Source organism: Sulfitobacter sp. EE-36 (assembly GCF_000152605.1).
Lineage (GTDB): Bacteria > Pseudomonadota > Alphaproteobacteria > Rhodobacterales > Rhodobacteraceae > Sulfitobacter > Sulfitobacter pontiacus.
Genome location: NZ_CH959310.1, coordinates 1,324,491 through 1,380,392 on the forward strand (window position 1 = coordinate 1,324,491; position 55,902 = coordinate 1,380,392).

At 61.5% G+C, this 55,902-nt stretch carries 57 protein-coding genes, 1 tRNA gene and 1 pseudogene (1 of these 59 cut by a window edge); 27 read left to right on the forward strand and 32 right to left on the reverse strand.

The features are described from left to right. The 9 genes and pseudogenes from EE36_RS08985 to EE36_RS09025 all read left to right on the forward strand — a co-directional run. Positions 1-531, forward strand: a pseudogene (locus EE36_RS08985) (malate dehydrogenase); the annotation flags it as partial. A gap of 435 nt (positions 532-966) precedes the next feature. Continuing rightward, entirely contained in the window at positions 967-1,350 is a 384-nt protein-coding gene (gene sdhC, locus EE36_RS08990; protein WP_005851524.1) for a succinate dehydrogenase, cytochrome b556 subunit, read from the forward strand. Positions 1,351-1,361: 11 nt separating this feature from the next. Then, positions 1,362-1,733, forward strand: a complete 372-nt coding sequence (gene sdhD / locus EE36_RS08995; protein WP_005851525.1) for a succinate dehydrogenase, hydrophobic membrane anchor protein — start codon at positions 1,362-1,364, stop codon at positions 1,731-1,733. Between the two features lie 31 nt (positions 1,734-1,764). Continuing rightward, the gene (gene sdhA, locus EE36_RS09000) at positions 1,765-3,570 is read left to right on the forward strand and encodes a succinate dehydrogenase flavoprotein subunit (protein WP_005851527.1); all 1,806 of its coding nucleotides are present in this window, start codon (positions 1,765-1,767) and stop codon (positions 3,568-3,570) included. Between the two features lie 82 nt (positions 3,571-3,652). Continuing rightward, positions 3,653-3,988, forward strand: coding sequence for a hypothetical protein (locus EE36_RS09005; protein ID WP_005851528.1), 336 nt, complete (start codon positions 3,653-3,655; stop codon positions 3,986-3,988). Next, entirely contained in the window at positions 3,988-4,803 is an 816-nt protein-coding gene (locus EE36_RS09010) for an FkbM family methyltransferase (protein ID WP_005851530.1), read from the forward strand. The genes EE36_RS09005 and EE36_RS09010 overlap by 1 nt, the downstream gene beginning before the upstream one ends. Positions 4,804-4,856: 53 nt before the next feature. Continuing rightward, positions 4,857-5,636 carry a succinate dehydrogenase iron-sulfur subunit gene (locus EE36_RS09015; RefSeq protein ID WP_005851531.1) on the forward strand — a complete coding sequence of 260 codons (780 nt, stop codon included), beginning with the start codon at positions 4,857-4,859 and terminating at the stop codon, positions 5,634-5,636. Positions 5,637-5,697: 61 nt separating this feature from the next. Further along, entirely contained in the window at positions 5,698-5,913 is a 216-nt protein-coding gene (locus EE36_RS09020; protein ID WP_005851533.1) for a hypothetical protein, read from the forward strand. A gap of 51 nt (positions 5,914-5,964) precedes the next feature. Beyond that, on the forward strand, positions 5,965-6,807 hold the full coding sequence (locus tag EE36_RS09025; RefSeq protein WP_005851534.1) for a DUF1989 domain-containing protein: 843 nt from the start codon (positions 5,965-5,967) through the stop codon (positions 6,805-6,807). Between the two features lie 81 nt (positions 6,808-6,888). Here EE36_RS09025 and deoD read toward each other — a convergent pair whose 3' ends face one another. From deoD to EE36_RS09040, 3 genes are all read right to left on the reverse strand, one after another. Beyond that, the gene (deoD, locus tag EE36_RS09030; protein WP_005851536.1) at positions 6,889-7,599 is read right to left on the reverse strand and encodes a purine-nucleoside phosphorylase; all 711 of its coding nucleotides are present in this window, start codon (positions 7,597-7,599) and stop codon (positions 6,889-6,891) included. A gap of 82 nt (positions 7,600-7,681) precedes the next feature. Beyond that, positions 7,682-7,996 (reverse strand): H-NS family nucleoid-associated regulatory protein, encoded by a 315-nt coding sequence (locus EE36_RS09035; RefSeq protein WP_005851537.1) that lies wholly within the window; start codon positions 7,994-7,996, stop codon positions 7,682-7,684. A gap of 84 nt (positions 7,997-8,080) precedes the next feature. Then, the gene (locus tag EE36_RS09040; protein ID WP_083776458.1) at positions 8,081-10,144 is read right to left on the reverse strand and encodes a protein meaA; all 2,064 of its coding nucleotides are present in this window, start codon (positions 10,142-10,144) and stop codon (positions 8,081-8,083) included. Between the two features lie 109 nt (positions 10,145-10,253). Here EE36_RS09040 and EE36_RS09045 point away from each other — a divergent pair, with 109 nt between their 5' ends. The 3 genes from EE36_RS09045 to EE36_RS09055 all read left to right on the forward strand — a co-directional run bounded on the left by EE36_RS09045 (position 10,254) and on the right by EE36_RS09055 (position 14,759). Next, positions 10,254-11,600 (forward strand): 1-acyl-sn-glycerol-3-phosphate acyltransferase, encoded by a 1,347-nt coding sequence (locus tag EE36_RS09045; RefSeq protein ID WP_005851540.1) that lies wholly within the window; start codon positions 10,254-10,256, stop codon positions 11,598-11,600. A 164-nt stretch (positions 11,601-11,764) separates the two neighbouring features. Further along, positions 11,765-13,045, forward strand: a complete 1,281-nt coding sequence (gene ccrA, locus EE36_RS09050; RefSeq protein ID WP_009826059.1) for a crotonyl-CoA carboxylase/reductase — start codon at positions 11,765-11,767, stop codon at positions 13,043-13,045. A gap of 178 nt (positions 13,046-13,223) precedes the next feature. Beyond that, complete coding sequence (locus tag EE36_RS09055; protein WP_005851544.1) at positions 13,224-14,759, forward strand: ATP-dependent RecD-like DNA helicase; 1,536 nt, start codon at positions 13,224-13,226, stop codon at positions 14,757-14,759. Here EE36_RS09055 and EE36_RS09060 read toward each other — a convergent pair. The 12 genes from EE36_RS09060 to EE36_RS09115 form a co-directional block, all read right to left on the reverse strand. Continuing rightward, positions 14,756-15,526, reverse strand: coding sequence for a TIGR02186 family protein (locus tag EE36_RS09060; RefSeq protein WP_005851546.1), 771 nt, complete (start codon positions 15,524-15,526; stop codon positions 14,756-14,758). The two genes, EE36_RS09055 and EE36_RS09060, sit on opposite strands and share 4 nt — an antisense overlap. After that, entirely contained in the window at positions 15,523-16,431 is a 909-nt protein-coding gene (locus EE36_RS09065) for a sulfite exporter TauE/SafE family protein (protein ID WP_005851548.1), read from the reverse strand. Before EE36_RS09065 ends, EE36_RS09060 begins: the two co-directional genes overlap by 4 nt. Before the next feature lie 79 nt (positions 16,432-16,510). Further along, positions 16,511-17,479 carry an ABC transporter permease gene (locus EE36_RS09070; RefSeq protein ID WP_005851549.1) on the reverse strand — a complete coding sequence of 323 codons (969 nt, stop codon included), beginning with the start codon at positions 17,477-17,479 and terminating at the stop codon, positions 16,511-16,513. Further along, positions 17,479-18,609: an ABC transporter permease gene (locus EE36_RS09075; protein ID WP_005851551.1), complete on the reverse strand. Its 1,131-nt coding sequence runs from the start codon at positions 18,607-18,609 to the stop codon at positions 17,479-17,481. The genes EE36_RS09070 and EE36_RS09075 overlap by 1 nt, the downstream gene beginning before the upstream one ends. Position 18,610: 1 nt before the next feature. Then, positions 18,611-20,239, reverse strand: a complete 1,629-nt coding sequence (locus EE36_RS09080; RefSeq protein ID WP_005851552.1) for an ABC transporter ATP-binding protein — start codon at positions 20,237-20,239, stop codon at positions 18,611-18,613. 2 nt (positions 20,240-20,241) lie between these two features. Then, positions 20,242-21,237 (reverse strand): BMP family protein, encoded by a 996-nt coding sequence (locus tag EE36_RS09085; protein WP_005851554.1) that lies wholly within the window; start codon positions 21,235-21,237, stop codon positions 20,242-20,244. 160 nt (positions 21,238-21,397) lie between these two features. Next, complete coding sequence (locus EE36_RS09090; RefSeq protein ID WP_156785529.1) at positions 21,398-21,799, reverse strand: GNAT family N-acetyltransferase; 402 nt, start codon at positions 21,797-21,799, stop codon at positions 21,398-21,400. Positions 21,800-21,810: 11 nt separating this feature from the next. Then, the gene (gene tsaB, locus EE36_RS09095) at positions 21,811-22,467 is read right to left on the reverse strand and encodes a tRNA (adenosine(37)-N6)-threonylcarbamoyltransferase complex dimerization subunit type 1 TsaB (protein ID WP_005851558.1); all 657 of its coding nucleotides are present in this window, start codon (positions 22,465-22,467) and stop codon (positions 21,811-21,813) included. Beyond that, the gene (locus tag EE36_RS09100; RefSeq protein ID WP_005851560.1) at positions 22,460-23,020 is read right to left on the reverse strand and encodes a NifU family protein; all 561 of its coding nucleotides are present in this window, start codon (positions 23,018-23,020) and stop codon (positions 22,460-22,462) included. Before EE36_RS09100 ends, tsaB begins: the two co-directional genes overlap by 8 nt. Before the next feature lie 98 nt (positions 23,021-23,118). Continuing rightward, on the reverse strand, positions 23,119-23,577 hold the full coding sequence (locus EE36_RS09105) for a universal stress protein (protein ID WP_005851562.1): 459 nt from the start codon (positions 23,575-23,577) through the stop codon (positions 23,119-23,121). A 32-nt stretch (positions 23,578-23,609) separates the two neighbouring features. Then, positions 23,610-24,476, reverse strand: a complete 867-nt coding sequence (locus EE36_RS09110; protein WP_005851564.1) for a branched-chain amino acid aminotransferase — start codon at positions 24,474-24,476, stop codon at positions 23,610-23,612. 14 nt (positions 24,477-24,490) lie between these two features. Further along, a complete protein-coding gene (locus EE36_RS09115) occupies positions 24,491-24,727 on the reverse strand; it encodes a hypothetical protein (RefSeq protein WP_005851566.1) in 237 nt (78 codons plus the stop codon). 124 nt (positions 24,728-24,851) lie between these two features. Between EE36_RS09115 and EE36_RS09120 the strand changes: the two genes are divergently transcribed. Together EE36_RS09120 and EE36_RS09125 are read left to right on the forward strand one after the other, a co-directional pair. Further along, the gene (locus EE36_RS09120) at positions 24,852-25,559 is read left to right on the forward strand and encodes a M48 family metallopeptidase (RefSeq protein WP_005851568.1); all 708 of its coding nucleotides are present in this window, start codon (positions 24,852-24,854) and stop codon (positions 25,557-25,559) included. Between the two features lie 9 nt (positions 25,560-25,568). Next, the gene (locus EE36_RS09125; protein WP_005851570.1) at positions 25,569-25,919 is read left to right on the forward strand and encodes a YigZ family protein; all 351 of its coding nucleotides are present in this window, start codon (positions 25,569-25,571) and stop codon (positions 25,917-25,919) included. Between the two features lie 7 nt (positions 25,920-25,926). On the opposite strand, the gene EE36_RS09130 is transcribed toward EE36_RS09125, so the two are convergent. The 3 genes from EE36_RS09130 to rimO all read right to left on the reverse strand — a co-directional run bounded on the left by EE36_RS09130 (position 25,927) and on the right by rimO (position 28,635). Further along, positions 25,927-26,547: a hemolysin III family protein gene (locus EE36_RS09130; RefSeq protein ID WP_005851572.1), complete on the reverse strand. Its 621-nt coding sequence runs from the start codon at positions 26,545-26,547 to the stop codon at positions 25,927-25,929. Positions 26,548-26,670: 123 nt separating this feature from the next. Then, positions 26,671-27,090, reverse strand: a complete 420-nt coding sequence (locus EE36_RS17780; protein WP_005851574.1) for a hypothetical protein — start codon at positions 27,088-27,090, stop codon at positions 26,671-26,673. A 174-nt stretch (positions 27,091-27,264) separates the two neighbouring features. Next, positions 27,265-28,635: a 30S ribosomal protein S12 methylthiotransferase RimO gene (gene rimO / locus EE36_RS09140; RefSeq protein ID WP_037943285.1), complete on the reverse strand. Its 1,371-nt coding sequence runs from the start codon at positions 28,633-28,635 to the stop codon at positions 27,265-27,267. A 64-nt stretch (positions 28,636-28,699) separates the two neighbouring features. Here rimO and EE36_RS09145 point away from each other — a divergent pair, with 64 nt between their 5' ends. Together EE36_RS09145 and trpB are read left to right on the forward strand one after the other, a co-directional pair. Continuing rightward, positions 28,700-30,643, forward strand: a complete 1,944-nt coding sequence (locus EE36_RS09145; protein WP_005851578.1) for an AsmA family protein — start codon at positions 28,700-28,702, stop codon at positions 30,641-30,643. A 169-nt stretch (positions 30,644-30,812) separates the two neighbouring features. After that, positions 30,813-32,039, forward strand: a complete 1,227-nt coding sequence (trpB, locus tag EE36_RS09150) for a tryptophan synthase subunit beta (protein ID WP_005851582.1) — start codon at positions 30,813-30,815, stop codon at positions 32,037-32,039. Positions 32,040-32,112: 73 nt separating this feature from the next. On the opposite strand, the gene EE36_RS09155 is transcribed toward trpB, so the two are convergent. The 8 genes from EE36_RS09155 to trpA form a co-directional block, all read right to left on the reverse strand. Continuing rightward, the gene (locus EE36_RS09155; protein WP_005851584.1) at positions 32,113-32,706 is read right to left on the reverse strand and encodes a DUF4893 domain-containing protein; all 594 of its coding nucleotides are present in this window, start codon (positions 32,704-32,706) and stop codon (positions 32,113-32,115) included. Further along, complete coding sequence (locus EE36_RS09160; RefSeq protein ID WP_005851586.1) at positions 32,706-33,095, reverse strand: DUF2237 family protein; 390 nt, start codon at positions 33,093-33,095, stop codon at positions 32,706-32,708. The genes EE36_RS09155 and EE36_RS09160 overlap by 1 nt, the downstream gene beginning before the upstream one ends. Further along, the gene (locus EE36_RS09165) at positions 33,092-34,264 is read right to left on the reverse strand and encodes a serine hydrolase (RefSeq protein ID WP_005851588.1); all 1,173 of its coding nucleotides are present in this window, start codon (positions 34,262-34,264) and stop codon (positions 33,092-33,094) included. The genes EE36_RS09160 and EE36_RS09165 overlap by 4 nt, the downstream gene beginning before the upstream one ends. 67 nt (positions 34,265-34,331) lie before the next feature. Next, positions 34,332-35,366 carry a DUF2332 domain-containing protein gene (locus EE36_RS09170; RefSeq protein WP_005851590.1) on the reverse strand — a complete coding sequence of 345 codons (1,035 nt, stop codon included), beginning with the start codon at positions 35,364-35,366 and terminating at the stop codon, positions 34,332-34,334. After that, entirely contained in the window at positions 35,363-36,094 is a 732-nt protein-coding gene (gene pth / locus EE36_RS09175) for an aminoacyl-tRNA hydrolase (protein WP_005851592.1), read from the reverse strand. The genes EE36_RS09170 and pth overlap by 4 nt, the downstream gene beginning before the upstream one ends. Before the next feature lie 152 nt (positions 36,095-36,246). Beyond that, entirely contained in the window at positions 36,247-36,894 is a 648-nt protein-coding gene (locus EE36_RS09180; RefSeq protein ID WP_005851594.1) for a 50S ribosomal protein L25/general stress protein Ctc, read from the reverse strand. A gap of 226 nt (positions 36,895-37,120) precedes the next feature. Next, on the reverse strand, positions 37,121-38,287 hold the full coding sequence (locus EE36_RS09185; protein WP_005851596.1) for an alpha-hydroxy acid oxidase: 1,167 nt from the start codon (positions 38,285-38,287) through the stop codon (positions 37,121-37,123). Between the two features lie 97 nt (positions 38,288-38,384). Beyond that, complete coding sequence (trpA, locus tag EE36_RS09190; RefSeq protein ID WP_005851597.1) at positions 38,385-39,176, reverse strand: tryptophan synthase subunit alpha; 792 nt, start codon at positions 39,174-39,176, stop codon at positions 38,385-38,387. Positions 39,177-39,353: 177 nt separating this feature from the next. On the opposite strand from trpA, the gene EE36_RS09195 reads away from it, so the two are divergent. From EE36_RS09195 to EE36_RS09210, 4 genes are all read left to right on the forward strand, one after another. Continuing rightward, positions 39,354-39,545, forward strand: coding sequence for a hypothetical protein (locus EE36_RS09195; protein ID WP_005851599.1), 192 nt, complete (start codon positions 39,354-39,356; stop codon positions 39,543-39,545). 59 nt (positions 39,546-39,604) lie between these two features. Then, on the forward strand, positions 39,605-40,702 hold the full coding sequence (ychF, locus tag EE36_RS09200) for a redox-regulated ATPase YchF (RefSeq protein WP_005851601.1): 1,098 nt from the start codon (positions 39,605-39,607) through the stop codon (positions 40,700-40,702). A gap of 254 nt (positions 40,703-40,956) precedes the next feature. Beyond that, positions 40,957-41,046, forward strand: a tRNA-Ser gene (locus tag EE36_RS09205). A gap of 182 nt (positions 41,047-41,228) precedes the next feature. After that, complete coding sequence (locus EE36_RS09210; protein WP_005851604.1) at positions 41,229-41,936, forward strand: SDR family oxidoreductase; 708 nt, start codon at positions 41,229-41,231, stop codon at positions 41,934-41,936. Between the two features lie 107 nt (positions 41,937-42,043). Here EE36_RS09210 and EE36_RS09215 read toward each other — a convergent pair whose 3' ends face one another. Both EE36_RS09215 and EE36_RS09220 read right to left on the reverse strand, forming a co-directional pair. Then, positions 42,044-42,880, reverse strand: a complete 837-nt coding sequence (locus EE36_RS09215) for an NAD(P)-dependent oxidoreductase (RefSeq protein WP_064216193.1) — start codon at positions 42,878-42,880, stop codon at positions 42,044-42,046. Positions 42,881-42,982: 102 nt separating this feature from the next. Further along, complete coding sequence (locus tag EE36_RS09220) at positions 42,983-44,185, reverse strand: FAD-binding oxidoreductase (RefSeq protein WP_005851607.1); 1,203 nt, start codon at positions 44,183-44,185, stop codon at positions 42,983-42,985. 305 nt (positions 44,186-44,490) lie between these two features. Between EE36_RS09220 and EE36_RS09225 the strand changes: the two genes are divergently transcribed. From EE36_RS09225 to EE36_RS09240, 4 genes are all read left to right on the forward strand, one after another. Continuing rightward, positions 44,491-45,033 carry a sigma-70 family RNA polymerase sigma factor gene (locus EE36_RS09225; RefSeq protein WP_005851609.1) on the forward strand — a complete coding sequence of 181 codons (543 nt, stop codon included), beginning with the start codon at positions 44,491-44,493 and terminating at the stop codon, positions 45,031-45,033. Beyond that, positions 45,030-45,722, forward strand: coding sequence for an anti-sigma factor (locus tag EE36_RS09230; protein WP_005851611.1), 693 nt, complete (start codon positions 45,030-45,032; stop codon positions 45,720-45,722). The genes EE36_RS09225 and EE36_RS09230 overlap by 4 nt, the downstream gene beginning before the upstream one ends. 404 nt (positions 45,723-46,126) lie before the next feature. Continuing rightward, positions 46,127-46,621 (forward strand): peptide-methionine (R)-S-oxide reductase MsrB, encoded by a 495-nt coding sequence (gene msrB / locus EE36_RS09235; protein ID WP_005851613.1) that lies wholly within the window; start codon positions 46,127-46,129, stop codon positions 46,619-46,621. After that, entirely contained in the window at positions 46,621-47,010 is a 390-nt protein-coding gene (locus tag EE36_RS09240; RefSeq protein WP_005851615.1) for a DoxX family protein, read from the forward strand. Before msrB ends, EE36_RS09240 begins: the two co-directional genes overlap by 1 nt. Here EE36_RS09240 and hrpB read toward each other — a convergent pair. Further along, positions 46,984-49,398, reverse strand: a complete 2,415-nt coding sequence (hrpB, locus tag EE36_RS09245; protein WP_005851617.1) for an ATP-dependent helicase HrpB — start codon at positions 49,396-49,398, stop codon at positions 46,984-46,986. The genes EE36_RS09240 and hrpB overlap by 27 nt on opposite strands. A 110-nt stretch (positions 49,399-49,508) precedes the next feature. Here hrpB and meaB point away from each other — a divergent pair, with 110 nt between their 5' ends. After that, a complete protein-coding gene (gene meaB / locus EE36_RS09250; RefSeq protein WP_005851619.1) occupies positions 49,509-50,480 on the forward strand; it encodes a methylmalonyl Co-A mutase-associated GTPase MeaB in 972 nt (323 codons plus the stop codon). Here meaB and EE36_RS09255 read toward each other — a convergent pair. The 3 genes from EE36_RS09255 to fsa all read right to left on the reverse strand — a co-directional run bounded on the left by EE36_RS09255 (position 50,477) and on the right by fsa (position 53,030). Beyond that, on the reverse strand, positions 50,477-51,424 hold the full coding sequence (locus EE36_RS09255) for a tyrosine recombinase XerC (protein ID WP_005851621.1): 948 nt from the start codon (positions 51,422-51,424) through the stop codon (positions 50,477-50,479). The genes meaB and EE36_RS09255 overlap by 4 nt on opposite strands. Beyond that, positions 51,421-52,128, reverse strand: coding sequence for a DUF484 family protein (locus EE36_RS09260; RefSeq protein WP_005851624.1), 708 nt, complete (start codon positions 52,126-52,128; stop codon positions 51,421-51,423). The genes EE36_RS09255 and EE36_RS09260 overlap by 4 nt, the downstream gene beginning before the upstream one ends. 248 nt (positions 52,129-52,376) lie before the next feature. Further along, positions 52,377-53,030 carry a fructose-6-phosphate aldolase gene (gene fsa / locus EE36_RS09265; RefSeq protein WP_005851626.1) on the reverse strand — a complete coding sequence of 218 codons (654 nt, stop codon included), beginning with the start codon at positions 53,028-53,030 and terminating at the stop codon, positions 52,377-52,379. A gap of 118 nt (positions 53,031-53,148) precedes the next feature. Between fsa and EE36_RS09270 the strand changes: the two genes are divergently transcribed. After that, the gene (locus EE36_RS09270) at positions 53,149-55,344 is read left to right on the forward strand and encodes a primosomal protein N' (RefSeq protein WP_156785530.1); all 2,196 of its coding nucleotides are present in this window, start codon (positions 53,149-53,151) and stop codon (positions 55,342-55,344) included. Positions 55,345-55,487: 143 nt separating this feature from the next. Further along, positions 55,488-55,902, forward strand: partial view of an MFS transporter gene (locus tag EE36_RS09275; RefSeq protein ID WP_005851629.1) — the 5' end (the start) only. 818 nt of this gene lie beyond the right edge of the window; only the first 415 of its 1,233 coding nucleotides appear in the window; it begins with the start codon at positions 55,488-55,490; the stop codon falls past the right edge of the window.

Consider the following 55,902-nt stretch of genomic DNA (forward strand, 5'->3'; position numbering starts at 1 on the left):
GCCGGTGTGCTTGATTCGGCACGCTTCCGTCACTTCCTCGCGACTGAATTCAATGTCTCCATGAAAGACGTCACTGCCTTCGTTCTGGGCGGCCACGGCGATACAATGGTGCCCCTGACGCGCTATTCCACCGTTGCGGGTATCCCATTGCCTGATCTGGTGAAAATGGGCTGGACCACACAGGATAAGCTGGACGCGATCGTTCAGCGGACCCGTGATGGCGGTGCCGAAATCGTTGGCCTGTTGAAAACCGGTTCGGCGTTCTACGCGCCTGCGACATCGGCAATCGAAATGGCCGAAGCCTATCTGAAAGACCAAAAACGCGTTCTGCCATGCGCCGCCTATGTTGACGGTGCCTATGGTCTGGACGGCTTCTACGTCGGCGTGCCCACCGTGATCGGTGCTGGTGGCGTTGAGCGTGTAGTCGAGATTGCGATGAACAAGGACGAACAGTCCATGTTCGACAACTCTGTGAACGCCGTAAAAGGCTTGGTCGATGCGTGCAAAGGCATCGATGAATCGCTGAAGTAATGCCCTAAGGCGCAGCGGGCGGGTGTGGTCGAGATCACGGTAAACCCCGCCCGCTGCACCTGCACTTTGCTATTGGACGATCCCGCGGGGTGATGCCAAAGCCGCTTGTTCCCCCCCGCTCAGATCAGTCTCCGCAGGTAGCCAAATCTGCTACGTCGCAAGTTGGAGACATGCGTATCATGTGGCGCGTAAACGCACGCTTGGGGCTGAGTTTTCGCCCAAACCGTCGCCGAAAAGCCCGATGAATTTGGTTGGCTTTAGCGCTTGTGATCACAGCTGGAAAATTAGTGATCACAAATTGCAGAAATGTCCGGCGCTAACCGAAGGGTTTGGGCAACTGCGCCAATAAACCGCTTCAAATTCACGCCTCTGGACGTGACAGTCCCAAAAATACCGTTATCTATGACCGCAACCTGACGAGAAAAGGAATCCATCATGGCAGATGTGAACCGGGGCAACCGCCCGCTGTCACCCCACCTGACGATCTATCGCCCGCAACTGACCTCCATGACGTCGATCCTGACGCGCATCACCGGTAACGCGATGCTGGTCGCCGCGCTGCTGATTGTCTGGTGGTTCCTCGCGGCGGCAACGTCGGCGGAGTATTTCGATATCGCGAACGGTTTCATCACCAGCTGGTTCGGTGATCTGGTCATGTTCCTGTCGCTGCTGGGGCTGTGGTACCACACGCTGGCTGGTATCCGGCACCTGATCTGGGACAACGGCTATGCGCTGGATATCCCGACGGCTGAAAAGCTGGGCTGGGCCGCGCTGATCGGTTCAGTCGTATTGACCATCATCACCGCGCTGATCATCTGAGGGATAGACACATGGCTTATTTGACAGACCGCAAACGCGCTATGGGCATGGGCTCGGCCAAATCGGGCACCGCACATTTCTGGGCGATGAAAGTCAGCTCTGTTGCGCTGCTGATCCTGATCCCGCTTTTCGTCTTTACCTTCGGGGCCGCCCTTGGGGGCACCTACGAAGAGATCATCGCCTACTACAGCAGGCCTTTCCCCGCGATCGTCGCCGCCCTGACGCTGATCGTTGGCTTCAAACATTTTAACGACGGTGTCCAAGTGCTGATCGAGGATTACGTCCACGGGCTGTCGCAGAAAGTTGCGATCATCCTGATGACCTGCCTCAGCTATGGTGCGGCCGCGGTTGGCGTTTTCGCCATCGCCCGCATCGCGCTTTAACACACGCCTACGCTATACCGGAGACCGAGACATGGCTGCATATGAATATGAAACGCATGAATATGATGTCGTTGTCGTGGGGGCTGGCGGCGCTGGCCTGCGTGCGACACTTGGCATGGCAGAGCAAGGGCTGAAAACAGCCTGCGTGACCAAAGTTTTCCCGACCCGTTCGCACACGGTTGCGGCGCAGGGCGGTATCGCGGCGTCGCTGTCCAACATGGGCCCCGATAACTGGCAGTGGCATATGTATGACACGGTCAAGGGCTCTGACTGGCTGGGTGACACCGATGCGATGGAATACCTCGCTCGCGAAGCCCCAAAAGCGGTGTACGAGCTTGAGCACTACGGCGTGCCTTTCTCGCGGACCGAAGCGGGCAAAATCTACCAGCGTCCCTTCGGCGGCCACACCACCGAATTCGGCGAAGGCCCCCCCGTGCAGCGGACCTGTGCCGCCGCCGACCGGACCGGCCACGCTATCCTGCACACGCTTTACGGTCAGTCGCTGAAGCATAACGCGGAATTCTACATCGAGTATTTCGCCATTGATCTGATCATGTCGGATGATGGCGTGTGTCAGGGTGTGCTGTGCTGGAAGCTGGACGACGGCACCATGCACCTGTTCAGCGCCAAGATGGTTGTTCTGGCGACAGGTGGCTATGGCCGTGCCTATTTCTCGGCGACATCGGCGCATACCTGCACCGGAGACGGCGGCGGTATGGCGGCGCGTGCGGGCCTGCCCTTGCAGGATATGGAATTCGTGCAATTCCACCCCACCGGCATCTATGGCGCGGGCTGTCTGATCACCGAAGGCGCGCGTGGCGAAGGCGGGTATCTGACCAACTCCGAAGGCGAACGCTTTATGGAGCGGTATGCCCCGACCTACAAAGACCTTGCCAGCCGTGACGTTGTTTCGCGCTGTATGACGATGGAAATCCGTGAAGGCCGCGGCGTGGGCGAGAACAAGGACCACATCCACCTGCACCTGAACCACCTGCCCAAGGAAACGCTTGATCTGCGTCTGCCCGGTATCTCTGAATCCGCGCGCATCTTTGCAGGGGTGGACCTGACCAAGGAACCGATCCCGGTTCTGCCGACCGTACACTACAACATGGGCGGTATCCCCACCAACTATTGGGGCGAAGTGCTGGCACCGACCGAAGACGCGCCGGACCGCGTGGCACCGGGCCTGATGGCCGTGGGCGAAGCGGGCTGTGCCTCGGTACACGGGGCGAACCGCTTGGGCTCGAACTCTCTGATCGATCTTGTGGTCTTTGGCCGTGCCGCCGCGATCCGCGCGAAAGAGGTCGTCGACGCAGAGGCACCCGTGCCAACGCCGAACCAGAAATCGGTCGATGCCGCCTTTGAACGCTTCGACAGCCTGCGCTATGCCAAGGGCCAGATCCCGACCGCCGAGCTGCGCCTTGAGATGCAGAAAACCATGCAGGCCGATGCTGCGGTTTTCCGTACCGACAAGACGCTGAACGAAGGCAAGGTCAAGATGGACGAAGTCGCCGGCAAGATCGCTGACCTGCACGTGACAGACACATCGCTGGTCTGGAACTCTGACCTGATGGAAACGCTTGAGCTGACCAACCTGATGCCGAACGCCGTGGCCACCATCACCGCCGCTGCTGCCCGCAAGGAAAGCCGCGGGGCGCATGCCCACGAAGATTACCCTGATCGCGATGACGAGAACTGGCGCAAGCACAGCCTCGCGTATTTCGACGGGAACGCGGCAACGCTCAGCTATCGTGGTGTGCACCTTGATCCGCTGACCGAGGAATCCGAAGGCGGGATCGACATGAAAAAGATCGCACCCAAAGCACGGGTGTATTGATCTGAAACCCTGCCTCCGCTTTTGGGGGCAGGGGACCAAACCGGGGGCCATGCCCTCGTCCTGCAGGCGGAGGGCAGGCGACATGAAACAGTTTATCGCTATGACCATGATTTTGGCCGCGTCCGCTTGTGCGCAAGCAACGCAGCAGGTCGACAGCATCGCCCGCGAAGGCACCAAGGGGGTCATCACCGAAACCCTTGCCACGCGCTTTCCGCAGGTGCCCAAGCAGCTGATCACGCCCTTCACCGATTGTATCGTCGACAATGCCGATGCGGCTCAGGTGCGCGTTTTCGCCAAATCCGCCGTGATCGGCGTGGATGACACCACCGTCGCCACCGTGCGCGCGGTACTGTCACGCCCCGAAACCGTGCAATGCCTGTCGCGTTCCGCTGGCAGCGTCCCGGGGTTGCTGGGCTAATGGGTCACCCGAACGTCACGCCGGATACGCAGGGCAAGGATGCAGGCCATATGGCCGATCTGCGCGCGCAATTCCGTGACGGGGACACCAGCGAACGCACCCGCATCAAGTCGCAGCTTGGCCCCACTGAGGTGGAGTTCGCTGACATCCGCATGGTGGTGGACCCGCGCGATAACTATACCGAAACCTGCCTTTGGCTGAACGAATACCCGCCCGAGATCAAATCGCTGGTGGCTTTGGTCGAACTGGTGGAAGACCGCAACATGCTGGTCTTTGACATCGGTGCCAACTGCGGGGCCTACTCGATCCCGCTGGCGATGGCCGCGGGCGACGGGTCGCGCGTTGTGGCATTCGAACCCAACCCGCTGATGATTGGCCGGCTTGGCATGAACATCGCGCTGAACAATCTGACCGACCGCGTGCGTATCGAAGGCTGCGCGCTGTCCGACCGCGAGGGCGAGGCGATGCTGAACTTCCGCGGGCACAACTACGGTCAGGCATCGCTGCTCCCGATCGAGGGCAAGCAACAAAACGGCGGCGTGCTGGTGCCCACACGGCCCCTGTCCGCCTTTACACACGCCGCACGGCACCATGACGGCACGATCCTCAAGATCGATGTCGAAGGGGCCGAGGAGGTCGTGCTGAACCCCATCCTCGCGCAGGGCAAATCCGGCGGCTGGCTGCCGGATGCGATCTTGATAGAGGTCCGCCATGCGGATCAGTGGGACGGCGACCTTTGTGCAGAGATACTGGCCGCCGGGTACCGTCAAACCCTGCGCGCCGAGGGAAATGCGCTTTACATCCGAAAGACGTAAGCGCCAGAATTGTAACGAACTGGGCAACTGCCCGACAGACCAGGAGAAGCGATATGGTTCAACTCACGCTCCCCAAGAACTCCCGGATGACGACCGGTAAAACATGGCCCAAACCCGAAGGTGCCAAGAACCTGCGGCAGTTTCAGGTCTATCGCTGGAATCCGGATGACGGCAAGAACCCGGCCATCGACACGTATTTCGTCGATATGGACACCTGCGGCCCGATGATTCTGGACGCGCTGATCAAGATCAAGAACGAGATCGACCCGACCCTGACCTTCCGCCGGTCCTGCCGCGAAGGCATCTGCGGGTCCTGCGCGATGAACATCGACGGGATCAACACGCTGGCCTGTACCTATGGCGTGGACGAGGTGAAAGGCGCGGTGAAGATCTATCCGCTGCCACACATGCCCGTGGTCAAGGATCTGATCCCCGATCTTACGCATTTCTACGCGCAGCACGCCTCCATCCAGCCGTGGCTTGAAACCAAGACGGCAGAGCCCGCGAAAGAATGGAAACAGTCGATCGACGATCGTGCCAAGCTTGACGGGCTTTATGAGTGCATCATGTGCGCCTGCTGCTCGACATCCTGCCCCAGCTACTGGTGGAACGGCGACCGCTACCTCGGGCCAGCCGCGTTGCTGCATGCCTACCGCTGGATCATCGACAGCCGCGATGAAGCCACAGGTGAACGTCTGGACGATCTGGAAGACCCGTTCAAACTGTACCGCTGCCACACCATCATGAACTGCGCCAAGACCTGCCCCAAGGGCCTGAACCCTGCCGCAGCCATCGCCAATATCAAGAAGATGATGGTCGAACGCACCGTTTGATCCCATCGCAACCTGCGCCTCCCGCGGCCCTATGGCGCGGGGGGCGTGACACTTGCCCCCTATGATCCTGATTGCCTTTGCCATCGCTTTTGCGATCGTCGCCTATTTTGCCTACCGTGATAAAGCGGTGCGTGGATGCCGCTGGCGCAAGGACAGTACCCGCGACAAAGGCAGCCTGCAGTTCTACCACTGTGTCGCCTGCGGAGCAGAGGCCTATACCGCCACCCAATCGGCCCCCCGCGACTGCAAGGCAAATGTCGGCGGCCGGCCTCTCTGACGCCGTGCGCGATGGCCTCAGGATCGGACCCAACCGTCAGGAGTTTCCGCTATGACATCGCCCCATGATGCCGACGCCCGCCGCGCTGTTGCGCCCGTGATCTGCTATCCCGTCGAAACGCTGCCCGTGCCTGACATGGCGCTTTACGGACGCGCGCGCGAAACGCTGACCAAAGTGGACGAGGTCACCGTCGCCCCTCGTGACGCAAGCTGCTTTACCGTGCCTGCGGGGCATTTCTTTCGGATTACCTCGGTCGAGGGGCCACAGGTCGGTGACCTGAACCTCTGGGCGCGAGACGATCTGTCCGAACGGTTCTACTCCGGCAAAACCCGCGCGCTTCATGGCACGCATATCACCACCGGACAGCGCATGTGGAGCAGCTTTCCCACGCTGCGCCCTATGGCGACGCTGACCCATGATACGCTCGACTGGTACGGCATGGATGCCTTCGGCGGCTCGGTACATGATGTGATCGGCACGCGCTGCGATCCCTATACCAACCAGCTGTTGTCGGGCGGGCAATACCACCATTGCTGCCACTCCAACCTGATCCGGGCCTTGGCGGATCATCAGGGCATATCCTACGCCGAAGCAGAGCCTTTTGTGCATGACGTGCTGAACGTCTTTATGTGCACCGGCTTTACCCGCGACACCGGCCAGTATTTCATGAAGGCCAGCCCCGTGCGCCCCGGCGACTACCTTGAGTTTTTCGCCGAGATCGACCTGCTCGGCGCGCTCAGCGCCTGTCCGGGAGGGGATTGTTCTGCCAAACATTCCTCGGACGTTGCCGCCTGCTATCCGCTGCTGGTAGAGGTGTTCGCCCCCGCCAAAGGCGCGCTTGAGGGGTGGCAAAGCCCGTCCCCCAACGGCTACGACCGCAGCCACGGGGGCTAAGGGATCGGGGATAGCGCCCGGCCAAACCTTCCAAATGGATATAAATCCCCCGCGGAGCGTCCGCCGGGGGATCATCGCGCATCAGCTGTTGGGGAAAGCCGCCTGTAGCGCGATTTCTACCATATCGCCAAAGGATTTCTCGCGCTCTTCCGCGGGCAGCGCTTCGCCGGTTTGCAGGTGGTCGCTGACCGTCAGCACCGCCAGCGCACGGCGTTTGTGACGCGCGGCGAGGGTATAAAGCTCTGCCGCTTCCATCTCGACACCCAGAATACCGTGGCGGGTCATCTGCTCGTCCAGATCGGGGCGTTCGGCATAAAAGACATCCGAAGAATAGATCCCGCCGACATGGGTTTTCGTGCCTTTCGCCTCTGCCGCGTCCACGGCAGCACGCAGCAGGGACCAATCGGCGCAGGGGGCGTAATTCATCTCGCGGAAGATACCGGAAGAAGGCGAGGTAATTGTCGTGGCGGTCATGGCAATAATGACATCGCGAATACCAACCTGCGGCTGCATCCCGCCACAAGATCCAATCCGAATAAGGGTTTGCGCGTTGTATTCGGAAATCAATTCATTGGCATAAATCGACAGCGAGGGCATCCCCATGCCAGAGCCTTGAATAGTGACGCGGTTACCATTCCATGTGCCGGTGAAACCCAGCATGCCGCGCACTTCATTTACAAGCTTTGCATCTTTAAGGAATGTTTCAGCAGCCCATTTCGCGCGATACGGGTCGCCGGGCATAAGGACTGTTTCGGCAATATCGCCGGGTTTTGCGCCAATATGAATTGTCATAGGATGCTCTTTATATTTCCAAAGCCAAGAGGATGCGCCGAGGGGACGCAATAACCGCGCGCGGTGCGCATGTCAGGCTGATTTACAGTTCCAACGTTTCCGGATCGGTGCCGCTCGCGATCAGGTCGCGGAACCAGTTGGGTTGGCGGCCCTTGCCGGTCCATGTCTGGCTGGGGTCTTCGGGGTTGGCGTATTTCGCGGCAGCTTTCGCGGCTTTGCCCTTTTTCGCACCGCCGGATACTTCATCCAGCGAGAACCCGTATTCGGCGGCTGCTTTTTCAGCGGCTTTGCGGGCTTCTACGCGGTCGCGTTCATATGCGTTTTTAATCGCCATCTTCACGTCTTCCAAATGCTGTTCCAGCTGTTTGTGGGACATTGTGCTTAGATCAATACTCATTCTCGCTCATTCCTTTGTCGAAAAGCCAATTAATGCTTTACGCCAAAAGAATGAACAAACAAAGAGTTTTTGAATTGGCCGCTTTTATTCGGCGGCTACAGTTTCGGGATCGGCGAGTGTGACGATGTCTGCCATAATTGTATTCAATTCAAAGTCTTTTGGCGTGTAAACGCGGGCGACTCCCATAGCGCGCAATCTTTTGGCGTCTTCTTCTGGAATAATACCACCCACGATTACGGGAATGTGATCCAATCCGGCGGCGCGCATTTGTTTCATTAAATCCTCGACCAATGGAATATGCGATCCCGAAAGAATCGAAAGCCCAACAACGTGATGTTCTCCTTCGGCGGCGGCGGAAACAATTTCCGACGGCGTCAGGCGAATACCCTCATAGACAATTTCCATGCCGCAATCGCGGGCGCGCACGGCGATCTGTTCGGCCCCGTTCGAATGGCCGTCCAGACCCGGTTTCCCGACAAGGAAGCTCAGCCGGCGGCCCAGACGGGTACTGACGGCATCCACGGCGTCGCGCAGGTCGTCCAGCCCCTCGGTCTTGTTTGACCGGCTTGATGCGACACCCGTTGGCCCACGGTATTCGCCGTGCACGCTGCGCATCTGTTCGGCCCATTCGCCGGTGGTAACCCCGGCCTTGGCCGCGGCGATCGACGGCTCCATTACATTGCGGCCTTCGGCAGCGGCGGCGCGCAGATCGGCCAGCGCCTTGTCCACGGCGGCCTGGTCGCGGCTGTCGCGCCACGCGTTTAAACGGTTGATCTGGTCGGCCTCGACTGCCGGGTCCACGACCATGATGCCGCCATCGCCCGTCATCAGCGGCGAGGGTTCGCCCTGTTGCCATTTATTCACGCCCACGACGATGGTTTCGCCGGCCTCGATCCGGCCCAGACGGTCGGCGTTGCTTTCGACCAGACGGGACTTCATATAGTCAATCGCCGAAATCGCGCCGCCCATATCGTCAAGGTTCGCCAGTTCAGCCCGTGCGCCCTCTTTCAGCGCTTCGACCTTGCGGTCCACGGCGGGGTTGCCATCGAACAGGTCGTCAAACTCCAGCAGGTCGGTCTCGTAGGCCATGATCTGCTGCATCCGCATCGACCATTGCTGGTCCCACGGGCGTGGCAAGCCAAGCGCTTCGTTCCACGCGGGCAGCTGCACGGCGCGGGCGCGGGCGTTCTTTGACAGGGTCACCGCAAGCATCTCGATCAGGATGCGGTAGACGTTATTTTCGGGCTGCTGTTCGGTCAGCCCGAGGGAGTTCACCTGCACCCCATAGCGGAAGCGGCGATATTTCGGGTCTTCAACGCCATAGCGGTCGCGGCAGATTTCGTCCCATAGGTCGCCAAAGGCGCGCATCTTGCACATCTCGGTGACAAAGCGGATGCCCGCGTTCACAAAGAAAGAGATCCGCCCCACCAGCATGGGGAAGTCCTCTTCGGGGACGCGGGGGCGCAGGGCGTCCAATACGGCGGTGGCGGTGGCAAGGGCAAAGGCCAGCTCTTGCTCGGGCGTAGCACCGGCCTCTTGCAGGTGGTAGGAACAGACGTTCATCGGGTTCCACTTGGGCACGTTGGTATAGCAATATTCGGCCACATCCGCGATCATCTTGAGAGACGGGGCAGGCGGGCAGATATAGGTGCCACGCGACAGGTATTCCTTGATCAGGTCGTTCTGCACGGTGCCTTGCAGCTTGGACACATCCGCGCCCTGTTCCTCGGCCACAGCAATATACAGCGCCAGCAGCCACGGCGCCGTGGCGTTGATCGTCATCGAGGTGTTCATCTGTTCAAGCGGGATATCCTTGAACAGGCTGCGCATATCACCCAGATGCGCCACGGGCACGCCCACTTTGCCGACTTCGCCGCGCGACAGGATGTGATCGCTGTCATATCCGGTCTGGGTGGGCAGGTCGAAGGCGACCGACAGGCCGGTCTGCCCTTTCAAAAGGTTCGCGCGATACAGCGCATTGGATGCCTCGGCGGTGGAGTGTCCGGCGTAGGTGCGGATCAGCCAGGGGCGGTCTTTTTGCGGTTGCGACATGGGGCGGCCTTTCGTGAATCGAATGGGTAATATTCTTGCGCTGGTCGATTGATACGTGAAATAATCAGGCGCTGTCAATTCGCTGCATTGCGGCATGGGCGAAAGCCGCTGCGTTACGGTCGCGCGTGCCTTGCCTAGGGGTGCCCTATGTGTGGTTGACTGTTTTATGTTGCCCAGACAGCGCGGGTCCTGCAAGGGTTGGGCGATGACGCAAACGATTGAACTTCCCGTCTGGCTTTTTGCGGTGATCCTGCTGTTCGCGGCTGTGACCGCGCTCAGCCATTTCCTGTTGCCCTCGGTTCGGTGGTTCTTTCGCAGACGGCTGGAGAAAGCTGTCGCACAGCTGAACACGCGGCTGACCCGCCCGATTGAACCGTTCAAGCTGGCGCGGCGGCACGATATGATCCAGCGGCTGATCTATGACCCGCAGATCAGTCAGGCGATTGTGGATCACGCGCGCGCCGAAGGTATCCCCGAAAACGTCGCCTCCGAACAGGCGCGCCGCTATGCCCGCGAGATCGTCCCGAGTTTTAGCGCCTTTGCCTATTTCAGCTTTGGCATCCGGCTGGCGCGGTTTCTGGCGAATGCGCTGTATGATGTGCGCACCGGATCGCGCAACGACGCGGTGATCGAAGGTATCCCGTCAGAGGCCACGGTCATCTTTGTGATGAACCACCGCAGCAACATGGACTACGTGCTGGTGACCTACCTCGCGGGGGAGGCGTCGGCGCTCAGCTATGCTGTGGGGGAATGGGCGCGTGTCTGGCCGCTCAGCCGGTTGATTCGGTCGATGGGGGCGTATTTCATCCGGCGCAAGTCGCGCGGCGCGCTGTATCGCAAGGTCTTGGCCCGCTATGTGCAGATGGCGACCGAAGGCGGGGTGACCCAGGCGATCTTCCCCGAGGGCGGGCTGAGCCTGAACGGCAAGTTGATGCCGCCCAAGATGGGGCTGCTTGGCTATGTGCTTGAGGCCGAGTTGAAAGATCGCGATGTCGTCTTTGTACCGGTGGCAATCAACTATGACCGTGTGCTGGAAGACCGCGTGTTGATTGCTGCGGACGAGGCAGGCACCCGCCGGTTCGATGCGCAAATCTCGGTCATTTTGAAATTCATTGTTCGCAAGATCTGGCTGCGTCTGCGCGGCAAATTCCTGCGCTTCGGCGAGGCTGTGGTCGTGTTTGGCACGCCGGTACATTTGCGCGACTATGGCGACGCGCCGAATGTGGACGGGCTGGCGCAGGATCTGATGGGGCGGATCGAACACGAGATGCCACTGTTGTTCGTGCCCTTGCTGGCGCGGGTGCTGTTGCTGGCGGAAAAGCCGCTGGATGGCGTCGCGCTGGAACAGGAAATGCAAGGCATGGCCGCGCGGGCCTCTGACGAGGCTACGGTTGTGGCGCAGGACTTCGCCGCCAATGTCGCTAGAGCACGCGATCATCTGGTGCAGCGCGGGATGATCACGGCGTCGGATCGTGGCTATGCTCCTGCGGACGGGCAACGCCCTGCCTTGCGCTTCTACGCCAACTCTATCGCCCATTTCTTTGACAGATAGGTCACACAAGCAAAACTCCTGCCGAAATTGCTGCGACTGCAAAGTCATAAAATTACAATTACAGGTCAAATGGTGTTGCATTGTTGCGCGAAGGGTCATATTCCACCAGTAGACGCCGCGATTCTGCACTGCGGCACAAACCTATTCTGACTGTGGAGACCGACATGGCCTTGGACACGAATATCGCGCAATACGACGCACCGGAAAAAGACCTTTACGAGATCGGGGAAATCCCGCCGATGGGCTACGTTCCAAAGCAGATGTACGCATGGACCATCCGCAAGGAACGCCACGGGAACCCCAATACCGCGATGCTCGAAGAGGTCGTGGACGTGCCGACGCTCGACAGTCACGAGGTGCTTGTCCTCGTGATGGCGGCGGGTGTGAACTATAACGGTGTCTGGGCTGCCTTGGGCAAACCCATCAGCCCCTTCGACGGCCACAAGCAGCCCTTCCACATTGCGGGCTCTGACGCGTCGGGCATCGTCTGGGCGGTTGGCGACAAGGTAAAACGCTGGAAGGTCGGCGACGAAGTCGTGATCCACTGCAACCAGGATGACGGCGACGACGAAGAGTGCAACGGCGGCGATCCGATGTATTCCCCCAGCCAGCGTATCTGGGGCTACGAGACCCCCGACGGATCCTTCGCCCAGTTCACCAACGTGCAGGCGCAGCAGCTGATGCCTCGCCCCAAGCACCTGACATGGGAAGAGGCCGCTTGCTACACGCTGACGCTGGCCACGGCCTACCGGATGCTGTTCGGCCACGAGCCTCATGACCTGAAACCAGGCCAGAACGTGCTGGTCTGGGGCGCCTCGGGCGGTCTGGGGTCCTATGCGATCCAGCTGATCAACACCGCTGGCGCGAATGCGATTGGCGTGATCTCGGATGAATCCAAGCGTGACTTTGTCATGGATCTGGGCGCCAAGGGCGTTCTGAACCGGAAGGACTTCAACTGCTGGGGCCAGATGCCCACAGTGAACACGCCCGAATATGCGGCTTGGTTCAAAGAGGCGCGCAAGTTCGGTGCCGCGATCTGGGAGATCACAGGCAAGGGCGTGAACGTCGACATGGTGTTTGAACACCCCGGCGAGGCGACGTTCCCAGTGTCCACCTTTGTCTGCAAAAAGGGCGGCATGGTCGTAATCTGCGCGGGGACTTCGGGTTTCAACCTGACGTTCGACGTGCGCTATATGTGGATGCACCAGAAGCGTTTGCAGGGCAGCCACTTTGCCCACCTCAAGCAGGCGTCCGCCGCCAACAAACTGATGGTGGAGCGCCGTCTTGATCCGTGCATGTCCGAAGTGTTCACCTGGGCCGATCTGCCCGACGCGCACATGAAGATGATGGCGAACGAGCATAAGCCGGGCAACATGTCGGTACTGGTGCAATCGCCCAAGACCGGCCTGCGCACGCTCGAAGACGCGCTGGACGCGAAAAAATAAGTCGGTGGCCCCCGTTCAGGGGGTGCTGACAACCGGCTGACCAGACACCCGCGCACCAATCCATCGGTGCGCGGGTGTTGTCGTATCCGGCATCACGCGGCGGTTTGGCACGGGCTGATTGCGCGAATAGCGGCGATGCCATCTGGCCCCCGGTGCCGCGCTGAATTAGGGTCGCGCCATGACAGTACCTGCCCTTACCTATTCCGCCGATCAGGCGGCTGCCTTTGACAGCGTGACCGAGATGTTGCGCCATGCGGGCATCGATCTGGATGACAATCTGCTGATGCCCCCTGCGGGCGGGGCGGACCAAGTGCTGGCGGTGACCGGCAAGGCGGGGTCGGGCAAAACACTGCTGCTGGCAGAACTGTACAAGGCGCTGGAAAATGCCGGCGTCGACATCGTTTCGGGCGATTACGAGCGCAAGAAGAAAGACAAGCGCACCCTTGCCATTCTGGCACCCACCAACAAGGCGGCATCGGTCCTGCGGCTGCGTGGCGTGCCCGCGACGACGATCCACCGCATCCTCTATACGCCGGTCTATGACCCCGAATACGAACGCATCGCGGAATGGCTGGCGGGCAGCGGTGAACGCCCGGTGATCGAGGGGATGAACGAAGTCTCGCTGGATCGCGCCTTCGCGTTCTACGAGAACAACAAATCCATTCCCGGTGCCTTGGCCGCTGCGGGTCTGCGCGGCAGCGATTTCATCACCGGATGGAAGCGTCGCGAGGAACCGCTGGATATCGGGTTTGTCGATGAAAGTTCGATGCTGGACGACAAACAGTTCGAGGATTTGAAAGAGATCTTCCCGACGTTGCTGCTGTTTGGCGATCCGGCGCAGTTGGCCCCGGTGGGCCAGTCGGGCACGATGGTGTTTGAAAAGCTGCCCAAGGAACGGGTGCTGAACCTTAACCGAATTCACCGGCAGCAGGCCGATAACCCGATCCTTGATCTGGCCCATGCGCTTGCCGACCCTGACCTGAGCTTTGAACAGTTCGAGCGTATGGTCGAAGACGCGTCAAAGAAGGACGACCGTGTCGTCTGGGGCCAGCGGGTAGAAGTGGATTTGATGGCGCGGTCGCCTGTGCTGGTCTGGCGCAATGCCACGCGCATCCGACTGATCAACGCGTTCCGGTCGGTCTATGGCGCACCCGAAGACGCGCTGCTGGAGGGGGAGCCGCTGATCTGCGACGGGATCGAGCTGCCGCTGAAACACCGCAAGAAACGGCTCGACCTTGAAGCGCGCGGCCTGATCAAGGGCGCGCAGGTCGTTTATCTGGGGGCAGGGCGCAAACCGGGCTTTAGCCGCCTGCATGTGATGGGCGCGGAAGACCCGCAAATCTCTGCCGCGTCGATCGTGAAGATCGAAAAACCGGACGAGGAAGAACCCTTTATCCCCTTTGCCGCGCGCATGGGGGCGACGTTTTTGCACGGGGCGGCGGTGACGATCCATAAGGCGCAGGGCAGCCAGTGGGACACGGTGCAGGTCTTTGCGCCCGACCTTTATGCAGCGGCGCGGATGGGCCGGTCAGAGGCGGGGCAGCCGCTGTGGAAGCGGCTGGCCTATGTGGCGATCACCCGCGCGCAAGAGCGGTTAATCTGGGTCGTGCGCAACCGCCTGTCAAAACCTTCCGGAATGCTGCGGGTGGATGATCTGCGCGCGGCCCCTGCTGCCCCGCTGAGCCTTGAGACACAGACGGATGATCCCGCCTAGCGGCGCAGCGCCGCAAAAAGGCTAGAGGCCCCCCAGCCCGCCGCGATGGCAATCGCCAGCGATAGCAGCCCGTAGACCAGCGCATTTTCGCGCGACAGGTTGAAAAGCCAGCGTTCCAGCCCGACCTTGCGCACGTCGATCAACGTCCCGTATTGCGCCACGACGGACCCGCCGCGGGTCAGGAAAATGCGGGTGTTGTAATCGCCTTCGATCAAGGACGCGGGCAGCTGCACCGTCGCGCGGAACAGGGTCTGTTCGTCCACGGTCACGCCTTCCTCGTCCAGTTGATACTGGTTCGCCTTGCTGCGGATGCGCACAAGCGCGTCCGAGAAGGCGGCGGAATCCTCGATATTCATCGGCGCACCGACCGACCGGATCGCCCGCGGGACAGAGATTTTATAGCGCAGGTCCTCGGTGCGGTTCAGCACGTCCTGCAAGGGGCCACTGGTGGCGACGGCATAGAAGCTGGGGGCGCGGTCGACCTCTACGGCGGCGGTGTTCACCCAGATGCCAAAGGTCTTTTCCTTGCGCCGCACCGTGACCGGGGCCGACGGGCCGGACACGGTCACCACGACCTCAAGCTCGGGGCCTTCGGGGATCGGGGTCTCGCGTTTGACGGCCCCGAAGATGATGATCTCGGACCCGTTGAAATTGGTGGAGATAGAGACTTCGCTTTGGTTCAGGCCCAGCACAATCGCCTCATCCGCGGTGGCGGAGAAAGACAGGCAGGCCAGCGCTGCCACCAAAAGGGCACGCAGACGGATCATGATGTGAACCCGACGGAATAAAGCTCTGCCGGCTGCAGCAACAGTTCCAGCGCCAGCTTGCCGCAGACGACCAGCACCAGAAGCGCAAGCAGGATCCGCAGCTGTTCCGCCTTGAGCTTGGTGCCAAGGCTGGTCCCGAACTGCGCGCCGATCACCCCGCCGATCAGCAGCAGCACGGCCAGTACGATGTCGACGGTATAGTTGGTGGTGGCGTGTAGCATCGTGGTAAACGCGGCGACAAAGATGATCTGGAACAGCGAGGTCCCGACAACCACCTTGGTCGGCATCCCCAGCAGATAGATCATCGCCGGCACCATGATAAAGCCGCCGCCCACGCCCATGATCGCGGCCAAAAGCCCAACAAACGCCCCGACCAGCAGCGGTGGGATGACCGAGATATAAAGCCCCGTGACCCGAAAGCGCATCTTGAACGGCAGCTTCTGGATCCACGTGTGTTTCTTGCGCGGGGGGCGTTTGCCGCTGCGGGTCTTGTACATCGCGTTCAGCGATTCAATCAGCATCAGCCCACCGATGATGCCAAGGAAAACGACATAGCACAGGTTGACCAGCAGATCGACCTGACCCAGCGATTTGAGGTAGTTGAAGATGGTGACGCCGGCCGCGGCCCCGACCAGCCCGCCCGCCAGCAGCACGCTGCCCATGCGCAGATCCACCGTCTTGCGTTTCAGATGCACCAGCAGCGCCGAGAAGGAGGAGGCAACGATCTGGTTCGCGCCTGTGGCCACAGCGACCGCAGGGGGGATGCCGATAAAGAACAACAGCGGTGTGATCAGAAATCCGCCCCCGACGCCGAACATGCCGGATAAAACGCCCACGATACCGCCCAACCCCAAAAGGAGGAACGCGTTGACCGACAGCTCGGCAATGGGCAGGTAAATTTGCATAGAAGCAGTTAGACCGATCCAAAGGTTGAAATCAATCGTGGATGCTGCGCCGCCGCAATTTGCGACGGCGCGGGGAGCGTTAACGCTCTTTGACGTAGGGCTCGCCGCCGGCACGGGGCGGGATCGCCTTGCCGACAAAGCCCGCGAGGATGATCACGGTCATCACATAGGGCAGGGCGGCCAGCAATTGGCCCTGAACCTTGAAGTTCACCAATGCCTCGATCACGTCGGGGCGGGTTTCCAGCGCGCCGAACAGGCCGAACAGCAGCGTGGCCCACAGCGCGTACCACGGGCGCCACTTGGCAAAGATCAGCGCCGCCAGCGCGATATAGCCACGGCCTGCGGACATATCCTTGATGAAGCCGGCCTGCAGCGCCGTGCTGAGGTAGGCACCGGCAATACCGCAAAGCACGCCACAGATCAGCACCGCGGCATAGCGCAGCCCGATGACGGAAACCCCTGCGGTATCCACCGCCGCGGGGTTTTCGCCCACAGCGCGCAGACGCAGGCCAAAGCGTGTCCGATACAGCAGCCACCATGTCGCAGGGACCGCGAGGAAGGCGAGGTAGACAAGGATCGAATGGCCCGAGATCAGCTCGGCATAGAGCGGGCCGATAATCGGGGTCTGGGCAATGTCATCGGCAAAGGGCAGGGTGATCGGATTGAACCGCGCCCCGCCGATCAGCGATGGCGTGCGACCGCCCTGCTGGAACCAGTCCTGCGCGATCAGCACCGTCAGACCGGCGGCAAGAAAGTTGATCGCGACGCCGGAAATCAGCTGGTTGCCGCGGAAGGTGATAGAGGCAAGCCCGTGCAGCAGGCTCAGCGCCATCGACGCGGCGATGCCGGCCAGCAGCCCCAGCCAGACATTCCCCGTCAGCGACGCCACGGCCGCCGAAAAGAACGCCGCCGCCAGCATCTTGCCATCAAGGCCGATGTCAAAAATACCGGCGCGTTCGGAAAACAGACCGGCAAGGCAGGCCAGCAGCAGCGGTGTGGCAAGGCGCACGGTGCTGTCGAACAGTTGGATGAGCGTGATATAATCCATTATTCAGCAGGCTCCACCGGTTTGCGTTCGGGCTTGGGGGCCCGTGCGGCGCGCAGCGCCAGAAAGATTTTCTCGAGCGGCATACGCACCATGTTGTCCAGCGCTCCGGTAAAGAGGATCACCAGCGCCTGAATGACGACGATCAGCTCGCGCGGGATCGAGGTCCAGAGCGCCAGTTCAGCACCACCCTGATAGAGGAACCCGAACAGGATCGCGGCGAGGAAAACGCCCAAAGGATGGCTGCGGCCCATTAGCGCCACAGCGATCCCGATAAAGCCCGCGCCTTCCGTGGCGTTCAGCACCAGCCGTTCGGCTTCGCCCATGACGTTGTTGATCGCCATCATGCCCGCCAAACCACCCGAGATGATCATCGCGATCATCGTAATCTTGACCGGAGAGATGCCGGCGTATTTCGCAGCCGATTCCGAATGGCCATAGGCGCGGATCTCATACCCCAGCCGCGTGCGCCAGATCAGCACCCACAGGAAGATACAGGCCGCAACCGCCACCAAAAGCGAGATATTGGCGGGCGCTGCCTTGGAAAACTCGATCCCCAGCGGGGCAAGGATATCATGCAGCGTCGGCAGCTTGGTCGCGTCAGGAAAGCGCGCCGTTGCGGGGTCCATGCTGCCTTGGGGGCGCAACATATTAACCAGAATATAGTTCAGCACCGCCGCCGCGATAAAGTTGAACATGATCGTGGTGATCACGATATGGCTGCCCCGTTTGGCTTGCAGAAACGCGGGGATCGCGGCCCAGGCGGCACCGAACACGGCAGCCATCGCAGCTGCACCGATCAGGGCCAGCGACCAATGGGGCCACGGGATATACAGACAGGCCAGCGCCACGCCCAAACCGCCCAGCATCGCCTGGCCTTCACCACCGATATTGAACAGCCGCGCGTGAAAGGCGATGGCAACGCAAAGGCCGGTGAACATGAAGTTCGTGGCGTAATACAGCGTATAGCCCCAGCCATAGGTGCTGCCCAAAGCGCCGGACACCATCAGTTTGACGGCCGCAACGGGGTCTTCCCCGATGCCCAGAATGACCAGCGCCGACAGGATCGCTGCCAGCAATAGCGAAATCAAAGGCACGAGGACGACCTCGGCCCATTTTGGCATTACGTCCATGTTACACTTCCTTATGCGGATCGCCGCCCGCATGGGCCAGATTGTCTTCGATCTCTTCGATGGAATGGGGCGCATCGGTATCGGTGATGCCCGCCATCAGCAAGCCCAGTTCCTTTTCATCGGTCTGGCTGGCGTCGCGGATACCCATGACCTGACCGTCGAACATGACAGCCACCCGGTCGCTGAGTGCGAGAATCTCTTCCAGCTCGACCGAGACCAGCAGGATCGCCTTGCCCTGATCGCGCAGGGCGACGATCTGTTCGTGGATGAATTCGATCGCGCCGATATCCACGCCACGGGTCGGCTGGCCGATCAGCAGCAGGTCGGGGTTGCGTTCGATCTCGCGCGCCAGAACGATTTTTTGCTGGTTCCCGCCGGAAAAGTTCTTGGCCGCCAGTTTGGGGTTTGGCGGACGCACGTCGAAACGTTCCATCTTTTCAACGGTGTCGGCCTTGATCGCGGCGTTATCCATCAACATGCCGCTGCGGTAGGCAGGGTCTTTGTGATAGCCGAAGGCGGTGTTTTCCCACGCCTGATAGTCCATGATCAGACCTTCGCGCTGGCGGTCTTCGGGGACATGGGCGATGCCGTGGTTGCGGCGGGATTGGCCGTCGGATTTGTTGCCGGTCAGGTCCAGTGCCGTGCCATTGACGCGCACGCTGCCCTTGCCGATCTGGTATCCGCCCAGAACCTCAAGCAGTTCGGACTGACCATTGCCGGCCACCCCCGCAACGCCAAGGATTTCGCCCGCGCGAACTTGCAGATCGATGCCGCGCAGACGCTCGACGCCCTTGTCATCAACGACGCGCAGCCCTTCGACATCCAGAATGACCGGGCCGGGGGCCGCGGGTTTCTTGTCGACACGCAGCAACACCTTGCGGCCGACCATCAGCTCCGCCAGTTCGGCGGGCGAGGTTTCGGCGGTCTTGACTGTGGCGGTCATCTCGCCGCTGCGCATGACCGATACGGTGTCCGTCGTCTCCATGATCTCGCGCAGCTTGTGGGTGATCAGGATGATCGTCTTCCCTTCGGAACGCAGACGCCCGAGGATGCGGAACAGCTGGTCCGCCTCGGCTGGGGTCAGCACGCCCGTGGGCTCATCCAGAATGAGGATATCGGCCTGACGATACAGCGCCTTGAGGATTTCCACCCGTTGCTGCATGCCGACGCCGATGTCTTGCACCAGCGCGTCGGGGTCCACCTTCAGGCCGTAGTCATCGGCCAGCTTCATCAGCGATTTGCGCGCCTTGGCCAGTGATGGCTTCAACAGCCGCCCGTCTTCGGCACCCAGAATGATGTTTTCCAGGACCGTGAAATTTTCAACCAGTTTGAAGTGCTGGAACACCATCCCGATGCCTGCAGCAATCGCGGCCTGGCTGTCAGGGATGTCGGTCTTTTTACCGGCGATATAGATGTCGCCTTTGTCGGCTTTGTAGAATCCGTAAAGGATCGACATCAGCGTCGATTTGCCCGCGCCGTTTTCCCCGATGATCCCATGGATCGTGCCGGGCATGACGCGGATAGAGATGTCTTTATTGGCCTGTACCGGACCAAAGGCCTTGGAGATGCCTTTCAGCTCGATCGCCGGAGCGGCAGTTTCCTGCCGCTCCGTATGTGTTGCAGTGCTCACGCTTAGAAGCTCAGGCTCGGGCAGCTGTCGTCGGACATGTAGTCATGTACCTCAAGCGACCCGTCTGCGATCTTGGCTGCTGCTTCATCCACAGCGGCCTGCATTTCCGCGGTAACCAGTGCCTTGTTGTGTTCGTCAATCGCGACGCCCACGCCTTCGTTGCCAACGCCCATGACGTTAAAGCCTTTTTCCATGCCGGGGCCATCGGACATCGCGTCAAACACAGCGTTGTCCACGCGTTTGATCATCGAGGTCAGGACTTTGCCCGGGTGTAGGTGGTTCTGGTTGCTGTCCACGCCGATCGACAGGATGTCTTCGTCCGCTGCGGTTTGCAGAACGCCAACGCCTGTGCCGCCCGCGGCTGCATAGACAACATCAGCACCCTGGCTGATCTGCGCTTTGGTCAGTTCGGACCCTTTTACGGGGTCGTTCCATGCGGCAGGGGTCGAACCTGTCATGTTCGAGATCACGGTCGCGTCGGGGTTCACGGCCAGAACACCTTGGGCGTAGCCGCAGGCGAATTTACGGATCAGGGGGATGTCCATGCCGCCGATAAAGCCGACAGTGTTGGATTCAGAGGCCATCGCCGCCATCATACCGACCAGATAGGACCCTTCGTGTTCGTTGAAGACAACGGAACGGACGTTGGGCGCGTCGACAACCATGTCGATGATGACAAAATCGGTATCAGGGTAATCGCCCGCAACTTGACCAAGCGCATCACCAAAGGCAAAGCCGGTCATCACGATAGGGTTGGAGCCCGCTTCGGCGAAACGGCGCAGCGCCTGTTCACGCTGTGCTTCGGACTGCAGTTCGATCTCGCGGAAGCTTTCACCGGTCTCTTCGGCCCAGCGTTGCGCGCCAGCAAAGGCGGCTTCGTTGAAGGATTTGTCGAATTTGCCGCCAAGGTCGAAGATCAGGGCGGGTTCGGCCAGAGCCGCACCGGCACTAAGAGCCGTGGCCGCAGCAGCGCCGAGGAATTTGGTCATAAGGGTCATGGAGTGTCTCCCAGTTTATTGTGTTGGGGCGCAAGCGCGAAGCCTTTGCCCGGTCGCAGTTCCGCGCTTGCGCCCGGTTCCGTCGATCAGATGTACGATACTGCGTAGCCCATGGGTAGGGTCAACCGGATTCTCAAGCGCTTGGGGATGATATTGCCTATTAACCGTGCGTAAACTGACGCGAAAGGATCAATGCATCAACGGATGGCGCATCTTTACGCTGATAATACCCGCGACGTGTGGCCGTCTGGTGAAACCCTGCGGATGTGTAAAGCGCGATAGCAGCGGTATTGTCGGCGGCGACCTCTAGAAAGGCGGTGTCGGCCTGCGCTTCAAGCCCGTCCATCCAGCGGTGCAGCAAGCGGCGGCCAATACCCTGACGTTGGGCTGCGGGATCAACGGCGAGGGTCAGCAGCTCTGCCTCTCCCGCGATGAGGCGGGTCAGGGCAAAGCCCTGCGGTTCCGCCAGATACGTCACAAAGGGGGAGGCCAGCAGATCGGCGATCTCTTGCGCCGTCCACGCACGGTCTTGCACAAAAGCGGCGGCGTGAATCCGCGCCATATCCTGCGGCGTCATGAAAAGATCGCGGGCGGTGTGTCGCGGGCCGGGGCGGCATCGGCGGGGCGCAGATACAGCGGGGCAGGGCGCGGGATCCGGGTGCCAAACTTCGTGGCGGCAATGCGTGCCGTTGCCTCTGCCACGGGCATACGAGGGGGCAAGGCGGTGCCGTTACAAAGTGCTGCGATCATATAGGCCTGATGACCCACACAGACGGGATCAGCGCGCGAGGGCACTGAAGGCAGATCATCCAGCCCACACATCACAGGGTCGCGGTCATCCATCGTGCCGAACACCTGCACGAACAGCTTCTCCTGCCGCGCATCGATGCTGCTGATGACAACGCCATCATGCCCGAAGGCCAGCGCTTGAAGATGTGAAACCCCTATCGCGGGCACCCCAAGGCCAAGCGCGAGCCCGCGCGCGGCCGAGACCGCGATGCGGATCCCGGTGAAGTTCCCCGGCCCGATGCCGACGCCAATCGCTGTCAGATCGCTATAGGCCACATCTGCGCTGGCCAGCACCTCGGCACATAGGCCAAGCAGCCGTTCGCCCTGACCCTTGTTCATCGGTTCCTCGACGCTGGCGATGATCTGGTCGCCCGACAGCAAAGCGGCCGCACAATGTGCGGCCGATGTATCAAACGCCAGGAGAAGAGGCGTCTTAGGCAACCGGGCGTACCTCGGTTACTTCGGGGATGTAGTGGCGCAGCAGGTTCTCGATGCCCATTTTCAACGTCAATGTGGACGATGGGCAGCCCGCGCAGGCCCCTTGCATGTGCAGATAGACAACGCCGCGCTCGAACCCGTGGAAGGTGATGTCGCCGCCGTCCTGTGCCACGGCAGGGCGCACGCGGCTGTCCAGCAATTCCTTGATCTGGCCGACGATCGCACCGTCTTCGCCGGTATGCTCCGCATGGCCCGACGCGTGGTCATGGCCGGTTTCCATCACCGGCTGGCCGGATTGAAAATGCTCCATAATCGCGCCAAGCAGGGCGGGTTTCAGGTGGTCCCATTCGATCCCGTCAGCCTTGGTGATGGTCACGAAATCGGTGCCGAAGAACACGCCGGTCACGCCTTCGACAGCGAACAGACGCGTGGCCAAAGGCGAGGCGCTGGCGGCTTCGGGGGCGGGGAAATCGGCGGTGCCCATCTCTAGCACGGTCTGACCGGGCAGGAATTTCAACGTTGCGGGGTTGGGCGTGGATTCGGTCTGAATAAACATCACATGCTCCTGAAAGGGTTGATGCAGATATGCGACCTGAACGCGCGCAAGTCAAGGTTTGGAACGATTCTAAGTTTGCGACGGCCTGCGGTGCCGCCTCAGGTGATCATCTCGAGCCGTTCTTTGCTCATGTCACCGGGAACGATGGTGATCGGCACCGGCAGCGAGCCTGCGTTGCGGGAAAGCTGGGTCACCAAGGGGCCGGGGCCAGATTTCTTGTCGGTGCCCGCGCCAAGCACCAGCACGCCGACTTCGGGGTCGTCGGCCAGCTGGTTGATGATCTCGTCCACGATCACACCTTCGCGAATAACTAGCGCGGGCTCCACGTTCAGCCGGTCGCGCATCCATTTGGCGAAGACCTCGAAATGCACCTCGATCCTTTCGCGGGCTTCCTCGCGCATGACCTCGGCCACACCGATCCAGTGATTGAATTCGTCAGGCGGGATGACCGACAGCACCACCACCCCGCCGCCAGAGTTGGACGCCCGCATCGCGGCAAATCGCATGGCGTTCAGGCATTCGCGGCTGTCATCCAGCACAACCATAAATTTACGCATAGCATCCTCCTGTTGAACGGCGGGGGGCGGGGTCAGCCACGGTCAGAGGCCGCCCAATCCCAATACATCTCGCGCACGCGGCGGGTCATGGGGCCGATCTGGTACTGCGTGTCGTCAAACGCTTTGACCGGCGTGACCTTCATCATGTTGCCGGACAAAAAGACCTCGTCCGCGGCATGGAAGTCATCAAAGCTTAGTACGGTCTCGTGCACCTTGATCCCGTCGGCGCGCATGTTCGACATATGCCGCGCGCGGGTGATACCGGCCAGAAACGTGCCATTGGGGATCGGGGTGAACACCTCGCCATCCTTGACCATGAACACATTGGCAGAAGCCGATTCGGCGACATTGCCCATGGCGTCGGCGACCAGCGCGTTGCCAAAGCCCTTGGCGCGGGCTTCAACCATCATGCGGGCGTTGTTGGGATAAAGGCAGCCCGCTTTGGCGTTGACGACGTTGTCTTCAAGCACGGGACGCCGGAAACGGGTCCGTGTCAGCGTCGTGGCCGCATCGGGTGCCGCCATAGGGATCTGTTCTAGGCTGATGGCAAAGCCGGTCGCGTCCTTTAATGGCACGATCCCCAGCTCGTCGCCCGCCAGCGCCCAATACATCGGGCGGATATAGACGGCGGCGTCCTTGGGGTAGCTTTTCAGACCCTCGCGTACCATCTCGACCATATCGGCGGTCTCGACCGTGGGGGTGATCATCAGCGCCTTGGCCGACCGGTTGATCCGCGCGCAATGCGCCTCCAAATCGGGGCTAAGACCGTCGAACAGCCGCGCGCCGTCGAATACGGTCGTGCCCAGCCACGCACCGTGGTCCGCGGCCTTGATGACAGAGATGTCACCCTCGTGCCAACTGCCTTCGTAAAATGTCTTGATATGTGTGCCAGTGGCCATTGCGTGTCCTTTGGTTACCGCTTGGGCGCGGTGCGGTAGATGCCCTCGGGCAGGTTCAGCGCGGCTGTCAGATCGTGCAGCTGTTCGGGCGAGAGGCTGATCTTGCAGACAGAGTTGGTGCGCGGGTCCCATTGCTCGAATGTGATAACGCTGGCAAAGGCCTGCACCGTCACATCTTCACGCAAGGGTGCTTTGCCTTCGTCGATCAGAGTGATCACACTGGCATCGAATTCGTGTTCAATCGTAAACATGAAGGCACAGTATTCTTTCGGTGGTCCAATGCAAGAGCAGCACTGCGCCGTCTGTTCAAATCCGCGCCGCCGCGTTAAAACGGTGCCAGATCTATTCGTTGCCCTTTTGAGGATGCGTTACGTGATGTTGAGATACTGTCTTGCTCTGGCCGCTGCGGCATTTATGGCTGCCTGCGAACCGACGACGATGTCGGGGCCTGTCTCCACCCAACCCGAGCAAGGGCAACCCGCTAGTTTTTCCGCCAATGAATCCGCCCGCAGCTTTATCCGCGTGTTGCAAACGGTCGAACCTGTCGCCGAACGCGAATGTCGCGTGCGGACCTCGCAGGTGAATTGCGATTTCAATATCGTGGTCGATGACCGTCCCGGCCAGCCCGCCAACGCCTACCAGACCGAGGACAAGGCCGGGCGTCCGGTCATCGCCTTCACGCTCGCCCTGATCGCGGATGCGCGTAACGAGGACGAGCTTGCCTTTGTCATGGGGCACGAGGCTGCCCACCACATCGAAGGGCATATCGCACGCCAACAGCAGAACGCGGTCGCCGGCGCGGTGATCTTTGCCGGTCTCGCCACGCTGAGCGGGGGCGATGCCACCGCGGTCGAATCGGCACAGCGCCTTGGGGCGCAGGTGGGCGCGCGGACCTATTCCAAAGACTTCGAGCTTGAGGCCGACGCCTTGGGCACCATCATCACCGCACGCGCAGGGTATAACCCGCTGCGGGGGGCCGAATTCTTTACCCGTATTCCTGACCCCGGTGACCGTTTCCTGGGCACGCACCCGCCCAATGCATCGCGTCTGGATACCGTACGGCGGACCGCGGCGGGGCTGTAACGGCACCGCATGAAGCAGCTTGGCCAGATACTGACGGACCGCGGGTCCAAATATGCCGTGTCAGGCTGCCCCGCGTCCGATCGCGCCGCCGTGGATGCTGCGCTGAAAGAGCTCAAGCGCGATAAATCCTATGCCAAGGCAACCCACAACACCTGGGCGGTGCTGCTGTCAGACGGCGGCCCGCTGAAAGGCGATGATGGGGAATCCGGTGCGGGGATGGTGATCATCCGGATGCTAGAGCGTGAGGGTCTGGAGGATCACCTGATCGTGGTCACGCGCTGGTATGGCGGGAAACATTTGGGCGGCGACCGGTTCCGCCACGTTCAATCCTGCGTGCGCGCCTATCTGGACGCGGCCTGACACGGGCTTACAAGCTGATAGAGATGGCGGCGAAAAAGCAGATAGAGGCAGCAAGCACAAAGCTGTGCCAGATCGCATTCTGAAAGCGCATGCCGGGGTGTGCAAAGACGATCGTCCCCAGCGTATAGATCAACCCGCCGATGCCAATCAGCGTCAGCGCCGTGGTCGGCAGGTTTTGCCACATCGGCCAGACCAGCAGCACAGACAGCCACCCCATCCCAAGATAGAGATACAGCGACGCTTTGGACTCCGTGCTCCAGAATGACAGTTTGGCGACCGCGCCGATAATGGCCAGCGCCCAGACCACGGCGAGGATGCCATAGGCGAACCCCGTTCCGATGAGCACAACAAACGGTGTGTAGGTGCCCGCGATCTTGAAGTAGATCGCCGCATGGTCAATCCGCCCCAGCAGGGCACGGGTACGATCAAACGGCAAAAGGTGGTAAATCGCCGACGCCAGAAGCGACAGAACGAAGCAGGCCGCATAAACCAGCGTCGGTGTAAGCTGCTCCCCCTGGCTTGCAGCATAGGTTGTCAGCAGGATTGTTGCCGGTATCGCAAATCCCAGACCCAACACGTGGATCGTGCCATCGGCGAGAGTGTCAGCGGTTGGGTGCGGATAAGCCATAGGTCAAATCTAGCACCCGTTTGCAACATTCCCATGTCAGATTTCGTCTAATGCATGGCGCTTTGGTATCTCGACCTATCCATTCGTATAGGAGGTTATGCCGACGCGTGGCGCGCGTCCGGATCAACGGGGTTTATTGCCGTCGATCCAGCGCGACATCATCGTCTTGTCGCGGAAACATTCCTGCGGGATATCGCGGCGCTTAAGGCGGGCGATGCGTTCGGCAAAAGCGACCTGCTTTGACGACGGATACTGCGAAAACGGCCCATCCACCGGCTTGGGCTTATGGGCGTCGATCCATTCAGACAGCGCGGCGCGATCGGTCAACGCCCGTTTTGGCACAGGCGCGCCGGTCTTGAGGCTAAGCGAGGTAGCATAGTGCATCTGCTTCTCCGTCGGCGGCAAAGCGGCGCGCGCGTCGCGGGCTGAATCTTCTGCATGGGCAGGTACGGCCCCGTTGTCGGGATCGAACATGCCGGGAAACTGCGGTTGGTAGGACATCGTATAGGCCCCCTTGTTCTGGTTAGAACATATATAGAACATCGCGTGCGCTTTTCAAGGGTTTCACCTTTGATACGCCATCATGTGTCTATATGTAGGGTGCGGATTAAGGATTTCCACAACATGGGCTATGCCTGCAATCGGGCTTGCCTGCGCGAATAGGAACGCCAGGACGCTCGGATTGTTCCACGGTTGAGAAGGGGGGAGGGTGGTGGCCTAGACCACGCGCCCCCAAAGATCGTATTCGCCAGCTTCTTCGACTTCGACGGTCACGATCTGGCCCACGCTCAGGTTTTCGAAGCCTTCGTCGATGAACAGATTGCCGTCGATCTCTGGCGCGTCTGCCTTTGTGCGGCAGGTGGCGGCCTCGTCGTCGATCTCGTCGATGATCACATCCATGCGACGACCGACTTTGGCTTCCAGCTTGGCGGCCGAGATGGCTTGCGCCTTCTCCATAAAGCGGTTCCAGCGGTCCTGTTTGACCTCGTCCGGCACGTGATCCGGCAGGGCGTTCGACCGCGCCCCGTCAACGTTTTCGTACTGAAAACAGCCCACCCGGTCCAGCTGCGCCTCGTCGAGCCAATCCAGCAGGGTCTGGAACTCTGCCTCTGTCTCTCCGGGGTAGCCAACGATGAATGTCGACCGCAGGGTGATGTCGGGGCAGGTGTCACGCCACGCGGCAATTTCATCCAGCGTCTTAGCTGCCGCCGCAGGGCGGGCCATGCGTTTCAGCACGTCGGGATGCGCGTGCTGGAAAGGAATATCCAGATAGGGCAGTACCAAACCTTCAGCCATCAGCGGGATCAGGTTGCGCACATGGGGGTAGGGGTAGACGTAATGCAGCCGTACCCACGCCCCGAGCGACCCCAGATCACGGGCCAGATCGGTGATATGTGCGCGGTGGCCACGGTCTTCGGCATGTTTGATATCGACGCCGTAGGCCGAGGTATCCTGAGAGATCACCAGCAGTTCGTTCACGCCGTTCTGCACCAGCTTTTCAGCCTCGCGCAGGATCGCATGGGCAGGGCGCGATTGCAGGCGGCCGCGCATGTCGGGGATGATGCAGAACTTGCACTTGTGGTTACAGCCTTCCGAGATCTTCAGATAGCTGTAGTGGCGCGGCGTCAGGCTGACGGCCTGCGCAGGCAGCAGATCGATAAACGGATCGGGCGAAGGCGGCACGGCCCCATGCACCGCGTCCAGCACCTGTTCATATTGGTGCGGGCCGGTGACGGCCAGAATACGCGGGTGATGTTCGCGGATATAATCCGGCTCGGCCCCGAGGCAGCCGGTCACGATCACCTTGCCATTTTCGTTCAGCGCCTCGCCAATCGCGTCAAGGCTTTCGGCCTTGGCGGAATCAAGGAACCCGCAGGTGTTTACAATCACCGCATCCGCCCCGGCGTAGTCCGGCGACACGCCGTAGCCTTCGGCGCGCAGCCGCGTCAAAATCCGTTCGCTGTCGACCAGCGCCTTGGGGCAGCCCAGCGATACCATGCCGATGGTCGGCTGGCCGGGGCGGGACGGATTGCTGATCTGGGCCTTTGGCGCAAGATCGGGGCGTAGATTTGGTGGGTTTGTGCTCATGAACTGCGCTATAAGCCATGCAAAGGGTCTGGGAAAGGCCCCGCATCAGGCAAGGAGACGGGCGATGAAGTGGATTATTCGGGCAATTGGCATACTGCTGCTGATTTTGGTGGTCGCGGTGGGGTCGCTGTTCTTGCTGCCCGCCGACCGTATTGCGCGAATCGCGGCGGACCAGCTGCGCAACCTGACAGGGCGCGAGGTCACGATCACGGGCGATGTGGGGCTGACCTTCTGGCCGGTGCTGGGGGTGACCGCAGGCGGGCTCGAGGTCGGGAATGCCGATTGGGCCAAGGATGGGGCGATGCTCTCGGCCGCCAATGCCGCCATCGGGGTTGATGCGATGGCGCTGATCCGGGGCGAGATCAAGATCACCAACATTGAAGCACAAAGCCCCACCATCCGGCTGGAGCAACGCCGCGACGGGCGCGCCAGCTGGCAGTTCAGCGACGGCGGCGGCGAGGCAGCCATCGAGACCGCTCCGACCGCGCCTGCGCGCAGCCCGCGCCCGCTGACGATCCAGCGGCTCGATATCACCGACGCCACGTTGATCTATGATGCCGAGGGCCGCGATCTGGTGCGATTTGACGGTGTGGACCTGTCGCTCGACTGGCCCGAACGGGCGGGCGATGCGGTGATCAAGGCCGCCCTGCGCCCCGCGGCCGATCGCGTGTCGATCGAGGCGACGATCAACCGGTTTGACCAATTCCTGAACGGGGACATCCGCCCGCTGCGTGCCCGTGCGGACACCAAAGGCGGCGGCGTCTCGCTGACCGGGAGGGCGGGGCTGGCCGGCGCGGTCGCGGGGGATCTCTGGCTCAAGACGTCGGACACGGGGCGCTTTCTGGCAGCGCTCGGGGTGGGGGACATCGCATTGCCGCAGGGCTTGGGAAAGACGGCGGATATCAACCTTGATCTGACCCTGACGCCCGACCGGCGCTTGGCCTTGCGCGAGGTGGTGGCCGATCTGGGCGGGAACGCCCTGACCGGTGCGGCGGATATCACGCTGAACGGCACGCCCGATGTGAACGCGCAGATCAACGTCGGTGCGCTGGACCTGACCGGCTTTGCAGGCAGCGCCCCCAGTGGCACCGCGCCCGCGTCCAGCACCCCCGCGCCTGCGTCCCCGACAGGGTGGTCGAAAGCACCGATTGATGCCTCCGCGCTTTCCGCCTTCAACGGCGAGGTCGCGCTGCGGGCAGATAGCATTGATCTGGGCACGCTAAGCTTGGGCGCGACGCGCGTATTGCTGCGCAACGACCGATCGCGTCTGGTCGCCGAGCTGCGCGAGATCAGGGCCTATGCCGGTGTGATCAGTGGCGAGTTCGTGGTCAACAACCGCAACGGCCTGTCGGTGGGCGGGGCGCTGAACGCGACCTCCATCGCCATGCAGCCTTTGCTGCAACAGACCGCAGGGCTGGGGCGGTTCCACGGTACGGGCGATGCAGAGGTATCTTTCCTCGGGTCCGGCGCATCGCTGGACGCGATCATGCGGTCGCTTAGCGGATCGGGCGCGGTGAATGTCGGGCGTGGGCATATCGAGGGGATCGACCTTGATGCGCTGATGGGCAATTTCGACGTCGAGGGTGGCACGACGGTCTTCGATTCCCTTGCCGCGACATTCGACATGGATCAAGGCGTGCTGCGCAACGACGACCTGCTGATGCAGCTGCCGAACTTTACCGCCACGGGCACAGGGCAGGTGGGGCTGGGGGCGCAGACGCTTGATTATACCGTCACGCCCAAGGCACTGCGGGTGAACGGCGATCGGGGGCTGGCCATTCCGGTGCGCATCTTCGGGCCGTGGGCCGCACCGCAGATCAAGCCGGATTTGCAGGCGGCGCTGGACATGAACTTTGCCAAGGAAAAGGAACAGGCCCGCCAAAAGCTGAACGAAAAGCTGGAGGAGGAACTGGGCGTATCGCGGCAGGACGGGCAATCGGTCGAGGATGCGGTGAAACAAAAGGTAGAGGACGAGCTGCGGCGCGGGCTGTTCAAGCTCTTTGACTAGCGGCGCGCCACACGGGCGGTGTATTTCCAACAGCTCAGTTTGGAAAACTGCAATTTTCCGTGGCGTTTTACGGGCGAGGGGCGGTACGGGCCCTTCGCCGCCCCCGCCCCGTCTTTACCTGTCGCGGCGGGGGCGTTAAGGCTGGTCGCCAAGCGCAAGGAGCACCTCCATGGACAATGATCTTTTCAACTCTTTCATGACCGGACCTGACGAGAATGGCCGCTTTGGCGATTTTGGGGGGCGGTTTGTGTCGGAAACCCTGATGCCGCTGATCCTCGAACTGGAAGCGGAATATGAAAAGGCCAAGACGGACGACAGCTTTTGGGCCGAGATGGACGACCTGTGGACCCACTATGTCGGTCGCCCCAGCCCGCTGTATTTCGCAGAGCGTCTGACCGAACATCTGGGCGGTGCCAAGGTTTACATGAAGCGCGACGAGCTGAACCACACCGGCGCGCATAAGATCAACAACGTGTTGGGCCAGATCATTCTGGCGCGTCGCATGGGCAAGAAACGTATCATCGCGGAAACCGGTGCGGGCCAGCACGGTGTGGCAACGGCCACCGTCTGTGCCAAGTTCGGTCTGCAATGCGTTGTCTATATGGGCGCGCATGATGTTGAACGGCAGGCCCCCAACGTCTTCCGCATGCGTCTGCTGGGTGCCGAAGTGATCCCCGTCACCTCGGGCCGTGGGACGCTGAAAGACGCGATGAACGACGCGTTGCGCGATTGGGTCACCAATGTGCGCGACACATTCTATTGCATCGGCACGGTCGCAGGGCCGCACCCCTATCCGGCGATGGTTCGCGACTTTCAGGCGATCATTGGCAAGGAAGTGCGCGAACAGATGGACGCCGCCGAAGGCCGTCTGCCCGACACGCTGGTCGCCGCGATCGGTGGCGGGTCGAACGCGATGGGGCTGTTCTATCCGTTCCTTGATGACAAAGACGTCAATATCATCGGCGTCGAAGCCGGCGGCAAGGGCGTGAACGAAAAGATGGAGCATTGCGCATCATTGACCGGTGGCCGCCCCGGCGTGCTCCACGGTAACCGTACCTATCTGTTGCAGGACGACGACGGTCAGATCCTCGAAGGCTTCTCTATCTCGGCGGGTCTGGATTACCCCGGGATCGGGCCCGAACATTCCTGGCTGCACGACATTGGCCGCGCGCAATATGTGTCGATCACCGATAAAGAGGCGCTTGAGGCGTTCCAACTGAGCTGCGCGCTTGAAGGAATCATTCCCGCGCTCGAACCCAGCCACGCGCTGGCGCATGTGATGAAGATCGCGCCAGAGCTGCCCAAGGATCACATCATCTGCATGAACATGTGTGGGCGCGGCGACAAAGACATTTTCACCGTCGCCAAGGCGCTTGGTTTTGACATGAAGGTCTGAGGATCAGACGAAAATCTGGACTCACGATCACGAAGGGGGCGGCGCATCGCCCCCTTTTCTTTTGATGCTGGCCCTATCGGGTCAGCTCTAGGATATCAAAGTCGCTTTCGACCACCGGCGCTGGAAACATCAGCCGCGCCCGCTGGTTGCTGACACGTTCGAATACCGCGACATCGGGTTGCAGGGTGCCATCTCCGGCAAAACCGGGTGGCAGGGCGTCGTAAGCGGGCGGCACCTCTCCGGCGACATAGCCGACGCCAGCATAGACCGCGCGCCCGTCTCGCAGCGTGATGACCCCCGTGGTGCGCTGCGACCCGCTGAGCTTTTCAAACAGATACCCGTTGCCCTGAAACGTCAGGCGGCATTTGAACGGGCTATAGACCACAAGAGCGGGCAGCCCGCCCAGTTTCATCGTGCGGCAGGACCAATCGCCGGCCAGCCCCTCGTCAAAGGCAACTTGCGGCGTGCCGGACAAGGCGCGCGACAGGGCGGCCAAATCATCCGCACTGCCGCTTTGAAACGCTTGCAGCAGGGCATCGCCCGCCGTGGCCTCGAACCGGTCGAGGCGGAGCTGCTCTTGCGGGCGCAGGGCGTCTTGGGCGATGGCTGGGGCGGCGCAGAGCACTGCGGTCAAGGCCGTAGTCAGGGCAGCAGTCAGGCGCAGCATCAGTCTGCCCCGCCGTTCGGGCGCAAGGCGTGGGCCTGCAGGATGTTCAGCGGCACGATATCCAAGGCGCGCTGATGGGTTGCCTCAAGATGCACCTTTGGCGCGCAGCCCTCGTCCGCCGCTTGCAAGAAACGCCCCGCACAAAGACACCACGGATCGCCCGCCGACAGTCCGGCAAAGCCGAATTCGGGGCGCGGTGTGCTGAGGTCGTTGCCGACATATTTGGAATAGGCCAGAAACTCGGCCGTCATGATCGCGCAGACCGTGTGGCTGCCCTGATCGGCGGCACAGGTGTTGCACGACCCGTCGCGGAAAAAGCCCGTGACGGGGTCGCTGCCACAGACGGCCAGCGGGCCGCCCAGAATATTGATGCTTTCGTCAGGTGTCATGTGCCCCCCAAGGCTGCGCTGATCTGGCGGAAGATGGCGATGTTCTGATCGCTGACCCCGGCCTCGCGGAACTTGCGGTCGGCGGCATTGGTCGCGATCACCACCCCGTCAGCGCGGTTGATGTAGATATACTGACCATACACACCGCGGGCCATGAATTCACCCTCTGTCGCGCCTTGGGGAATCCACCACTGATAGCCATAGCCGATCTGCCCCTCTGCCGTCGGGGCCGATGGCGCGGTAGAGGCGGCGACCCAGTCTGCCGGTACAATCTGCTGACCGTTGTAGCGACCGTTTTGCAGGAACATCTGCCCCATGCGGGCGAAATCGCGGGTCGTCAGGTTCAACCCGCCCAAGACAAAGGCGACACCCGCGCCGTCCGTCACGTAATAGGGCGCATGCTCCAGACCCATGGGGGTGATGACCTTTTCCGACAAAAGATCGGTGACGGACCGGCCTGTTGCCCCCCGAACGACCATGCCGATGACATGGGTGTCGATCGACACATACTGCCATTGGCTGCCAGGCGTGGTGAAAGTGTCTTTCAGGCTTGCGGTGAAATCGTCCAGCTCTCCGCCAAGGGCGAGGGCGCGGCCCATCTTGTTGATGTCGGAATCCGGGTCGAGGTAATCTTCGTCAAAGGTAACCCCGCTGGCCATGTTAAGCACGTTGCGCAGCGTCGCCCCGTCATAGGCGGTGCCTTTCAGCTTGGGCGCATAGGTCGTGACGGGGTCGTCGATCGAGGCGATGGCCCCTTCGTCCAGCAGGATACCCACAAGCGCGGAAAGGTAGCTTTTGGCGACAGACCAGCTGATCCGCAGATCATCGGGCTGGGTGCCTTTAAAGTAGTTCTCATAGACAATCTGACCATCTTTCAGCACAACCAATGCCGTCACATCCCGCGCTTTGATCCAGTCGTTGACCTCGGCAGGGGGGGCGTATTCGGGTCCATAAGACAGCTCTGCCGTAGGGCCATCGCCGCGCGACAGGGGTTTGGACAGGAACGCCTCGTCCATGTGGCTGAAGTTATGCACGATCTTGTCTTCGGCAAAGAGCGAGTTCACCGCCAGCAGCCGCGTGATCTCTTCGCGCTTCCACAGGCCGACAACGACCACAGCCACCACGAGAGCCAGTAAAATACGGCCCAGCCATTTCCCGAATGTGCGCATGAAATCCTCCCTGATATGCGGGGATACCCAAGCACGAAGGCTGCGGTGGTGCCAGATAAACTTGGCGTCAGCCGGTGTAGGTCCAATCGATCCAGCGACCGTGGAAATCGACCCGCGCCAAGGGCAGGGTGATGTCACCGGGCCAGAGCCTGAGCGTCAGCGCGGCCCCCTTGAGGCCCGATCCGTCCTGCTCCATCGACAGCCATGCCAGCGGGCGGTTGCGCGTGGCGCGTTTGCCGGCAGCCTCAATCAACGCTTTGCCACGGGCCTGTGCCGCTTTGGGGAAATACTGCCACGCGACGGTGTGCTGGATCAGGTGCAGGCAGCCTTCGGGGGATTGGGGCAGGGTGCGCGCCAGCCAGTCAATCGCATCGCCGCGTTGCACCTGCGCCGTCATGACAGAGGTCGCGGTCCGCGTCAGTGTCAGGCGTTCGGGTTGGTCCGCCCAGATATAGGACATCAGCCGCAACAGGTGGTCGGGCCGCGTCGGGTCCAGCGGGTTCAGATCAACACCGCGACGTTTTTCGACCTGCGGGTTGATCGCCGGTGGCAGTTTGCCTGTCCAGTCAGGCGACAGCAGGATCGTGGACATATTCGACCCGAAGCGATGCCCCTCGATCTCGAGCACGAAGTGGTCCCACATCAGGTTGAGCCCGCCGCTGGCGCCAAGTTCGGACAGGCGGATCGGCAGGTTGAAATGCTGCGCCGCGACGCGGGCCCCGGCGATCAACGCGGCAGAGCGGCGGACCTCGTTGGTTTGCGGCGCGCTGTCGGTCCAATCAAGCAAGAAGGCTTCATGCGTGGTGATCGCGTCGCGCACGGCCTCTGACAGGGCTTGGTCGCTCGCCTTGTGCGGGGGGTAAACGGCCATCAGCGCAGGCGCTTTGCGTTTCAGCACCAGCGCATGCAGCCCGCCCGCGATGCGCAGGGGAAGGGACGCGCCCGACGGGCCGATATCCCCTTTGATCGCTGCAAATTTGCGGCCAAGGGCTGTGTCGGCGGACCAATCCCGCGCCAGCACGCCCATCAACTGCCCCATGAAGGGAGATCCGAGTGCGATGCAATGCACGGCTTGCTCTTCAAAGGCTTCTTGCAGTGTCACTTGAACCGGTCCAGCAGTTTTTGCATGGCGCTGCGGTCGTCGGTCTGGGGGGCAGACTCTGCCTTGGGGGGCGTTGGGGCCGGCTGCGCGGGCTTTGGCGCAGCGGCTTGAGCTTTGGCCGCAGTGCCCGCGGGTTTCTTGGTGCGCGTGCCGGATCGTGGCGGGGCAACGCGCAAGGCCACGGCGTTCATAAACTTGGCCGTATCGCCGCGCGCCAGTTCCGCAGCACCGTCGCTGATCCCGCGCAATACGTCGTCCAGCCAGTCCTGCTCTGCCTTGGCAAAGTCGCGCAGGACATAGCCCGGTACGGCGTCCTTATGCCCCGGATGGCCTACGCCAAGGCGCACACGGTCATAGTCGGGACCGATATGCGCATGGATCGACCGCAAGCCATTGTGCCCCGCATGCCCGCCGCCGGTCTTGCATTTTACCTTGCCGGGGGCGAGGTCGATTTCGTCATGCAAAACGATCACATCTGCCGGTTCAAGCTTGTGGAACCGCATGGCCGATTGCACCGACTGACCAGAGTTGTTCATGAATGTCTCGGGCTTGAGCAAGACCACGCGGTCCGCGCCAAAACGCCCTTCGACCGTTAGCCCGTTGTGCTTGGTCTTCCATCCGGCAAAGCCGTGGTCCTGCGCGATGCGGTCCAGCGCCATAAAGCCGATGTTATGCCGGTTGCCCGCGTATTTGGCACCCGGATTGCCAAGCCCTACGATCAGTTTCATGCGGACCCCTTTGAATGGATAAAAACGTTTGTTTGGCCAAGGATAGCAGACCGCGGGGCCAAACGAAATAACGCCCCAACGAAAAACGGGGCCGCCCATGGCGACCCCGTCTCAACCCATCCGCGCCCGCAGGCGCGACGGATATATCGGTATCAGTCTTCTTTGACTTCTGTTGCGGGCACTTCGTCTGCTGCAACATCTTCGTCTTCATCATCGTCCTGGCTGGCCAGACCGGAAGGCGCGGAGATCTGCGCGATCACGAAGTCACGGTCGATGACCGGCTTGGTGCCGTTTGGCAGCTTCACGCTCGAGATGGTCAGGCTGTCGCCGATTTCCAGCTCGGAAACGTCGATTGTGATGTGATCAGGGATATCGCCTGCGGTCACAACCAGTTCAACTTCGGGACGTACCAGCGTCAGAACGCCACCTTTTTTCAGGCCGGGGCTGACTTCTTCGCCTTCGACTTCAACCTGGATGAAGAGGTTGATTTTGGTGGTGCGCTTCAAACGCATCAGGTCGACGTGCGTTGGCAGGTCTTTAACAACGTGACGCTGAACGTCGCGGCAGATGACGCGGACGTCTTCTTGGCCTTCAACCTTGAGGTTGAACAGGGTCGCCTTGAAGCGGCCTGCGCGCAGTTTGGTCAGCAGCTTGTTAAAGTCCAGGTTGATCGGCAGCGGATCAAGGTCACCACCGAATACGATACCAGGAACCATGCCGTCGCGACGTGCCTGACGAGCGGCGCCCTTGCCTGTCCCCGTGCGTTCGAAAGCTTCAAGATCAGGAATCTCTCCAGCCATTGTAATCTCCAATATGTTTAGGGCGGACATCCTCCAAGGCTGTATGTCCGCGTGAAGCCGCGCGTATAGACGGGTTTGGGCGTTTGGGAAAGACTAAAACGCCGCTTTTGCGCAAGTTGGCTTTGGTTTGCGACCTATGCGGGGTGGGGCAGGGGCTGCGCGCAGGGTTTCCGCCCGCCCTGACATATCAGCCAAGGAGGGCGCATTTTGCGAAGAAGGCGCAGGCTCAGGGCTGCCAGTCGCCTTCAAAACCTTTTGGAATAAGCAGGTTATGCTTGCCTAAACCCGCGACAGAGGTTTCACCGCAAAGCGCCATGGACAGGTCAAGCTCCTTGTGGATGACCTCAAGCGCCGAGGTAACCCCGGCCTGACCCATCGCGCCAAGCCCGTAGATGAAGGCGCGCCCGATATAGGTGCCTTTGGCCCCCATCGCTATCGCCTTGAGCACGTCTTGACCGGACCTGATTCCACTGTCCAGATGGACTTCGATCTGGTCGCCCACGGCCTCCAGGATTGACGGCAGCGCCCTGATAGAGCTGATCGCCCCGTCCAGCTGGCGCCCGCCGTGGTTGCTGACGATGATCGCATCCGCCCCGACTTTCAGCGCCATCCGTGCATCGTCGGCGTCAAGAATACCCTTGAGGATAACCTTGCCGCCCCATTGCTCTTTCAGCTTGGCGATCTTGCCCCAGTCGAGGGTGGGGTCGAATTGCTCTGCCGTCCATGCGCCAAGGTTGGCTGTGTCGTCGACGCCGTGCACATGGCCCACGATATTGCCAAAGCTGCGCCGCTTGGCCCCCATCATGCCGATGCCCCAGCTCCATTTGGTTGCCAGATTGGCGAGCGTTTTGGCGGTCAGCTTGGGTGGGGCAGAGAGGCCGTTCTTCAGATCCTTGTGGCGCTGGCCAAGGATTTGCAGATCAAGCGTGATGACAAGGGCCGAGCATTTCGCATCCTTGGCGCGCTGGATCAGTCGCGCGACATAGTCTTCGTCGCGCATGGTATAAAGCTGGAACCAGAAGGGTTTCGTCGTCGCCTCTGCCACATCCTCGATCGAATTGATGGACATGGTCGACAGGGTGAAGGGCACGCCAAAGGCTTCGGCGGCGCGGGCGGCTTTGATCTCTCCGTCAGCGTGCTGCATGCCGGTCAGCCCGACAGGGGCCAGCGCCACAGGCATCGCCACATCCTGCCCGATCATCTGTGTCTTGGTGCTGCGCCCGCTCATATCCACGGCGACGCGCTGGCGCAGGCGGATCTGTTCAAAATCGGTCGTGTTCTCGCGAAAGGTCTGCTCTGTCCAGCTGCCCGATTCCGCGTAGTCATAGAACATCCGCGGCACGCGGCGTTCATGCAGGCGCTTGAGGTCGTCGATGGTGGTGATCACGGGCATGGTGGCAAGTTCCTATGTATTGGTCAGATGATCTAACCAATACGGCCCGTTGAAATCAATTGCTTTACGCCACGACATCGGGCGTCGAGCCGGGCGCTTAGGCCCGATGCGCACCATCCGACAGGGTTTTGACAAAGCTCAGCACGTCTTCGACAGGCAGCCCATCCGCGATTTTCGACACGATGGCAGAGCCGACAACAACCCCATCAGCAACGCTTGCAATGGCTTCGGCCTTGGCGGGGGTGTTCACACCGAACCCGACAATCACGGGCAGGCCGCTGGCGTTCTGGATGCGCTCAACCTCGGGGGCGACATCGCCCGCATCCGCTTCGGCAGAGCCGGTGATGCCGGTGATCGACACGTAATACACAAAGCCCGAGGTGTTCTGCACAACCCGCGGCAGGCGTTTGTCATCGGTCGTAGGGGTCGCAAGGCGGATAAAGTTCATACCGGCAGCTTGCGCGGGCAGGCACAGCTCGGCGTCTTCTTCCGGTGGCAGGTCCACGACAATCAGCCCGTCCACGCCGGCCTTCTTGGCGGCCTCAAGGAATGTATCCACGCCTTTGGAGTAGATCGGGTTGTAATAGCCCATCAGCACGATCGGGGTCGTGTCATCCTGTTCGCGGAACGCCGCGGCAAGCGCCAGCGTCTTGTCCAGCGTCATCCCGCCTTCAAGCGCGCGCTGTCCCGCCAGCTGAATGGCAGAGCCATCGGCCATCGGATCGGTAAACGGCAGCCCCAGTTCGATAATATCGACGCCCGCGCCAGGCAGGCCGCGCACCACCTCGAGCGACGTGTCAAAGTCGGGATCGCCTGCCATCACATAGGCGACAAAGGCTTTCTTGCCTTGGGATTTGAGGTCAGCGAATTTGGCGTCGATACGTGTCATGAGGGCGGCCTTTTTACGTTACCCTGCTGCAATGCCGAATATATCGCGGGAAATCAATCCAACTCCGCCGGTGGGCTTGGGCGATTTTCCGAAAAACAGGGGCCAAAGGCACTGTATTTATGCAGGTGTGCATCACATAGTCCTTTAAATCCCGCCGCCTGCGCCTACATCTACCGCATGAATTATGTACTCGCCCTGCTGTTGCCGCCGCTTTCCATCCTGCTGACAGGACGGATCTTCACGGCGATTATCGTCTTCCTGATCTGGATTCCGGCCGTGATCTTTTCGGGCGGGTTGACCCATCCGATGTTCATCGTGCTCGCATGGATCCTGATTTACCAGACGCACGAGGACCGACGCCTGCGCTAAGACTTGCGCAAAGGCGGCCAAATCCCTAGGACAACGCCAACTTACAAAGGATGCTTGTCATGGGCTTTAAGATGGGAATCGTGGGTCTGCCGAATGTCGGCAAGTCGACCCTCTTCAACGCGCTGACCAAAACAGCGGCAGCGCAGGCGGCCAATTTTCCGTTCTGCACAATCGAACCGAACGTCGGTGAAGTCGCGGTGCCGGATTCGCGCCTCGATAAACTCGCGGCGATTGCGGGCTCCAAGCAGATTATCCCGACGCGGATGACCTTTGTGGACATCGCAGGCTTGGTCAAAGGCGCATCCAAAGGCGAAGGCCTCGGCAACCAGTTCCTGGCCAATATCCGCGAGACGGACGCGATCGCCCATGTGCTGCGCTGCTTTGAAGACGGCGATGTGACCCACGTCGAAGGGCGCGTGGACCCCGTGGCCGACGCCGAGACCATCGATACAGAACTGATGCTTGCCGATCTGGAAAGCATCGAAAAACGCCGTGCCGGTCTGGTCCGCAAGATCAAGGGCAACGATAAAGACGCAGCGCAGCAAGACCGCCTGCTGGCCGCCGCGCAAGAAGCCATCGAAAACGGCAAGCCCGCGCGCACCGTCGAGGTTGACGCGGATGACGCAAAAGCCTGGCGCATGCTGCAATTGCTGACAACCAAGCCGGTGCTCTATGTCTGCAACGTCGGTGAATCCGAAGCGGCCGAGGGCAATGCCCTTTCTGCCAAAGTCGCGGAAATGGCCGCGGCGCAGGGCAATAGCCATGTCGTGATCTCTGCCCAGATCGAGGAAGAAATTAGCCAGCTGGAGCCCGAAGAGGCCAGTATGTTCCTGGACGAGATGGGACTAGAGGAAGCCGGGCTTGATCGGTTGATCCGCGCGGGCTACGAGCTGCTGCACCTTGAGACATACTTCACCGTCGGCCCGAAAGAGGCCCGCGCCTGGACGATCAAGGCTGGCACCTCTGCGCCGAAAGCCGCTGGCGTGATCCACGGTGATTTTGAAAAAGGCTTCATCCGCGCCGAAACCATCGCCTATGACGATTTCGTGGCCTTGGGCGGTGAAGGCCCCGCCAAGGAAGCCGGCAAGATGCGCGCCGAGGGCAAAAGCTACACCGTCAAAGACGGCGACGTGCTGCACTTCCTGTTCAACACCTGATCCAATCCTACGGGCCGCTTTCCAGGCGGCCCGCCGATCTGGCGCGCGAGCGGCACCTCCCGCTTCCATCGCCCCACGGCTCTGCCCGCCTCCGCCCTGGGCCCGCGAATGCCCCCGACCAGCGCTGCGCGCATAGCGCCGCAAGCCGTATCCCGCCCCCGATATCCTCCGCGATCCCCGCGATCCCGACATTCCCGGTATTTTCTGAGATTACCGCTTGTGCCCCATGCGTTTTCTTGGATATACGCGTCGACGGAGACGTGGCCGAGTGGTCGAAGGCGCTCCCCTGCTAAGGGAGTAGGCCCGGAAGGGTCTCGAGGGTTCGAATCCCTTCGTCTCCGCCATACACCTAGACATTTAGCTACATACTTGATCAGGTGTTGCGCGGCCCGAGATGGGGCGCGACGTTGCGCTTGGCTTTCTGCTCCGACAATTTCGCCGCTACCGGCCTTTTGCAAACCGTGCGCCCATGCTTTCGCGAGGAAAGGAGGTGGGGTAGAGGGGGTGTAATACTCAGGAGCGGATCATGGAATTAAAGAACAAGCGTATCATCGTCACTGGTGGCAGTGATGGTATCGGGCGGCATATTTGCCTTAAACTCGCGGCAGTAGGGACGCGTCTGGCCATTCTGGGGCGCGATGCTGACCGTCTGGCTGCGGTAGAGGCTGAATGCGTCGCCGCTGGTGCCAGCGAAGCGATCGGCATTCCTTGTGATATCCAGAACCCGGATGCGATCAGCGGGGCGGTGGAGCAGGTGACAGCCGCATTTGGCGGGCTGGATATTCTGATCAACAATGCGGGCATCTGGCACAAAACCGGTCCGCTGGATGAGATCCCGCCGCAGCTTTTGCAGGCGACCGTGCAGACCAATCTGACGGGTTTGATGCAGATCACGCAAGCCGCCATTCCGGCGCTGCGCGCGAATGACGAGGGGATCATTCTGAATGTCGTCTCCAAGTCCGGCGTCGTCGCGCAGGCCGGGCAATCTGTCTATACCGCCACGAAATACGGGGTGCGGGGCTTTACCGAGGTGCTGAAAGCGGACGAGGAAAACACCGGCGTGCGCGTGGGCGGAGTTTACCAGTCGGGGACGAACACGGGGATGTTCTCGAAGGCGGGGGAGGATGTGCCCAACCATATCTTTACCGAGCCTGACGATCTGGCGGATGTGGTGGTCTTTGTGCTCTCGCGGCCGCCAAAACTGTGGATCCACGATATCCGCATCGAATTGTGAGACGCGGGGGCACCTGTCGCGCCTGCTGGCAAGACGGGTGCCGTCCCAAACATCGCGTCACGTGAAGCATGGGGGCGGGGGTGAAGCCCCGCCCCGCCCTCAAGGCATCAGGTGGTTTTCTTGTCGTTGACGATGTTCATCGACGCCACGCCGCTCTCGCCGAGGTCGACCGCGGCAAAGGGGCCACCGTGGTGCATTTGGCCGGGGTCTTTCAGATCGACCGGTGGTGCTTCGGCAAGGATCTTCTCGGCGAACTGCTCTGCGTTGTCTTTCGGGCGATAGCCGAGGAAGGACGCTTTGGCATTGTCCACCGGCGCGCGGTCGTTATTGGACACGCCGTAGACCACGCTGAAGCCGACCGATGGCGTATCGATGGCGCGGGTGACCAGCTGGATCAGATCGTCATAGGACAGCCACGATCCCAAGGCGCGGGTGTTGTTGACCTGCGCGCAGCTGAGGATGCGCAGGCACACGGCCTCTAGCCCGCGTTTGTCCCAATACATGGACGCAAGGTCTTCGCTAAAGCATTTGGCGAGGCCGTAGAATGTATCGGGCTTGTGGGGCGCGTCGATGCCGATGAAGTCGGATTTCTTGTGCATGCCCACAGCGTGGATGGAGGAAGCATAGACGACCCGTTGAAGCCCGTGCTGATAGGCAGCTTCCCACACGTTGTAGGACCCCACGAAATTCGGCCCCAGCAGTTCCTCGAAGGGTTTTTCGTCGACGATGGCGCCGAAGTGGACAACCATATCGGCACCCTCCAGCAGCGGCGCGATCTGGTCATAGACGGCGACATCGGCCTTGGCGTAGCTTTCGCCTTCGTAGAGCTTGCCGATGTCATCGACGATGTCGGTGCTGACCAGTTCTTGGCACATCTTGGACAGGGGTTCACGCAGGTAGGACCCAAGCCGCCCTGCGGCCCCCGTCAGAACCAGTTTCTTCATCATGTCGTTTTCCTTCCACTATCGTTTTGCGAGGCCAAGCAAGCCTGCGCGCCCGCACAAAGGGGTGTTGCCTGGCATGGGTATGTCATCGGGGCAGGGGGATCAAATCACCGCCTTTTCAATCAGCGATTGGTTTTCCTCGATCCGGCGGTAGGCGTAGGGGCTTAGGTCCAACGTGCGGTATGCGCCATAGGCGATCCATTCAGCGATGCCACGTCCAAGGGCGGGTGCCTGCTGCAGCCCGTGACCGGAGAACCCGTTCAGGCACAGAAAATTCTCGACCACACTGTGCGGCCCGACAATCGCGTTCTGGTCCAGCGTGTTGTAATCGTAGTGCCCGACCCATTCGTTGATCACCTTGACCTGATCGAACTGCGGGACGCGGGTGGCGATGGCGGGCCACACCTTGTCTTCCCAAAGGCTGTGATCAAAGGCAAAGTCGTCATAGGCGACCGCAGGATCTTCGCGCGGGGGGCAGCCCGCCATGTAGTATTTCCCTTCGGTCCTGAAATGCACCCCCGACGGGTCGATTGTCAGCGGCAGGTCGCGGTCCAGCGGTTTGGCGGCATCGAACACAAAGGTATAGCGTTTGCGCGGCTCGACCGGGAGGGTGATGCCGGCCATGCCCGCCGTCGCGGCCGCCCGCGGGCCAGAGGCGTTGACCACCGTCCCGCAGGCCACCGTTGCGCCGGATTTCAGCGTGACATGGGTGACGGATGTGCCATCGGCGGCTTTGGTCATCGCGGTCACTTCGTCGTGCAGGTATTCCACTCCGTTGCGGCGAGCCATGCGCTTGAACCAGTCAAACATGGTACCGCCGTCGAAATAGCCTTCATCCACGCGGTTGTGGTTGGCGGCAATGATGTCATCAAGCTGATAGAACGGGTAAGCGGCAGCGACCTCGGCGGCGGTCATGTGTTGCGTGCCCGCCCCCAGTGCCACCTGTATCTGCTGGTTCTGTTGCAGCGTCTGCGCAAACTCGGGCGTGTCCGCGAGGTAGAGATAGCCAAAACTCTGCAACGCCAGATGCGGCACCTCTGGATCATCGCCCATAAACCGGCGGAAGTTCTTGATAAACTCGGCCCCGAACTGCGACACCTTCACGTTGATGGCCGAGCTGAACTGCTGGCGGATGCAACTGTTGGTATGGCTGGTGGCGGCGTATTCATAGGTGGGGTCGCGTTCGACCACCAGAACCTTGCCGTCAAAACCGGCCATCTGGGTCAGCCACCATGCGACCGACGATCCAAAGATCGCGCCACCGATAATGACAACGTCATAGGTGCTGTGATTGGGCTGCGGCATCGCGATACTCCTTCCACATATGGGCCACATAGGGGCCAGACAGACGGGATGCCGTGCAGCGGTGTACAACAAGGCAGCCCTGCCACGACTAAACGCGCAACACAGGCCCCCGTCCATAGCTTGTGAACGCGGGGGGCCATTTCCGCGCCCGCTTGCCGCGCGATAGATTACCCATTGGCCAACGCGATGCGCCTGGGTTACACAAAACCGTCCAATGACAACGCTTTGCTGGACAAATGTAGTGAGTGCCGTAGGTTTCGGTGTAACGCTGGAAACCCGTTCAGGTGGAGAAATGGCCCGTGCAAATGGACCGACAAGAAATCGAAAACTTGATTGCCCGTGTCGCGTTGAAAGACCGCGCGGCGTTTGACCAGCTCTATGATCGTGTTTCTGCGAAACTTTTCGGGGTTTGTCTGCGTGTGTTGAACAAACGCGCCGCAGCAGAGGACGCCATGCAAGACAGTTTCGTCAAAATCTGGAACAATGCCGATAAGTATAATGCCAATGGCCTGAGCCCGATGACTTGGCTGATCACCATTGCGCGAAATACCTCTATCGACCGTCTGCGGGCCCGCAAAAAAGGCCATCAGGACGTGAATACGCCCGGTTTTGAACTTGTCTCCCCCGGTCCCACGCCCGAACAATACGCCGTTGCCTCGTCAGAGGCGTCGCGCCTGTCGGGCTGTCTTGATACGCTGGAAGAAGACCGTGGCAAAGCCATTCGGGGTGCCTATCTGGATGGCGAGACCTATTCCGATCTGGCTGAACGCTTTGGCGTGCCGCTGAATACGATGCGAACCTGGCTGCGCCGTGGCCTGATCGCCCTGCGGGAGTGTATGAGCCAATGACCCAAACGCCTGAAACACCCCATGATGATGATCTTCTGGCCGCCGAAATGGTGCTGGGCCTGTCGTCTGACGACGATATGATCGCGGCGCGTCATCGCATTGCGACTGAACGTGATTTCGCAGACCGCGTTGTCTTCTGGCAGGAACGCCTGACCGCAATGACCGACGGAATCGATCCCGTCTCGCCGCCCGCGCGCGTGAAGAAAAAGCTGATGGCGCAGGTCTTCCCGAAGCAGCGGGTTTCGATCCTGCAACGTTTGTGGCTCTGGCAGGGGGTGGCGATGGCATCGCTGCTGTTTGCGGGCTACCTTGGCGTGCAACTGCTTGAGATCAACACACGTCCGGGCGATCAACCGACCGTTCTGGCCGCACAGCTGGTCAGCGACACCAGCCCGTTGCAAGTGCTGGCCGTGGTCGAACCGATCAAGCACGAGATCGCGCTGCGCCGCGTTTCGGGCGCCGCGAACGAGGGTCGTGTGCTAGAACTTTGGGCGATCCTGCCCGATCAGGCTCCGGTTTCCTTGGGCGTTCTTCCCGACAGCGAGACGACGCGGATTCTTGTTCCGGCAGAGCTGCGCAGCCAGGCGGCACAGATCACGCTGGCGATTTCGGATGAACCTATCGGCGGCTCGCCCACGGGTGCGCCTACGGGCGATGTCCTGGCCGCAGGGGCTATGTCTGAACTGTAATCCGGGTTTTATCGGGTTCGCTGACTTTTTAAACAAATACTTCGCCCGCTTTCATGTGGGGGAAGTATTTGTTTCTTAAGGGTATTTGAGAAAGTTTAATAAAAACTGCGGTTTTTTGCGTTTTCGGTGAAACTTCTCGTTTTCTACTTCCGTGTATTTCCACAACTCAGGCCGACACTGGTTGCAAGCCCATGTCGCTGAGGGACCGTGCCGTGTTTTTGGCGCGGTTTGGTAACGAGTTTGTTGGCGTGGAACCATGCATTCCGCCAACGGGTTTATCCAGTATCGGCACCTCGCGTGCCTTGTAACGAGTACCGCCGGATGTCAGCGCCACGCGCGACGTCCGGCGGCCCTTTCAACAGACATCCAATCTATCCGCAGTACCGCAACCTTAAGGGGGCATTATGAAACGCCGGAATTTCCTGAAATGCACAACGATGACGATGGCGGCCTTGCCGTTTGGCGTAGGCGCGGCGGCGCAGGCCGGGACCGTGGCACAGGGCGACTTTGAAGTCAGTCGCACCCCTGCCGAATGGCGCGCGCAACTGGGCGATGACGCATATGCCGTCCTGCGCGAGGGGGATACCGAACGCGCATTTACCAGCCCGCTGAATGATGAGGTCCGCAAAGGCGTGTTCCACTGCAAGGGTTGTGATCAGGCGCTTTACAGCTCCGAGACCAAGTTCAAAAGCGGCACCGGCTGGCCAAGCTTCTTCGCCCCACTGGACGATGCTGTCGAAACGATGCCGGACAAGGGGTTCTTTACCACGCGGACCGAGGTGCATTGCGACCGCTGCGGCGGCCATCTGGGCCATGTGTTCGATGATGGTCCTGCACCCACGGGCAAACGCCACTGTATTAACGGTTTGGCGATGACCTTTACGCCCGCCGCCGCCTGATGCAGCGGGTTGAGAGGATTGCGATTTACACGGGCCGCCTGCTTTTGGCGGCCCTTTTCGTCGCGGGATTTGTACAAAAGCTGGTCGACCCTGCAGCGGCACAGGGGTTGCTGTCGGATCGCGGATTGCCCGTGTTCCTCGTCTGGCCCGCGATGCTGTTTAACGGGGTGGCGGCGATCAGCCTGATCTTCGGTCTCTGGCTCGCCCCCATGAGCGCAGCACTCGCGCTTTATTGCATGGCAACGAGCATTTTTCACTTCATACCTGATGACCCGTGGCAGATGTCGATCTTTGTCAAGAACTGGGCGATTGCGGGCGGATTACTGGTACTCGCAGGGCACGCCGCTCGACATCGCGCGGCCTCAGGTGCCGCGGGGTTTGGCCCGTAGCGTCGGATCGGCCTGCGTCGGGTCTTCGGGCCAAGGGTGACGTGGATAGCGGGCGCGCATGTCCTTGCGCACATCAGCATAGGACCCAGCCCAAAACCCCGGCAGATCGGTGGTCACCTGCACGGGTCGCTGCGCGGGGGACAGCAGCGTGATCTGCAAGGGCTGCCCTGCGATCATGGGGTGACGGGTGGTGCCAAAGACCTCTTGCAGACGCAGGGCGATCTGGGGCTGCGTTTCGCTATAATCAATTGCGATCTTGCGCCCCAGCGGCGTGGTGAAATGCGCAGGCGCGGCACGATCAAGCGCTTGCTGGTCGTCCCAGCTAAGCCGCGCAGTCAGGGCAGGCAGCAGGTCAAACGCCTTCCAGTCGGCGGTGCTGCGGACACCTGTCAGATGACCGGGCAACCAATCCTCCAAGGTCTCAAGCAGGTGATCCTCGCTGAAATCGGGGAAATCATCGCCCATCAGCCGCGCCCGCGCCAGAAACAGCGCCGCCGCTTTGCCGGGCATCAGTCCCAGCTGCCGCGCCCCGTCGAGCATGGCCAGCGCTATGTCTTCGGCAGGGGCGTCGGACCACGCCCTGTCGTCCAGCACCAATGCACCAAAACGTTCCTGCTGCCGCGCCAGCACGCGGCCCTCGCGGCGGGACCAGACGCAGAGTTTATGCCATCCGATCTGATCCGCGAAGCTGCCCCGCAGATCGCTGTCGGACAGGCGCGCGGCTTGGCGAATGCGTGCTTCTCGCGGGTCGCCGTCAAGATCGGTCGCCACCAGCAAACGTTCCCCCGCCAGCGGATCGCTCTCGGACAGGATCGCGCCTTTGCCGCCCGACATAACGTATCGCGGCGCGTCGCCCTTGCGCAGCAGTGCGACCCTGTCGGGGTAAGCAAGGGCTGCCAGCACCCCCAGCGTATTGGGGCCGTCACCGGTTTGCCCTCTGGCCAGCCGTTTGGCGTCTTGCTTGATGCGTGAAAGGGCAGCGTGGTTGACCTCGGCCGGGACGCGCTTGCCCGCGACCGCATCCAGACGCAGCGCCAGATCGACAGAGCCGCCGCGCAAGGGGTCACGCTCCGACAGGATCGCGGCCAGCGTCGGGGCGTTGCGCCCGCCTTTGGCGACCATATGCGCCAGACGGGGATGCAGCGGCATCTTCGCCAAGCTGCGGCCATGCTCTGTGATCCGACCCGTCGCATCCAGCGCCCCCAGCATGTGCAGCACGGCCTGCGCTTCTGCCAGACGGCCTGCATGGGGCGGGGTCACGAACTTCAGTTCATCGGCCTGCGCCCCCCAGACCGCGAGCTCTAACGCGAAGGCGCATAGATCGCCGGCCTCTATCTCGGCGGGGGGGTAAGCGGCCAGCGCGCCTTCCTCGCCGCGGGTCCAGAGTTTGAACGCAGTGCCTTGCGACACACGCCCCGCACGGCCCGCGCGCTGCGTCGCTTCGGCGCGGGTCACGCGGTCGGTGATCAGCCGCGACATGCCAGAGGACGGATCGAACTGCGCCCGCCGCGCGCGGCCCCCGTCCACCACGATCTGCACCCCTTCGATGGTCAGCGAGGTTTCCGCGATAGAAGTCGCGAGCACGACCTTGCGGCCTGTTTTGGCCCGTGCAATCGCAGCGCGCTGCGCTTTGAAGTCCATCGCTCCGAACAGCGGGGCGAGCGTGCAATCGGCGGGCAGCCGTCCCGCCAGCGCGCTTTCAACCCGTCGGATTTCACCTTCGCCGGGCAGGAACACCAGCGCCGATCCGGGGGCGGTATCCAGCGCGTGCAACACCAGATCGGCGACTGCCTGCTCGAACCGTTGCTTGCCTACGGGCCGGTCCAGCCAATGGGGCGTCACCGGAAAGCTGCGCCCTTCGGAGGTGACCACCGGAGCCTGCATCAGGGCGGCGACGGGGGCGGCGTCCAGCGTGGCGGACATGGCGACGATCAACAGGTCATCGCGCAGCGCTTCGGCCACCTCTAGGCAAAGCGCGAGGCCCAGATCCGCGTTCAGGGATCTTTCGTGGAATTCGTCAAAGATCACCGCACCGACACCGGGCAGGTCGGGGTCGTCTTGCAGCATGCGGGTCAGAATGCCCTCGGTCACGACCTCGATGCGGGTGGATTTGCTGACGGCGCTGGCACCGCGGACGCGAAAGCCCACGGTTTGCCCCGGTTCTTCGCCCAAGGTCGCAGCCATCCGTTCGGCAGCGGCACGCGCGGCAAGGCGGCGCGGTTCCAGCATCAGGATGCGGCCGGTGGTCAGCCCCGCGTCCAGCATCGCCAGCGGCACGCGCGTGGTCTTGCCTGCACCGGGGGGCGCTTGCAGCACAACGCGGCCCTGGTCGCGCAGCGCGTCGATCACCTGCGGCATCACATCATCAATGGGAAGGGTAAAAGCCATACGCGTGGTTATGGGCGAAACCCGGCGCGGGGCCAAGACCCGGCCTGCGGTCTGGACATTTGCGCCGCCGGGATCGAAACATGGGCCAAAGGGCGTGAGGGGCAGAACCTATGAACATCGACGATCTGGCAAAGGGTATCGCAGCAGGGGAGCGCCGCGCGCTGGCGCGGGGGATCACCTTGATCGAATCCGGTCGCGAGGATCACCGTGCGCAGGCGACAGAGCTGCTTGCCGCGCTGCCCAAGGGGCGCGAGGCGCTGCGGATCGGGTTGTCGGGGACGCCGGGTGTGGGGAAATCCACCTTTATCGAAAGCTTCGGCATGATGCTGATCGGGCGCGGGCTCAAGGTCGCGGTGCTGGCGATTGATCCGTCCTCTTCGCGTTCGGGCGGGTCGATCCTGGGGGATAAGACGCGGATGGACCTCTTGTCGCGCGAACGCGATGCTTTCATCCGCCCGTCGCCCAGCCAGACGCATCTGGGCGGCGTGGCCCGCCGCACCCGCGAGGCGGTGACCCTGTGCGAGGCCGCAGGTTTTGATGTGGTGCTGATCGAAACGGTCGGTGTCGGCCAGTCAGAGACGGTGGTAGCAGAGATGTCCGATGTTTTCATGCTGTTGCTGGCCCCCGCGGGCGGGGACGAGCTGCAAGGCGTCAAGCGCGGCATTATGGAGATGGCGGATATCATCGTGATCAACAAAGCCGATGGGGATCTGAAACCCGCCGCGTCGCGGACCTGTGCCGATTACGCCGGTGCCCTGCGGTTGCTGCGCAAACGGCCGCAAGACCCCAAGGGGTTTCCCAAGGCAATGATGGTGTCAGCGCTGGAGGAAAACGGGCTGGACGAGGCATGGGCAGAGGTAGAGGCGCTCACCGAATGGCGCCGCGCCGAAGGGTTCTGGCAACATGCCCGTGCCGCACAAGCCCGCTACTGGTTTGAACAGGCGGTAAAGCAGGCGTTGCTTGCGCAGTTGGAAAAGCCCAAGGCCAAGGCCGCGTTGACCGAGCTTAGCGATCGTGTGGCACAGGGGCTGGCGGACCCCACCAAAGCCGCGCAGGATTTCGTCACCCAGCTGGACCGTTAACTGCCGCCGCCCGCCTTGGGGTGGGCGCGGTTATAGACATCCATCAGACGCGCGGTATCAACAGCCGTATAGGCCTGCGTGGTCGAGAGCGACGCATGGCCCAAAAGCTCTTGGATCGCACGCAGATCGCCCCCCGCATCCAGCAGATGCGTGGCAAAGCTGTGGCGCAGCGCGTGGGGTGTGGCGCTGGCAGGCAGGCCAAGCTGCATCCGTGCATCCGCCATCACCTGCGATATCGCCCGCGCCGCCAAAGGCCCGCCGCGCATTGCGCGAAACAGCGGCGCATCCCGTTCCTTCCCAAAGGGGCAGACGCGCAGATAGGCATCCACGGCATCGCGCGCCGCAGGGAGCACGGGCACCACCCGTTCCTTACCGCCCTTACCGATGATACGCAGCACCTCGGGCAGGGGCGCGTCGGCCCCCTTGAGGCCAAGCGCTTCGGATATCCGCAGCCCGCACCCCCACAGCAGGGTCAGAACCGCCACATCCCGCGCGGCGACCCAGGCGTGACGCGACTGCATTTCCACGCTGTCGATCATCGCCTGAGCGGCATCAATCGCCAACGGGCGGGGCAGCTTTTTGGGAAACTTCGGCGATCTGGTCGACAGCACGGCGGTAGGCTCGAACCCCTCGCGCTCTGCCAGCCAGCGATAGAACGCCTTGACCGCCGACAGCTTGCGCGCCATCGACCGTGGCCCGACATCCCCACTGCGGGTCTGCGCCATCCAGGCGCGCATGTCCGAGATGGTGATCTGTGACAGCGCGCCCAAGCCTTGGCTGTCGCCCTTATGCAGCGTCATGAACGCAAGGAAATCGACCAGATCCCCCTGATAGGCGGTGATCGTGTTCTCGGCAGCCCCTTTCAGGGCGCGTTGATGGTCCAGCCAGCTTTGCAGGGCGTCCCGCGCGGCGGGGCTGATCAAAAGCGCGTTTGCCCCGCTCAAGACAGCCAGCGGCGCATCGTCCGCTCGAACACGCCAGCGAAGAAGCCCAGCAGGTCGGTGCCCTGTTGCGGGCTGAACATATGCGGGTCTTCGGAGCCAAGGATCAGCAGGCCCGGCAAACGGCCCGCGCCAAAGTTCAGTTTCAGGCAGGCTTCCGACCGGATCCAATCCGCCGCGCCGCCGTAGATATGTTCGGGGCTGTGCTGCACACCGCGCAGGGTCACCTGACGCACCGTGCCGCCGCGCCCGTGCGACAGGTAGTCGTCAATAAAACCCGGTTCGGCGACGTTCAGCACATCGCCCAAGCGCTTGATCGCGGGATCATCGTCATTCTCGGCAGATTCCAGCACCAGCCGCACAGCGTCGACCCGCAGGATATCGGCAACCTCGCCCCCGAGATCCTTGAGGAAGGGTTCGAAGTCTACAGGGTCAAGCATGCGCAGGATCGCGCGGTGGATCTGGTTGGTCCCCGCAAGGTTTTCATAGGCCGCGGCGATCACGTTGCGGTGCGTGTCCTCGAGCCGGTCGAGACGTGTTTCCAGCCGGTCCATGGCGATGCCGCGCAGATCGACAATATTGCCCCCCATCGCGCGTTCATTCGCGGCGATCAGGGCCTGCATCACGTCGTTGTCGTCAAGGATGACGTCGGGCTGTGAAATAATCGCTTCCCGAAGGGAATCTTCGATCTTGTGGTTACTGCTCATGCGGGTCTCTTTTTATATTTGGCACTGACATAGCATGCGCGTCAGGCTAAATCTGCTTTTTTCTTTTGGCGTATGGCTGGTTTTTCGGCGTCAAACCGCCCGCTCGCCGTGCATGGACGGGTCAGAGGCAGGGCGAGGCTGCTGCGGTTTTCTGCGAGGGCACGGGCCAGCTACGGGCACATGCAGATCATGGTGGGCACGCGCAGCTTGTGACGCGCGTGCCCCTTTGTCGTCGCCTTAAGGCGGGATCAGAGGATGTTCTGACCTGTCTTTGCCCAATCGGCCATGAAGGTCTCGAGCCCCTTGTCGGTCAGCGGGTGCGCGGCCAGCTTCTTGATCACTTCTGGCGGGGCGGTCATGACATCGGCACCGATACGCGCGGCATCCAGCACGTGGTTCACGGTACGGATCGACGCGGCGAGGATTTCAGTCTCGAACCCGTAGTTGTCATAGATCGTGCGGATGTCCTGGATCAGGTCCATACCGTCAAGGTTGATATCATCCAGACGCCCGATGAATGGCGAGATGAAGGTGGCACCGGCCTTGGCGGCGATCAACGCCTGGTTCGCCGAGAAGCAGAGCGTGACGTTGACCATCTTGCCCTCGTCCGACAGCACTTTACAGGCTTTCAGACCGTGCCATGTCAGGGGCAGCTTCACGGTGATGTTTTCCGCGATCTCGGCCAGTTTGCGGCCTTCGGCGATCATGTCGTCCGCTTTGGTCGCGACAACTTCGGCAGAGACGGGGCCGTCGACCAGATCACAGATCTCTTTCGTGACTTCCAGAATGTTGCGGCCGGATTTCAGGATCAGCGACGGGTTTGTTGTTACCCCGTCTACCATGCCCAGATCGTTCAGCTCGGCGATGGCATCGATTTCGGCGGTATCTACGAAGAATTTCATGTTACGTCCTTCAGGTTGGAATAGGCAGCAGGAATGGCTATGTCTGTCGCCTAGGGCTTTAGCGCATCATCCGCCAAGCTGGAACCCTAATTCCCGTAACCTCGTTCCGGAGCGATTGGTGAAACCGCCAGAATTTTTTCATGCAAATGAGCTGGTGGCCGTGATGACCACCCAGCCGCTGGGCCGTGCGCTGGATTACAAAGCGCCCGAAGGCGGCTGCCATATGGGTGCCTTCGTCGAGGTGCCTTTGGGTCCGCGCAAAGTGATCGGTGTTGTCTGGGGCGCTGGGCAGGGGGATTACGAGCTGTCCAAGATACGGTCGGTGATCCGCGTGCTCGATGCGGCCCCCATGCGCAAAGAACTGCGCAGTTTTCTGACCCGTGCCGCCGCATATACGCTGACGCCGATGCCCGCGATGTTGCGGCTGGCGACGCGTGCGCCGGGGCTGGGCGACCCGCCGTCGATGCGCAAGATTTACCGGCGCGGCGAGGGGGAGCCTGACCGGATGACCGACGCGCGGCGTCGCGTGTTGGACACTCTGGCGGAGTATGGCGACCTTTCGTTCACGCTCAAGGAACTGGCCGAGATGTCGGGGGTGACGGCGTCGGTGATCAAGGGGTTGGTGACCCAGGGCGCAGTGCTGGAACAGGACAGCCCGCGCGATTTGCCGTTCATGCGCATGGACCCGAGCTTGCCCAGCAAAGAATTGACGGATGATCAGGCCTCCGCCTCGGCGCTGCTGGCGGCGGGGGTGGCCTCGGGCACATATGGCACCACCTTGCTGCGGGGTGTGACCGGATCGGGCAAGACCGAAGTCTATCTGGAGGCCGTGGCCGCCGCGCTGAAATCCGGCAGGCAGGCTTTGGTGCTGCTGCCGGAAATCGCGCTGACCGAACAGTTCTTGCACCGTGTGCAGGCGCGGTTTGGCGCAAAGCCTGCGGAATGGCATTCGGGTGCCACCATGACAGAGCGGCGTCGCATCTGGAAAATGGTCGGGCAGGGACAGGCTCAGGTGGTGATCGGTGCGAGGTCGGCGCTGTTTCTGCCGTTCCAGAACCTTGGTCTGATCGTCGTCGACGAGGAACATGACACCTCGTACAAGCAGGAAGAAGGCGTGCTGTATAACGCCCGTGACATGGCCGTGCTGCGGGCGTCCATCTGCGGGGCGCAGGTGGTTCTGGCCTCTGCCACACCGTCGTTGGAAAGCTGGGCCAACGCCGAGGCGGGCAAATATACGCGGGTCGAGCTAACATCGCGTTTTGGGCCGGCGGTGATGCCGACGATGGGCGCGATCGACATGCGCAGCGAAGGCCTGCCGAGCGATAAATGGGTGTCGCCCACGTTGAAGGTCGAGGTCGACAAGCGGCTGGAACGGGGCGAGCAGGCGATGCTGTTCATCAACCGCCGCGGCTATGCGCCGGTGACCCTGTGCCGCGCCTGCGGGCATCAGATCGGCTGCGATCACTGCGATGCGCGGATGGTCGAACACCGCTACCTCAAACGGCTGGTCTGCCACCAATGCGGCGAAAGCAAGCCCATGCCCGAGGTCTGCCCCTCGTGCGAGGTCGAAGGCAAGCTGGCTGCCGTGGGGCCGGGGGTGGAACGTCTGGGTGAAGAAGCCGCCGCCCTTTGGCCCGAGGCGCGGGTCGCGACGCTAAGCTCGGACATGTACGGTTCGGCCCGCGCGCTCAAGGCCGAGATTGCAGGGATCGCCGACGGGGCGGCGGATATCATCATCGGTACGCAGCTGGTTGCGAAGGGGCACAATTTTCCCAACCTCACGCTGGTGGGGGTCATCGACGCGGATCTGGGGCTGATGGGATCGGACCTGCGCGCGGCAGAACGAACCTATCAGTTGATGCGGCAGGTGGCGGGGCGCGCCGGACGGGCCGAGGCTCCGGGCACCGCGCTGTTGCAGACCTTTCAGCCGGATCACCCGGTGATCCGCGCCATTCTGGCAGGGGATGAGGAGGGGTTCTGGAAAGCCGAAGCCGGAGAGCGCCGCCACGCCGGCGTGCCGCCCTATGGCCGGATGGCGGGCATCATCCTGAGCGGCCCCGATGTGGCCGCGCTGTTTGATGCGGGCAACCAGCTGGCGCGACAGGATGCGCCGCTGCGGGCCGTCGGCGCGCAGGTCTATGGGCCCGCGCCCGCGCCAATCGCACGGGTGCGCGGGCGCCATCGGGTGCGGCTGTTGATCAAGGCCGAAAAGGCCGCCCCCTTGCAAGAGGCATTGGCGAAATGGGTCGCACAGCTGCGGTTGAAGAATGATGTGCGCATCGCCGTCGATATTGACCCGCAGAGTTTTTATTAGCGGTGCGACGCGCTTGCCCCTGTGGGGCAAGGGCCTTCGGCGAGGATTTTGGGCCATTTGGAAGCTGCGGTTGCGCGGAGCATGCGCGTGAGGCGGGTGATTTGATCTCGTCAAGGGGCAGGAACGGGGGTAAGGAATTGCCCATGACCCAATATGTGACCCTTGAAGATGCCAAGCATCAACCGTTCTGGCGCCGCCCCGTGGCGCTGCTGTTCCTGATGGCGCTGGCGATGCCCATTGCCTTCAACACATGGTCGGCGCTGCTGAATAACTTTGTGATCGAGGTCGCCGGGTTCGACGGATCAGACATCGGGTTGCTGCATACGGTGCGCGAGATACCGGGCTTTCTGGCGGTCGGCGTGATCGCGATTATCCTGTTCGTGCGCGAACAGGTATTGGGGTTGGTGTCGCTGGTGCTGCTGGGGGTGGCGACGGCGCTGACCGCGTGGTTCCCGTCGATGGGCGGTATCCTGACGATCACCATGCTCAGCTCTATCGGGTTTCACTATTACGAGACGGTGAACCAGTCGCTGCAGCTGCAGTGGCTCAAGATCGAGG

What these genes read in the sequence shown, in the direction of transcription:
- sdhC (WP_005851524.1), top strand. Translation starts at nt 967, where the DNA reads ATGGCAGATGTGAACCGGGGCAACCGCCCGCTGTCACCCCACCTGACG.
- sdhD (WP_005851525.1), top strand. Translation starts at nt 1,362, where the DNA reads ATGGCTTATTTGACAGACCGCAAACGCGCTATGGGCATGGGCTCGGCC.
- sdhA (WP_005851527.1), top strand. Translation starts at nt 1,765, where the DNA reads ATGGCTGCATATGAATATGAAACGCATGAATATGATGTCGTTGTCGTG.
- EE36_RS09005 (WP_005851528.1), top strand. Translation starts at nt 3,653, where the DNA reads ATGAAACAGTTTATCGCTATGACCATGATTTTGGCCGCGTCCGCTTGT.
- EE36_RS09010 (WP_005851530.1), top strand. Translation starts at nt 3,988, where the DNA reads ATGGGTCACCCGAACGTCACGCCGGATACGCAGGGCAAGGATGCAGGC.
- EE36_RS09015 (WP_005851531.1), top strand. Translation starts at nt 4,857, where the DNA reads ATGGTTCAACTCACGCTCCCCAAGAACTCCCGGATGACGACCGGTAAA.
- EE36_RS09020 (WP_005851533.1), top strand. Translation starts at nt 5,698, where the DNA reads ATGATCCTGATTGCCTTTGCCATCGCTTTTGCGATCGTCGCCTATTTT.
- EE36_RS09025 (WP_005851534.1), top strand. Translation starts at nt 5,965, where the DNA reads ATGACATCGCCCCATGATGCCGACGCCCGCCGCGCTGTTGCGCCCGTG.
- deoD (WP_005851536.1), bottom strand. Translation starts at nt 7,599, where the DNA reads ATGACAATTCATATTGGCGCAAAACCCGGCGATATTGCCGAAACAGTC.
- EE36_RS09035 (WP_005851537.1), bottom strand. Translation starts at nt 7,996, where the DNA reads ATGAGTATTGATCTAAGCACAATGTCCCACAAACAGCTGGAACAGCAT.
- EE36_RS09040 (WP_083776458.1), bottom strand. Translation starts at nt 10,144, where the DNA reads ATGCCGCAATGCAGCGAATTGACAGCGCCTGATTATTTCACGTATCAA.
- EE36_RS09045 (WP_005851540.1), top strand. Translation starts at nt 10,254, where the DNA reads ATGACGCAAACGATTGAACTTCCCGTCTGGCTTTTTGCGGTGATCCTG.
- ccrA (WP_009826059.1), top strand. Translation starts at nt 11,765, where the DNA reads ATGGCCTTGGACACGAATATCGCGCAATACGACGCACCGGAAAAAGAC.
- EE36_RS09055 (WP_005851544.1), top strand. Translation starts at nt 13,224, where the DNA reads ATGACAGTACCTGCCCTTACCTATTCCGCCGATCAGGCGGCTGCCTTT.
- EE36_RS09060 (WP_005851546.1), bottom strand. Translation starts at nt 15,526, where the DNA reads ATGATCCGTCTGCGTGCCCTTTTGGTGGCAGCGCTGGCCTGCCTGTCT.
- EE36_RS09065 (WP_005851548.1), bottom strand. Translation starts at nt 16,431, where the DNA reads ATGCAAATTTACCTGCCCATTGCCGAGCTGTCGGTCAACGCGTTCCTC.
- EE36_RS09070 (WP_005851549.1), bottom strand. Translation starts at nt 17,479, where the DNA reads ATGGATTATATCACGCTCATCCAACTGTTCGACAGCACCGTGCGCCTT.
- EE36_RS09075 (WP_005851551.1), bottom strand. Translation starts at nt 18,609, where the DNA reads ATGGACGTAATGCCAAAATGGGCCGAGGTCGTCCTCGTGCCTTTGATT.
- EE36_RS09085 (WP_005851554.1), bottom strand. Translation starts at nt 21,237, where the DNA reads ATGACCCTTATGACCAAATTCCTCGGCGCTGCTGCGGCCACGGCTCTT.
- EE36_RS09090 (WP_156785529.1), bottom strand. Translation starts at nt 21,799, where the DNA reads ATGGCGCGGATTCACGCCGCCGCTTTTGTGCAAGACCGTGCGTGGACG.
- EE36_RS09100 (WP_005851560.1), bottom strand. Translation starts at nt 23,020, where the DNA reads ATGTTTATTCAGACCGAATCCACGCCCAACCCCGCAACGTTGAAATTC.
- EE36_RS09105 (WP_005851562.1), bottom strand. Translation starts at nt 23,577, where the DNA reads ATGCGTAAATTTATGGTTGTGCTGGATGACAGCCGCGAATGCCTGAAC.
- EE36_RS09110 (WP_005851564.1), bottom strand. Translation starts at nt 24,476, where the DNA reads ATGGCCACTGGCACACATATCAAGACATTTTACGAAGGCAGTTGGCAC.
- EE36_RS09115 (WP_005851566.1), bottom strand. Translation starts at nt 24,727, where the DNA reads ATGTTTACGATTGAACACGAATTCGATGCCAGTGTGATCACTCTGATC.
- EE36_RS09120 (WP_005851568.1), top strand. Translation starts at nt 24,852, where the DNA reads ATGTTGAGATACTGTCTTGCTCTGGCCGCTGCGGCATTTATGGCTGCC.
- EE36_RS09125 (WP_005851570.1), top strand. Translation starts at nt 25,569, where the DNA reads ATGAAGCAGCTTGGCCAGATACTGACGGACCGCGGGTCCAAATATGCC.
- EE36_RS09130 (WP_005851572.1), bottom strand. Translation starts at nt 26,547, where the DNA reads ATGGCTTATCCGCACCCAACCGCTGACACTCTCGCCGATGGCACGATC.
- EE36_RS17780 (WP_005851574.1), bottom strand. Translation starts at nt 27,090, where the DNA reads ATGTTCTATATATGTTCTAACCAGAACAAGGGGGCCTATACGATGTCC.
- rimO (WP_037943285.1), bottom strand. Translation starts at nt 28,635, where the DNA reads ATGAGCACAAACCCACCAAATCTACGCCCCGATCTTGCGCCAAAGGCC.
- EE36_RS09145 (WP_005851578.1), top strand. Translation starts at nt 28,700, where the DNA reads ATGAAGTGGATTATTCGGGCAATTGGCATACTGCTGCTGATTTTGGTG.
- trpB (WP_005851582.1), top strand. Translation starts at nt 30,813, where the DNA reads ATGGACAATGATCTTTTCAACTCTTTCATGACCGGACCTGACGAGAAT.
- EE36_RS09155 (WP_005851584.1), bottom strand. Translation starts at nt 32,706, where the DNA reads ATGCTGCGCCTGACTGCTGCCCTGACTACGGCCTTGACCGCAGTGCTC.
- EE36_RS09160 (WP_005851586.1), bottom strand. Translation starts at nt 33,095, where the DNA reads ATGACACCTGACGAAAGCATCAATATTCTGGGCGGCCCGCTGGCCGTC.
- EE36_RS09165 (WP_005851588.1), bottom strand. Translation starts at nt 34,264, where the DNA reads ATGCGCACATTCGGGAAATGGCTGGGCCGTATTTTACTGGCTCTCGTG.
- pth (WP_005851592.1), bottom strand. Translation starts at nt 36,094, where the DNA reads ATGAAACTGATCGTAGGGCTTGGCAATCCGGGTGCCAAATACGCGGGC.
- EE36_RS09180 (WP_005851594.1), bottom strand. Translation starts at nt 36,894, where the DNA reads ATGGCTGGAGAGATTCCTGATCTTGAAGCTTTCGAACGCACGGGGACA.
- EE36_RS09185 (WP_005851596.1), bottom strand. Translation starts at nt 38,287, where the DNA reads ATGCCCGTGATCACCACCATCGACGACCTCAAGCGCCTGCATGAACGC.
- trpA (WP_005851597.1), bottom strand. Translation starts at nt 39,176, where the DNA reads ATGACACGTATCGACGCCAAATTCGCTGACCTCAAATCCCAAGGCAAG.
- EE36_RS09195 (WP_005851599.1), top strand. Translation starts at nt 39,354, where the DNA reads ATGAATTATGTACTCGCCCTGCTGTTGCCGCCGCTTTCCATCCTGCTG.
- ychF (WP_005851601.1), top strand. Translation starts at nt 39,605, where the DNA reads ATGGGCTTTAAGATGGGAATCGTGGGTCTGCCGAATGTCGGCAAGTCG.
- EE36_RS09210 (WP_005851604.1), top strand. Translation starts at nt 41,229, where the DNA reads ATGGAATTAAAGAACAAGCGTATCATCGTCACTGGTGGCAGTGATGGT.
- EE36_RS09215 (WP_064216193.1), bottom strand. Translation starts at nt 42,880, where the DNA reads ATGAAGAAACTGGTTCTGACGGGGGCCGCAGGGCGGCTTGGGTCCTAC.
- EE36_RS09220 (WP_005851607.1), bottom strand. Translation starts at nt 44,185, where the DNA reads ATGCCGCAGCCCAATCACAGCACCTATGACGTTGTCATTATCGGTGGC.
- EE36_RS09225 (WP_005851609.1), top strand. Translation starts at nt 44,491, where the DNA reads ATGGACCGACAAGAAATCGAAAACTTGATTGCCCGTGTCGCGTTGAAA.
- EE36_RS09230 (WP_005851611.1), top strand. Translation starts at nt 45,030, where the DNA reads ATGACCCAAACGCCTGAAACACCCCATGATGATGATCTTCTGGCCGCC.
- msrB (WP_005851613.1), top strand. Translation starts at nt 46,127, where the DNA reads ATGAAACGCCGGAATTTCCTGAAATGCACAACGATGACGATGGCGGCC.
- EE36_RS09240 (WP_005851615.1), top strand. Translation starts at nt 46,621, where the DNA reads ATGCAGCGGGTTGAGAGGATTGCGATTTACACGGGCCGCCTGCTTTTG.
- hrpB (WP_005851617.1), bottom strand. Translation starts at nt 49,398, where the DNA reads ATGGCTTTTACCCTTCCCATTGATGATGTGATGCCGCAGGTGATCGAC.
- meaB (WP_005851619.1), top strand. Translation starts at nt 49,509, where the DNA reads ATGAACATCGACGATCTGGCAAAGGGTATCGCAGCAGGGGAGCGCCGC.
- EE36_RS09260 (WP_005851624.1), bottom strand. Translation starts at nt 52,128, where the DNA reads ATGAGCAGTAACCACAAGATCGAAGATTCCCTTCGGGAAGCGATTATT.
- fsa (WP_005851626.1), bottom strand. Translation starts at nt 53,030, where the DNA reads ATGAAATTCTTCGTAGATACCGCCGAAATCGATGCCATCGCCGAGCTG.